This is a genomic window from Lachnotalea sp. AF33-28 (assembly GCF_003477885.1).
Classification (GTDB): domain Bacteria; phylum Bacillota; class Clostridia; order Lachnospirales; family Lachnospiraceae; genus AF33-28.
Window position 1 is genome coordinate 461,372 of the sequence record NZ_QUEE01000001.1, and the last position, 57,047, is coordinate 518,418.

58 protein-coding genes, 1 pseudogene and 1 other annotated feature (2 of these 60 running past the window's edge) are annotated in these 57,047 nt (G+C 49.9%); of the genes and pseudogenes, 14 read left to right on the top strand and 45 right to left on the bottom strand.

Going from position 1 to position 57,047, the window contains the following annotated elements:
* The 9 genes from atpD to DWZ56_RS01880 form a co-directional block, all read right to left on the bottom strand.
* A protein-coding gene (gene atpD / locus DWZ56_RS01840) for a F0F1 ATP synthase subunit beta (protein WP_118554662.1) crosses the window boundary here: on the bottom strand, positions 1-1,145 show its 5' portion. Its footprint begins 247 nt before the window's first position; only the first 1,145 of its 1,392 coding nucleotides appear in the window; it begins with the start codon at positions 1,143-1,145; the stop codon falls past the left edge of the window.
* Positions 1,146-1,177: 32 nt separating this feature from the next.
* On the bottom strand, positions 1,178-2,035 hold the full coding sequence (gene atpG, locus DWZ56_RS01845) for an ATP synthase F1 subunit gamma (protein ID WP_118554663.1): 858 nt from the start codon (positions 2,033-2,035) through the stop codon (positions 1,178-1,180).
* Between the two features lie 17 nt (positions 2,036-2,052).
* Positions 2,053-3,558, bottom strand: a complete 1,506-nt coding sequence (gene atpA, locus DWZ56_RS01850) for a F0F1 ATP synthase subunit alpha (RefSeq protein WP_118554664.1) — start codon at positions 3,556-3,558, stop codon at positions 2,053-2,055.
* Between the two features lie 26 nt (positions 3,559-3,584).
* Positions 3,585-4,133, bottom strand: coding sequence for an ATP synthase F1 subunit delta (gene atpH / locus DWZ56_RS01855; protein ID WP_118554665.1), 549 nt, complete (start codon positions 4,131-4,133; stop codon positions 3,585-3,587).
* On the bottom strand, positions 4,121-4,636 hold the full coding sequence (gene atpF, locus DWZ56_RS01860; RefSeq protein WP_118554666.1) for a F0F1 ATP synthase subunit B: 516 nt from the start codon (positions 4,634-4,636) through the stop codon (positions 4,121-4,123). The genes atpH and atpF overlap by 13 nt, the downstream gene beginning before the upstream one ends.
* Positions 4,637-4,696: 60 nt before the next feature.
* Positions 4,697-4,948 (bottom strand): ATP synthase F0 subunit C, encoded by a 252-nt coding sequence (gene atpE, locus DWZ56_RS01865; protein ID WP_118554667.1) that lies wholly within the window; start codon positions 4,946-4,948, stop codon positions 4,697-4,699.
* Between the two features lie 108 nt (positions 4,949-5,056).
* A complete protein-coding gene (atpB, locus tag DWZ56_RS01870; protein ID WP_118554668.1) occupies positions 5,057-5,782 on the bottom strand; it encodes a F0F1 ATP synthase subunit A in 726 nt (241 codons plus the stop codon).
* Positions 5,783-5,802: 20 nt separating this feature from the next.
* Positions 5,803-6,234: an ATP synthase subunit I gene (locus DWZ56_RS01875; protein WP_158584399.1), complete on the bottom strand. Its 432-nt coding sequence runs from the start codon at positions 6,232-6,234 to the stop codon at positions 5,803-5,805.
* On the bottom strand, positions 6,227-6,463 hold the full coding sequence (locus DWZ56_RS01880; protein WP_118554670.1) for an AtpZ/AtpI family protein: 237 nt from the start codon (positions 6,461-6,463) through the stop codon (positions 6,227-6,229). Before DWZ56_RS01880 ends, DWZ56_RS01875 begins: the two co-directional genes overlap by 8 nt.
* A 202-nt stretch (positions 6,464-6,665) precedes the next feature.
* Between DWZ56_RS01880 and DWZ56_RS01885 the strand changes: the two genes are divergently transcribed.
* Positions 6,666-7,157 carry a DUF402 domain-containing protein gene (locus DWZ56_RS01885; RefSeq protein ID WP_243095018.1) on the top strand — a complete coding sequence of 164 codons (492 nt, stop codon included), beginning with the start codon at positions 6,666-6,668 and terminating at the stop codon, positions 7,155-7,157.
* 43 nt (positions 7,158-7,200) lie between these two features.
* Here DWZ56_RS01885 and DWZ56_RS01890 read toward each other — a convergent pair whose 3' ends face one another.
* From DWZ56_RS01890 to DWZ56_RS02005, 22 genes are all read right to left on the bottom strand, one after another.
* Positions 7,201-7,953 (bottom strand): hypothetical protein, encoded by a 753-nt coding sequence (locus DWZ56_RS01890; RefSeq protein ID WP_118554671.1) that lies wholly within the window; start codon positions 7,951-7,953, stop codon positions 7,201-7,203.
* A 71-nt stretch (positions 7,954-8,024) separates the two neighbouring features.
* Positions 8,025-8,687, bottom strand: coding sequence for a helix-turn-helix transcriptional regulator (locus DWZ56_RS01895; RefSeq protein ID WP_118554672.1), 663 nt, complete (start codon positions 8,685-8,687; stop codon positions 8,025-8,027).
* A gap of 88 nt (positions 8,688-8,775) precedes the next feature.
* Positions 8,776-9,969 carry a pyridoxal phosphate-dependent aminotransferase gene (locus DWZ56_RS01900; RefSeq protein ID WP_118554673.1) on the bottom strand — a complete coding sequence of 398 codons (1,194 nt, stop codon included), beginning with the start codon at positions 9,967-9,969 and terminating at the stop codon, positions 8,776-8,778.
* Between the two features lies 1 nt (position 9,970).
* Complete coding sequence (locus DWZ56_RS01905; protein ID WP_118554674.1) at positions 9,971-10,351, bottom strand: RidA family protein; 381 nt, start codon at positions 10,349-10,351, stop codon at positions 9,971-9,973.
* Positions 10,352-10,678: 327 nt separating this feature from the next.
* The gene (locus DWZ56_RS01910; RefSeq protein WP_118554675.1) at positions 10,679-11,638 is read right to left on the bottom strand and encodes an ABC transporter ATP-binding protein; all 960 of its coding nucleotides are present in this window, start codon (positions 11,636-11,638) and stop codon (positions 10,679-10,681) included.
* Positions 11,635-12,600 carry an ABC transporter ATP-binding protein gene (locus DWZ56_RS01915; protein ID WP_118554676.1) on the bottom strand — a complete coding sequence of 322 codons (966 nt, stop codon included), beginning with the start codon at positions 12,598-12,600 and terminating at the stop codon, positions 11,635-11,637. The genes DWZ56_RS01910 and DWZ56_RS01915 overlap by 4 nt, the downstream gene beginning before the upstream one ends.
* An 11-nt stretch (positions 12,601-12,611) precedes the next feature.
* A complete protein-coding gene (locus DWZ56_RS01920) occupies positions 12,612-13,694 on the bottom strand; it encodes a M24 family metallopeptidase (protein ID WP_118554677.1) in 1,083 nt (360 codons plus the stop codon).
* A 55-nt stretch (positions 13,695-13,749) separates the two neighbouring features.
* On the bottom strand, positions 13,750-14,646 hold the full coding sequence (gene opp4C, locus DWZ56_RS01925; RefSeq protein ID WP_118554678.1) for an oligopeptide ABC transporter permease: 897 nt from the start codon (positions 14,644-14,646) through the stop codon (positions 13,750-13,752).
* Positions 14,647-14,656: 10 nt separating this feature from the next.
* The gene (locus tag DWZ56_RS01930; protein WP_118554679.1) at positions 14,657-15,616 is read right to left on the bottom strand and encodes an ABC transporter permease; all 960 of its coding nucleotides are present in this window, start codon (positions 15,614-15,616) and stop codon (positions 14,657-14,659) included.
* Between the two features lie 17 nt (positions 15,617-15,633).
* Entirely contained in the window at positions 15,634-16,092 is a 459-nt protein-coding gene (locus tag DWZ56_RS01935; protein ID WP_118554680.1) for a hypothetical protein, read from the bottom strand.
* A 46-nt stretch (positions 16,093-16,138) separates the two neighbouring features.
* Positions 16,139-17,419 (bottom strand): M20/M25/M40 family metallo-hydrolase, encoded by a 1,281-nt coding sequence (locus DWZ56_RS01940; protein ID WP_118554681.1) that lies wholly within the window; start codon positions 17,417-17,419, stop codon positions 16,139-16,141.
* A 3-nt stretch (positions 17,420-17,422) separates the two neighbouring features.
* Positions 17,423-18,625 (bottom strand): M24 family metallopeptidase, encoded by a 1,203-nt coding sequence (locus DWZ56_RS01945; RefSeq protein WP_118554682.1) that lies wholly within the window; start codon positions 18,623-18,625, stop codon positions 17,423-17,425.
* A gap of 136 nt (positions 18,626-18,761) precedes the next feature.
* Positions 18,762-20,078: a M20/M25/M40 family metallo-hydrolase gene (locus tag DWZ56_RS01950; protein ID WP_118554794.1), complete on the bottom strand. Its 1,317-nt coding sequence runs from the start codon at positions 20,076-20,078 to the stop codon at positions 18,762-18,764.
* A gap of 138 nt (positions 20,079-20,216) precedes the next feature.
* Complete coding sequence (locus DWZ56_RS01955; protein ID WP_158584400.1) at positions 20,217-21,899, bottom strand: ABC transporter substrate-binding protein; 1,683 nt, start codon at positions 21,897-21,899, stop codon at positions 20,217-20,219.
* A gap of 372 nt (positions 21,900-22,271) precedes the next feature.
* Entirely contained in the window at positions 22,272-22,760 is a 489-nt protein-coding gene (locus DWZ56_RS01965; protein WP_118554685.1) for a deoxycytidylate deaminase, read from the bottom strand.
* A gap of 37 nt (positions 22,761-22,797) precedes the next feature.
* Positions 22,798-23,226, bottom strand: coding sequence for a ribose 5-phosphate isomerase B (gene rpiB, locus DWZ56_RS01970; RefSeq protein WP_118554686.1), 429 nt, complete (start codon positions 23,224-23,226; stop codon positions 22,798-22,800).
* Positions 23,223-23,681 carry an arsenate reductase/protein-tyrosine-phosphatase family protein gene (locus tag DWZ56_RS01975; protein ID WP_118554687.1) on the bottom strand — a complete coding sequence of 153 codons (459 nt, stop codon included), beginning with the start codon at positions 23,679-23,681 and terminating at the stop codon, positions 23,223-23,225. The genes rpiB and DWZ56_RS01975 overlap by 4 nt, the downstream gene beginning before the upstream one ends.
* Positions 23,682-23,748: 67 nt before the next feature.
* Complete coding sequence (locus DWZ56_RS01980) at positions 23,749-24,801, bottom strand: L-threonylcarbamoyladenylate synthase (protein ID WP_118554795.1); 1,053 nt, start codon at positions 24,799-24,801, stop codon at positions 23,749-23,751.
* Between the two features lie 166 nt (positions 24,802-24,967).
* On the bottom strand, positions 24,968-25,657 hold the full coding sequence (locus DWZ56_RS01985; protein ID WP_118554796.1) for an N-acetylmuramoyl-L-alanine amidase: 690 nt from the start codon (positions 25,655-25,657) through the stop codon (positions 24,968-24,970).
* 161 nt (positions 25,658-25,818) lie between these two features.
* Positions 25,819-26,820, bottom strand: a complete 1,002-nt coding sequence (locus DWZ56_RS01990; RefSeq protein WP_118554688.1) for a uroporphyrinogen decarboxylase family protein — start codon at positions 26,818-26,820, stop codon at positions 25,819-25,821.
* A gap of 12 nt (positions 26,821-26,832) precedes the next feature.
* On the bottom strand, positions 26,833-27,381 hold the full coding sequence (locus DWZ56_RS01995; protein WP_118554689.1) for a D-lyxose/D-mannose family sugar isomerase: 549 nt from the start codon (positions 27,379-27,381) through the stop codon (positions 26,833-26,835).
* Positions 27,382-27,683: 302 nt separating this feature from the next.
* Positions 27,684-29,441, bottom strand: a complete 1,758-nt coding sequence (locus DWZ56_RS02005; RefSeq protein ID WP_158584401.1) for a glycosyl hydrolase family 18 protein — start codon at positions 29,439-29,441, stop codon at positions 27,684-27,686.
* Between the two features lie 1,090 nt (positions 29,442-30,531).
* On the opposite strand from DWZ56_RS02005, the gene DWZ56_RS02015 reads away from it, so the two are divergent.
* On the top strand, positions 30,532-31,272 hold the full coding sequence (locus DWZ56_RS02015) for an adaptor protein MecA (protein ID WP_118554693.1): 741 nt from the start codon (positions 30,532-30,534) through the stop codon (positions 31,270-31,272).
* A gap of 108 nt (positions 31,273-31,380) precedes the next feature.
* Here the strand turns inward: DWZ56_RS02015 and DWZ56_RS02020 are convergent, their stop codons facing one another.
* Positions 31,381-31,590 (bottom strand): DUF1858 domain-containing protein, encoded by a 210-nt coding sequence (locus DWZ56_RS02020; RefSeq protein ID WP_118554694.1) that lies wholly within the window; start codon positions 31,588-31,590, stop codon positions 31,381-31,383.
* Positions 31,591-31,859: 269 nt separating this feature from the next.
* Between DWZ56_RS02020 and DWZ56_RS02025 the strand changes: the two are divergent.
* Positions 31,860-32,042 (top strand): annotated as a pseudogene (locus DWZ56_RS02025) (DUF362 domain-containing protein); the annotation flags it as partial.
* A gap of 91 nt (positions 32,043-32,133) precedes the next feature.
* On the opposite strand, the gene DWZ56_RS02030 reads toward DWZ56_RS02025, so the two are convergent.
* Positions 32,134-32,736: a helix-turn-helix domain-containing protein gene (locus tag DWZ56_RS02030; RefSeq protein WP_118554696.1), complete on the bottom strand. Its 603-nt coding sequence runs from the start codon at positions 32,734-32,736 to the stop codon at positions 32,134-32,136.
* Positions 32,737-33,069: 333 nt separating this feature from the next.
* Positions 33,070-33,326, top strand: a binding site (T-box leader).
* A 216-nt stretch (positions 33,327-33,542) separates the two neighbouring features.
* Here DWZ56_RS02030 and DWZ56_RS02035 point away from each other — a divergent pair.
* The 7 genes from DWZ56_RS02035 (at position 33,543) to trpA (ending at position 40,235) form a co-directional block, all read left to right on the top strand.
* Positions 33,543-35,039, top strand: coding sequence for an anthranilate synthase component I family protein (locus tag DWZ56_RS02035; RefSeq protein ID WP_118554697.1), 1,497 nt, complete (start codon positions 33,543-33,545; stop codon positions 35,037-35,039).
* Positions 35,039-35,653: an anthranilate synthase component II gene (locus DWZ56_RS02040; protein WP_118554698.1), complete on the top strand. Its 615-nt coding sequence runs from the start codon at positions 35,039-35,041 to the stop codon at positions 35,651-35,653. The genes DWZ56_RS02035 and DWZ56_RS02040 overlap by 1 nt, the downstream gene beginning before the upstream one ends.
* Before the next feature lie 101 nt (positions 35,654-35,754).
* Positions 35,755-36,789, top strand: a complete 1,035-nt coding sequence (gene trpD, locus DWZ56_RS02045) for an anthranilate phosphoribosyltransferase (RefSeq protein WP_118554699.1) — start codon at positions 35,755-35,757, stop codon at positions 36,787-36,789.
* Positions 36,786-37,562, top strand: a complete 777-nt coding sequence (gene trpC / locus DWZ56_RS02050) for an indole-3-glycerol phosphate synthase TrpC (protein ID WP_118554700.1) — start codon at positions 36,786-36,788, stop codon at positions 37,560-37,562. The genes trpD and trpC overlap by 4 nt, the downstream gene beginning before the upstream one ends.
* 4 nt (positions 37,563-37,566) lie before the next feature.
* Positions 37,567-38,211, top strand: coding sequence for a phosphoribosylanthranilate isomerase (locus DWZ56_RS02055; protein ID WP_118554701.1), 645 nt, complete (start codon positions 37,567-37,569; stop codon positions 38,209-38,211).
* 79 nt (positions 38,212-38,290) lie between these two features.
* Positions 38,291-39,475 (top strand): tryptophan synthase subunit beta, encoded by a 1,185-nt coding sequence (gene trpB / locus DWZ56_RS02060; RefSeq protein WP_118554702.1) that lies wholly within the window; start codon positions 38,291-38,293, stop codon positions 39,473-39,475.
* Positions 39,468-40,235, top strand: coding sequence for a tryptophan synthase subunit alpha (gene trpA / locus DWZ56_RS02065; protein WP_118554703.1), 768 nt, complete (start codon positions 39,468-39,470; stop codon positions 40,233-40,235). Before trpB ends, trpA begins: the two co-directional genes overlap by 8 nt.
* Before the next feature lie 4 nt (positions 40,236-40,239).
* Here the strand turns inward: trpA and DWZ56_RS02070 are convergent, their stop codons facing one another.
* Genes DWZ56_RS02070 through DWZ56_RS02105 form a run of 8 tightly spaced genes read right to left on the bottom strand, consistent with a single transcriptional unit; the run spans position 40,240 to position 50,274 of the window.
* Complete coding sequence (locus tag DWZ56_RS02070; protein ID WP_118554704.1) at positions 40,240-41,211, bottom strand: zinc-dependent alcohol dehydrogenase; 972 nt, start codon at positions 41,209-41,211, stop codon at positions 40,240-40,242.
* Positions 41,212-42,537 carry an aspartate aminotransferase family protein gene (locus tag DWZ56_RS02075; RefSeq protein WP_243095019.1) on the bottom strand — a complete coding sequence of 442 codons (1,326 nt, stop codon included), beginning with the start codon at positions 42,535-42,537 and terminating at the stop codon, positions 41,212-41,214.
* Between the two features lies 1 nt (position 42,538).
* Positions 42,539-43,627, bottom strand: a complete 1,089-nt coding sequence (locus tag DWZ56_RS02080; protein WP_118554706.1) for an NAD-dependent epimerase/dehydratase family protein — start codon at positions 43,625-43,627, stop codon at positions 42,539-42,541.
* Between the two features lie 15 nt (positions 43,628-43,642).
* The gene (locus DWZ56_RS02085) at positions 43,643-44,860 is read right to left on the bottom strand and encodes an apiosidase-like domain-containing protein (RefSeq protein ID WP_118554707.1); all 1,218 of its coding nucleotides are present in this window, start codon (positions 44,858-44,860) and stop codon (positions 43,643-43,645) included.
* Positions 44,823-46,823 (bottom strand): family 20 glycosylhydrolase, encoded by a 2,001-nt coding sequence (locus DWZ56_RS02090; protein ID WP_118554708.1) that lies wholly within the window; start codon positions 46,821-46,823, stop codon positions 44,823-44,825. The genes DWZ56_RS02085 and DWZ56_RS02090 overlap by 38 nt, the downstream gene beginning before the upstream one ends.
* Before the next feature lie 32 nt (positions 46,824-46,855).
* Positions 46,856-48,439 carry a DUF3502 domain-containing protein gene (locus DWZ56_RS02095; protein WP_118554709.1) on the bottom strand — a complete coding sequence of 528 codons (1,584 nt, stop codon included), beginning with the start codon at positions 48,437-48,439 and terminating at the stop codon, positions 46,856-46,858.
* Positions 48,440-48,465: 26 nt separating this feature from the next.
* Positions 48,466-49,359 carry a carbohydrate ABC transporter permease gene (locus DWZ56_RS02100; RefSeq protein WP_118554710.1) on the bottom strand — a complete coding sequence of 298 codons (894 nt, stop codon included), beginning with the start codon at positions 49,357-49,359 and terminating at the stop codon, positions 48,466-48,468.
* A 9-nt stretch (positions 49,360-49,368) separates the two neighbouring features.
* Entirely contained in the window at positions 49,369-50,274 is a 906-nt protein-coding gene (locus DWZ56_RS02105) for an ABC transporter permease (protein WP_118554711.1), read from the bottom strand.
* A gap of 247 nt (positions 50,275-50,521) precedes the next feature.
* Here DWZ56_RS02105 and DWZ56_RS02110 point away from each other — a divergent pair, with 247 nt between their 5' ends.
* Together DWZ56_RS02110 and DWZ56_RS02115 are read left to right on the top strand one after the other, a co-directional pair.
* Entirely contained in the window at positions 50,522-52,042 is a 1,521-nt protein-coding gene (locus tag DWZ56_RS02110; protein ID WP_158584402.1) for a response regulator transcription factor, read from the top strand.
* A 34-nt stretch (positions 52,043-52,076) separates the two neighbouring features.
* A complete protein-coding gene (locus DWZ56_RS02115) occupies positions 52,077-53,909 on the top strand; it encodes a sensor histidine kinase (protein ID WP_118554713.1) in 1,833 nt (610 codons plus the stop codon).
* Between the two features lie 31 nt (positions 53,910-53,940).
* On the opposite strand, the gene DWZ56_RS02120 is transcribed toward DWZ56_RS02115, so the two are convergent.
* The 4 genes from DWZ56_RS02120 to DWZ56_RS02135 all read right to left on the bottom strand — a co-directional run bounded on the left by DWZ56_RS02120 (position 53,941) and on the right by DWZ56_RS02135 (position 56,228).
* Entirely contained in the window at positions 53,941-54,522 is a 582-nt protein-coding gene (locus DWZ56_RS02120; RefSeq protein ID WP_118554714.1) for a DUF3502 domain-containing protein, read from the bottom strand.
* A gap of 285 nt (positions 54,523-54,807) precedes the next feature.
* Positions 54,808-55,041 (bottom strand): ABC transporter permease subunit, encoded by a 234-nt coding sequence (locus DWZ56_RS02125; RefSeq protein ID WP_147369372.1) that lies wholly within the window; start codon positions 55,039-55,041, stop codon positions 54,808-54,810.
* A 9-nt stretch (positions 55,042-55,050) separates the two neighbouring features.
* Entirely contained in the window at positions 55,051-55,476 is a 426-nt protein-coding gene (locus tag DWZ56_RS02130) for a carbohydrate ABC transporter permease (RefSeq protein ID WP_118554716.1), read from the bottom strand.
* A gap of 26 nt (positions 55,477-55,502) precedes the next feature.
* Positions 55,503-56,228 carry an ABC transporter permease subunit gene (locus tag DWZ56_RS02135; protein ID WP_158584403.1) on the bottom strand — a complete coding sequence of 242 codons (726 nt, stop codon included), beginning with the start codon at positions 56,226-56,228 and terminating at the stop codon, positions 55,503-55,505.
* A gap of 122 nt (positions 56,229-56,350) precedes the next feature.
* Here DWZ56_RS02135 and DWZ56_RS02140 point away from each other — a divergent pair, with 122 nt between their 5' ends.
* Complete coding sequence (locus DWZ56_RS02140) at positions 56,351-56,587, top strand: response regulator (protein WP_118554718.1); 237 nt, start codon at positions 56,351-56,353, stop codon at positions 56,585-56,587.
* Between the two features lie 143 nt (positions 56,588-56,730).
* Positions 56,731-57,047, top strand: partial view of a hypothetical protein gene (locus DWZ56_RS02145; RefSeq protein ID WP_158584404.1) — the 5' portion only. Its footprint extends 19 nt past the window's final position; only the first 317 of its 336 coding nucleotides appear in the window; its start codon is at positions 56,731-56,733; its stop codon lies off the right edge, out of view.

The window sequence follows — 57,047 nt, forward strand, 5'->3', positions numbered from 1 at the left end:
ATCGCGATGATATCCTGCAGCTCATTGTACTTCTGCAGTATTTCCTGTACCCTTCTGGCCACATAATAGTGCTCTTCTCCTACGATGCGGGGATCCAGGATCCTGGAGGTGGACTCCAGCGGATCCACTGCGGGATAGATGCCCAGCTCCACGATGGAACGGGACAGCACGGTGGTGGCGTCCAGATGGGCGAAAGTGGTGGCCGGTGCAGGATCCGTCAGGTCATCCGCAGGCACATACACCGCCTGAACGGAGGTGATGGAACCGTTCTTGGTGGAAGTGATGCGTTCCTGAAGAGCGCCCATTTCGGTCTGCAGCGTGGGCTGATAGCCTACTGCGGAAGGCATGCGGCCCAGCAGCGCGGACACCTCTGAACCCGCCTGCGTGAAGCGGAAGATATTGTCGATAAACAATAGCACGTCCTTACCGCCCTCATCACGGAAATACTCCGCCATAGTGAGCCCCGTCAGCCCCACTCTCATTCTGGCTCCCGGCGGCTCATTCATCTGCCCGAAAACCATGGTGGTCTTATTGATAACGCCCGACTCCTGCATCTCATAGTACAGGTCGTTTCCCTCTCTGGTTCTCTCTCCTACGCCGGTGAATACGGAATATCCTCCGTGCTCTGTGGCGATATTGCGGATCAGCTCCTGGATCAGCACGGTCTTGCCTACGCCGGCGCCGCCAAACAAACCGATCTTGCCGCCCTTCTGATAGGGGCAGAGCAGGTCAACAACCTTAATGCCGGTCTCCAGCATCTCTGTCTCCGTGGACTGTTCTTCAAAAGCCGGAGCCTTCCGGTGGATCGGCAGCGTCTTTTCTGTCTTGGGGGCCGGCTTATTGTCAATAGGCTCTCCCAGGACATTGAAGATACGGCCCAGGGTATTTTCCCCCACCGGAATGGTGATGGGCGCGCCGGTTGCAATGGCTTCCATGCCGCGCACCAGACCATCCGTAGGACCCATGGCGATGCATCTGACCGTATCGTCGCCGAGATGCTGTGAAACCTCTACCGTCAGGGTACTGCCGTCCCTGGCAGGCACTTTTACGGCTTCATTGATCTGGGGAAGACAGCCGGTAGGAAATTTTATATCTAAAACCGCGCCGATAATCTGCGTGATCTTTCCTGTGTTGTTCAATGCCATTATCCTTTTCCTTTCCTTGTTAGTTCTTAACGTCAGCTCAAAGCTTCCGCTCCGCCGATGATCTCTGTCAGCTCCTGAGTGATGGAGGACTGTCTCGCCCGGTTGTACATAAGGGTCAGGTCGTCGATCATCTTCTCCGCATTGCTGGTGGCCGAATCCATCGCCTGCATGCGGGCTCCATTTTCACTGGCCGCAGCCTCCAGCAGCGCTCCGTAGATCAGGCTGCACAGATATTTCGGAATGATCCTGCCTATGGCCTCATCCTCTTCCGGCTCATAATTCATCGGGGTCAGCTGCTCTTCCCTGCTGATATTCTCCGTGTCCATCTCCACAGGCAGCAGCTTCAAAAGCTTCGGCTCATGGGTCACCGTATTTTTAAAGGAGGTATATGCCAGATAGATCTCTCCGATCTGATCATCCGCAAATGCCTGCAGGATTTCTTTTCCAATGGCCGCGGCATCCGAATACAGCGGCGCATTGATCACCTCCGAGTAGTCCGAAGCCAGGGCGTATCCCTTATGGGAAAGGATCTCTTTGCCCTTCTGGCCGATGGTGTAGAGCAGCGCGTCTTCTTTTGGGATGCCGCTCTCCATGACCAGCCGGCAGACATTGGCATTATAGCCTCCGGCCAGTCCCCGGTTGGATGTGATCACAATAATCGCTTTCTTCTGCGATGCCCCCGACTGGAGGTAGGGGTTCATGATGTTCCCCGACTTCGCCAGCATGGCGGCCACCGTTGTATACATCGCCTCGAAATAGGGCTTCGTGCTCTCGGCGCGGGCCCGGGCCTTCTGCAGTTTCACCGTGGAAACCAGCTTCATGGCCTTGGTGATCTGCTCCGTGCTCTGTATACTCTCTTTTCTTCGCTTAATCGCTCTCATGGTTGCCATGCTATCACCTCTTTCCTTTAATGGAAATCTTTCTTAAATTCGGTAATAGCCGCAACCAGCTTCTGCTGTGTCTCTTCCGTCAGCACCTTCTCGGTACGGATGGATTCCGGTATTTCCGGATATCTTGTATCGATCAGCTCGAACAGCTCTTTCTCAAATCTGGACACTTCGGACACCGGCACATCCAGCAGATACTTCTGGGTGGCGGCGTAAATGATGATTACCTGGTATTCCACACCCATGGGCTGGTACTGGGGCTGCTTGAGCACCTCTTTGATGCGCTCGCCCTGCGCCAGTTTCTCCTTGGTATCGCTGTCAAGCTCGGAGCCGAACTGTGAAAAGGCCGCCAGCTCCCTGTACTGTGCCAGCTCCACACGGATCGGCGCAGCGATTTTCTTCATGGCCTTGATCTGTGCCGCGCCGCCCACACGGGATACGGAAAGGCCGGCATTGATGGCAGGGCGGAAGCCCGCGTTAAACATCTCCGTCTCCAGATAGATCTGTCCGTCCGTGATGGAGATGACATTGGTAGGGATATAGGCGGATACGTCGCCCGCCTGTGTCTCTATGATCGGCAGAGCCGTCAGAGAACCGCCTCCCAGCTCGTCCGACAGCTTCGCCGCGCGCTCCAGCAGCCTGGAATGCAGATAGAATACATCGCCCGGATACGCTTCACGTCCCGGCGGTCTGCGAAGCAGCAGGGAGAGTGTACGGTAAGCCGTTGCATGTTTTGACAGGTCGTCATATACGATCAGGACATCCTTGCCCTGCTCCATCCACTCCTCGCCCATGGCGCAGCCTGAATAAGGCGCAATATACTGCAGCGGGGCCAGCTCGCTGGCTGTGGAAGCCACTACCGTGGTGTAATCCATCGCTCCGTATTCCTCCAGCGTTTTCACGATGGAAGCCACGGTGGAAGCCTTCTGTCCGATGGCCACATAGATGCAGAGCACATCCTTGCCCTTTTGATTGATAATCGTATCGATGGCGATGGCCGTCTTGCCGGTCTGTCTGTCACCGATGATTAATTCACGCTGTCCCCTGCCGATCGGAACCATGGCATCGATCGCCTTGATACCGGTCTGCAGAGGCGTATCTACCGACTTTCTGGTGATAACACCCGGAGCCACTCTTTCAATCTGACGGAATTTCACAGCCTGTATCGGTCCTTTGCCGTCAATCGGCTGGCCGAGGGCATTGACCACACGCCCGCACATCACATCTCCGACCGGCACCTCCACAACCCTTCCGGTTGTTTTAACGGTGTCGCCTTCATTGATGCTCTTCGCGTCGCCCAAGAGCACGGCGCCCACGTTGTCCTCTTCCAGGTTCAAAACCATTCCGTAAACCTCGCCGGGGAACTCCAGAAGCTCTCCCTGCATGGCGTTTTCCAGTCCATAGATACGTGCGATTCCATCCGCAACCTGTATAACCGTTCCCACTTCGGAAACCTCAAGCTTTGCGGTATATCTGCCGATTTGTTCCTTGATAACGGAACTTATTTCTTCCGGTCTTAAATTCATGGGATATACGCACCTCTTTTCATTGTTTATGCTAACTGGATCTTATTCAGATCCTTTTTTAACTCATAAAGCCTGTTTTTGACGCTGCCGTCCACAACTCTGTCTCCGATACGGATCACGACGCCTCCGATCAGACTTTCATCCACCGCATAGTTCATTTCGAACTGCACATAGGGAGTGGTTGCCAGAAGTTTTTGTTCAATCTGGCTCTTCTGATCCTTTGTCAAAGGAACCGCGGAAGTCACATGGGCAATGCCTATTTTCTTGTATTCCTTCACTCTTGTGATGAAATACCCGAGAATTTCATGTATACCCTCCTGCCTGCCCTTCTCCACCACAACGTGCAGAAGTCCCGCCATCTCCTCAGAGATGCGGCCTTTAAAGATTTCTTCTACGGTTTTTTCTTTCTCAGACACCTCGATGTCGGGATGGTTCAGAAAGGCAGTCAGCTCCGGATTCTCCTCAAATATCTTCTGAAGCGCCAGCGCCTCTTCAAACAGGGAATCCGTCATGGCTTTTTCCAGGGCTATGTCAAACAGCGCATCACCGTACGTCTTTGCTATCAACTTTGCCATGTGCTATCACCTATCTCGTTCAGAGTCTCGTTAAGCAGTGCGTCCTGCATCTTCTCATCTATGGACGCCGCCGCAATCTTGCCCGCCATCATGGACGCTATGGCGATGATCTCGCCCTTTACATCCTCCATGGCCTTTTTCTTTTCCAATTCCACTTCGTGACCTGCACGTTCCAGAATCCTTGCGGCCTCTTCCTGTGCCTCCGCCACGATCTGATTCTCCCGATACTGCGCCTTTTTGCGGGCTTCGCTTAGGATCTCATCCGCTTCTTTCTTCACGCTGCCGATCTTCTGCTCATACTCCGCCCTCATAGCCTGTGCAGAGGCTTTCTCCTGCGCAGCATAATCCAGCTCATTTTTAATCTTATCCTGACGCTTCTTCAGCATATCCCTTACCGGATTAAAAAACATATAAGACATGAAGAAAAACAGGATGAAGATATTGATACCCAGCAGTATCGCATCGTGAATCAATTGGGCATCAAGGCCTAACAGTCTTTCCAAGAGCTCACCTCCTCTATTGTCTTTAACCTTCTCTTATCCCTGTCCGGGTCAGAGAGCTCTTTAGCTGAAAGGCTTAACGAACATAAGAATAAATGCTACGGCCAGACCGTACAGACCAGTGGTCTCGGCAACCGCCTGTCCTAAAAGCATGGTGGTGGTGATATCACCCTTCGCACCCGGGTTGCGTCCAACTGCAGAAGCTGCATAGCCGGCGGCAATACCCTGGCCGATACCGGGGCCAATACCTGCGATCATCGCGAGACCTGCGCCAATAGCGGAACATGCATAGATTAAATCCTGTCCTGAAAACATATTTTTTCCTCCTTTTCATGTCACCAGCCGAAGGCTGATGACCTACGCGCACTGTGCGCTTTCACTGTAAGTCTGATTTCCTGATATAGGGAGTCCGTTGCTCCCGCATTAGCTCTCTCCGATCTTGTCCGTAACAAAGATCATGGTCAGCATACAGAACACATAGGTCTGGATGCAGCCGGAGAATAAATCAAAGTACACATGCAGAAACGCCGGTACGCCGATTTTAAGAAAAATTGGTATTAATCCATACCAGAGTGCCAGGATAATGGTTCCTGACAGCATGTTGGCGAAGAGACGCAGCGACATGGACAGCGGCGTTGCAAGTTCGCCAATCAGGTTGATCGGGAATAAAAGCGGAATCGGCTTAAACAGCGCGGTAAAATGCCCCAGTTTCTGGTGCTTGATGCCGTTAAACTGGATCATGGCAAATGTGATCAGCGCCAGCATCAGGGTTACGCCGTAATCCGCCGTGGGCGATCTTAATCCGAAGATACCCGATATATTGCTGATCAGCACAAATAAGAACAGCGTGGCAATGTAATTGGCAAATTTGCCCGCATACTTTCCCATATTGGTATGAACCAGCTTATCCAGCATCTCCACGATCAATTCCAGAATATTCTGCAGAGTTCCCGGTATTTCTTCGGCCTTCTTCATGCGGTGATGCGCCACCAGTCCCAGCACGATAAAGAGCGCGGTGATGATGATCATTCCCACATGGGTCGTGGTAATCCAGAAGGTCTGGCCGAATGCCTCATAGCTGAACAGTCCGTGAATCATAAAATCCGCTTCATTCGATATGAGTCCCACTTTTTTCACCCCTTCCTTCATGATTTGTAGTCGTGACCGATTCAGTCACCCGGCTCATCTAAAGCCGTTTCATTGCTTTTGTTTTTTCTTTGATAAAGCTTATGGAGCAAAGGCTGCAGATAGGTGCCGATCTTCAGGCCGAAAAGTCCGGCGAGCACCGCCAGCATATTAAAGAATCCGGAGAAAAACGCCGCCGCAAACGCCGCGATAAATACCACGCTGCGGATCACGTAGGACTTGGCCGCATTGCGTTTGGCCGCGTGTTCGTCCATGGTATCCACCGTGCTCTCAAGCGTGACGGTCATATGCAGCAGCAGCGCTGCGCTTCCGAAGATTCCCAGCGCAAGACCCGCCAGGGCGGATAAGAGCTGCCCGCCATCCACGAAAAACAAAATGATCAGCGTACATACAAATCCGTAGATCAGAATACCGGTTACGATCTCCTTCACAGCCTGATTTGTATACCTAATCATCCTTCTTCTCCTCATTCTTATCAATAATCTTTTTCGCAAGAACATAACCGTTCCTGGCCCCGGCCATAATGCCCAGAACCAGGCATACGAGAATCCCGGTTCCTCCGAACCAGCCCTTCAAGAGGATCCCCACGACGGTGCACAAAATCACCGGGGCCAGAACACTGATCCCCAGCTGCGTCACCATCATCAGATTTCTCACAATTCCCGCATTGCTGTTTTTGCCCATTTCCTGCACCTGCTGTCAGCTCATTGTTTTCATTATATCATTTTTTACTGAATTGTCTATTAACATTCAGTAAAATTTGTCTATTTACAACTCGTTAATTTTTTGGCAAAATAGATTATTTACCTTCACTGATTTTTATAACTATGGTATAATATCGATATTATAGCTGCACTGGTAAATCAAGAAAGCCGGAGGAAAGCATATGGACATCCCATCACCTGTTCTATACCGCAAGCGCCTGATTCCCAGCGAATGCATCCGCCTGGACCAGGACATCATACTGTACCGTGACAGTAATATTATGGTAACGAAATGGATTGCTATACATCCCAAGCCAAAATTAACCAACGGCTATTCCTGCTACTTCTTTGATAAGGGGATCAAGGTGAGCAAATTTTACGGCGAGGGAAACGTATTCCGATACTGGTACTGCGATATCATCAAAACGGAATACCGCAAGGAGGATAACAGCTACCTGTTCACGGACCTGCTGGCCGATGTGGTGGTATTTCCTGACGGCAGCGTCCGCGTAGTGGATCTGGACGAGGTGTCCGAGGCGCTGGATCAGGGGCTGATTACCGCGGAGGAGACCAAACTGCTGCTGACACAGCTGGACCGCCTTTTAAACATCATATATTCGGGCGGGTTTTCCGGACTGACACAGGAAATTGAAAGCAGAGAATCAAATACATAAAATACAAGAAAGGGGCTGTTGCAGTGTGACAGCCCCTTATTAATTAAATTTCAAATGCAGGCGTCCCGGCGATCCTTTTCATCTGTTCCCTGCAGTTATCCAGCTGTTCCTTCGTCCCCGTACAGGTAAACAGACAGCCGCCCTCATAGCCGCATACGCCGCCTCCTGCCGTTATATGAGCCTCTGCACCGCAGAGATCTCTTATTGCATCCAGCTCTGTGTAAACTTCGCCCGGCGCAGGACAAAGGCGGCAGCCGGCAGCTCCCTGACCGTTGTTCAGCCTGGCCAGCTGCGCAATCGGCTCCTCCACCCGCTTCTCAACGCCCACAGGCAGGATCAGCTTTACACGTCTGCCCATCACGGCGGAGTAAATCGGACCGATCGTCCCGGAAGTTGGGTTTCCGGCCAGCACGCCGGCCTCGCCGGATGCCAGATGGACCGCGTTGGCTCCCTTCAGGATGATGTCCTCCTGCTTCAGCTCTCCCGCACAGTCAAATATGTTCTGCCCCTTGATCCATTCGCCGCGCCGGATCACAATGTCGCTTCCGTACGCGGGCCGGGATGCTTTGGCCGTGTCCGGCTTTAAAAGCCCCCTGTAAAACGCGCCCCGGCAGAAATCCTCTGCCTGTCCGATACTCTGCAGCAGAGACTCCGCCACATAGCCGTTTGTAGACCCCGCAACAATTACCACCGTGTGCTCTCTTAGAGCTGCTTTTATGTCTTCCCTTGCGGATAACGCATCTGCAATCAGTTGTTTCCCCGCAGCCGGTGTTAAGAAAAATTGGATTGTATTCATGCCTTCTTCCCTTTCTAAAAGGCTCCGTGCGCCTTCATACCGGCGCAGGAGCCTTCAGTCATCGGTGCCTGTCATCTGCTTCTGCAGAAACGGACTTCCTTCAGATAATTATATATGGTGAAATTAGTAACGCCCAGCCGTTCGGCCACATATTCCACGGAACCTTTCACGTCAAATATCCCTTTGTCTTCCAGCCGGTCTACGATCGCCAGCTTATCTTCCTTCTGCATATAGGCCACCGGTTTGGCCATCAGCTTCAGCTCTGAGCTCACAATCGTTTCCATCACCTCGCTGATATCCCGCGCAAAGAACTCCATCCCTGCTTCCGGCTCATCCTCCAATGTATTAAACGAGGTCAGCTCCTTAAACAGATTGACTCCCACCAGATAGTCCGTTAGATCCTGATTGATGCAAAGGCATCCCACCACTTCCCCATCGTCATCGCGGATAAAAATAGTAGAAGAGCGAAGAAGCCGCCCATCGGAGAGCACATTCTTATAATTAATGCTGTTGGGCACATCCTTGCCATATTTACGGATCAGCTGAAGCACGTAATTGGTGACAGGCCCTCCGAGATGACGGTCTGTTACCGATCCTTCCAGAGCCACAATGGAGCTTTCCACCTGGCTCAAATCATGAAGTATGACCTCATATCGGCTTCCCATCATGTCCTTGAGCCCTTCCACCAGCTGTTTTACAACCTTAAGGTTCGGATGTAATTCACGTTCTTCCATCTTAAACCTTCCCGTGACTCAAGGCCGCTTCACCGTTTCGTGAAACGGCCTTTCCTGTCACTCCCCTTCTGCAATTTTTCCGTAACAACTAAAGGTTTCTCTCCTGGATCAGTAAATGGATGCCTTTCTCCAGCCGGTCCAGTCCCTCTTTCAGAATCTCTGCGCTGGTCGCGAAGCAGATCCGGCAGTATCCCTGTGAACCCGGTCCAAAAAACTGCTCGCCGCCCGATACCAGCGCCAGCTGAACTTTTTCTTTTAAATAGTCCGTAAACTCTTCACTGGTCATGCCAAATTCTTTGATGCAAGGAAACAGTAAATACGTCGCCTGCGGTTTGTGGCAGGTGATCAGAGGCATTGAACTTAACCTCTCCAGGGCGTAGTCCCTGTTTTTCTTTAAATGCGCGAGAAATTCATCCACCCAGTAATAGCATTTGTCCATGCAGGCAGTACCTGCAATCTGGGAGATGGATGCAATCCCCCCCGCCGTGGTCAGCACCGCGGACTTGTTCACAATCTTCTCAAAGCCGTCCCTGTCCGTGCAGTACACACAGCCCGCACGCAGTCCAGCGATACCGAAGCTCTTGGAAAATCCGAACACAGAGTACACTCTGCGGCATCTCTCATTTCCAAGGGCATAAATGCTGATAAAAGGCTTCTCCGGAAATACAATGTCGGACCAGATCTCATCATTCATGATGTACAGCCCATACTTCTCACACAGCCCCATGATGTGTTCCAGATCTTCTTTTCTGTAAACAACACCGTAGGGGTTGTGAGGGTTACACAGACCGATCATTCTGGTCTTCGGCGTAATGTATTTCTCCAGCTCCGACAGGTCGATATGGCCATCCTTCAGCACGGCCGGAAACAGTACCGGTACCGCCCCCGCAGCCAGCGCGGACTCCTTGAACAGATAATCCACCGGGTCAAACACGATCATTTCATCTCCCGGTCTCAAAAAGGTTTCCGCAATCACATACATGCCTCTGGCCGCGCTGTCAATGGGAAGGATCAGATCCGGATCGATTTTTTCCTGTTTTCTGGCATATAACGCCCTGGCGATGCTCTCTCTGAACTCCGGGTAGCCCATTTTAGGTGTGTAGGAGAAGTATCCGTCGTTAATATACGCCATCATGGCTTCCCGTATTTCAGGGGCCACAGGATAGTCGGGGTCCGCCGCCGTCAGAGGGATAGTTCCGTCCGGAACCTCCGCCCAGCGGTAATTGAACGCACGCTTTTTGAGCACGTCCACATTGACATTTTCATTGTCAAATAAGGCCATCTCAATTCTCCTTTACAAATCCGATCGCTTCGATCTCACACAGGACGCCTTTCGGCAGATCCTTCACGGCAACGCAGGATCTCGCAGGACAGCTGATGAAGAATTTTTCATATATTTTATTGAAGGCCGGGAAATCAGCCATATCAGCCAAAAAGCATGTGGTCTTAATCACGTTTTCAAAGCAGCTGCCTCCCGCTTTCAAAACCTCTCCCACATTTTTACAGGACTGCTCCGCCTGTACCTCGATGGTCTCTCCTCCCACCGCTCCGGTAGCGGGATCCACCGGTATCTGGCCGGATGTAAATACCATATTTCCGAAAGTCATTCCCTGAGAGTAGGGTCCGATTGCCTGTGGCGCTTTGTCTGTTACAATCTTATTCATAATAATTTCCTCCATATATTCACTCTTTTTGTGACCGGGTCCGTCACCATAATTTCCCTATATTCATTTTATATTACCCATGTACACTTGTAAACCGTATTTTATTCCAGCGTCATTACTCTTTAAAGGTGTCGATAAAGCAGCGTATGACGGGGTAGAGTATGGTCCTCATTGGGATCCCTTGAAGCTCGCCGGTTCTTTCGCTGCGTAGTTTGCAGCGTTAGAACCGCTGCGCGCTTCACGGAGCGAGAGCGCGTCCCTATGAGGACCATACTCTACCCCGCCATACGCGGAAGGTTTATGGCATCTGCGAACAGCAATGATGCGTCATTTAAGCTCCAGATGGCAGGCCACCTGTGTCCCATCCTCCATAGTCTTGAGCTTCGGTTTTTCTTTTTTACAGATCTCCATGCATTTGCTGCATCTGGGGTGGAACGGACAGCCGGACGGCGGGTTCACAGGGCTGGGAATATCCCCTTCCAGTATGATTCTCTTGCCGGCATCCTTATCTTTTATATTGGGGATCGCGGAAAGCAGCGCCTCCGTATAGGGGTGGCGCCTCTTTTCATAGATGGCCTCTTTCGAACCGATCTCCACCACATTGCCCAGATACATTACCATGACGCGGTCACACAGATGCTTGATGATGCGCAGGTCATGAGAAATAAACATATAGGTCAGGTTGAACTCTTCCTTTAAATCCTGCATCAGATTGATCACCTGTGCCTGTATTGAAACATCCAGAGCGGATACCGGCTCATCGCAGACGATAAAATCCGGGTTCAGCGCGATGGCCCTGGCAATGCCGATGCGCTGTCTCTGTCCTCCGGAAAACTCATGAGGATATCTGGTGATATGTTCAGGGCGCAGCCCCACACAGTCCACCAGGCGGGCAACCTTTTCAATCATCTCCTCCCGGGACATCTGGGGATAGTGGATCTGAAAAGGCTCGCACAGCGTCTGAAACACCGTTTTTCTCGGATCCAGGGAAGCATACGGGTCCTGGAAGATGATCTGCATGCGGCTTCTCATGCTTCGCATCTCCTTGCGCTTTATCCGGCTTAGATCCGTGCCGTCATAGAGGATCTGCCCGTCGGTTTTCTCCAGAAGGCGCAGCACCAGACGGCCCGTTGTGGACTTTCCGCACCCGCTTTCACCCACGACGCCTAAAGTCTCCCCTCTCTTAATCTGAAATGTGACGTCATCCACAGCCTTCACATACTGTCCCTTGGTGCCGGTGGGAAAATATTTTTTCAGATTCTTAACATCGATCAATACATCGTTCATTCTCCGTACCTCCTGCATCTGACCTGACGTCCGTCTTTCAGATCGGTGAGCGGGATCGCCGCCTTACCGCATTCTTCACAGAAGCGGTCGCATCTGGGGCCAAACCGGCAGCCACCGGGCATATCATAGAGGCTGGGCACCAGACCTTCCAGCGTCTGCAGGCGGTCCACCTCCTCATTGATATCCGGTATGGAGTGCATGAGCCCAATGGTATACGGGTGGTTCGGATGTGCGAACAGATCCTTCGTCTTCGCCTTTTCCACCACTTCTCCCGCATACATGACCACCACCTCATCGGCCATCTCCGCGATCACCCCCAGATCGTGGGTGATGATGATGATCGCCATATTGAGTTTCTGTTTTAAATCCCTAAGCAGCTCCAATATCTGTGCCTGTATGGTCACATCCAGTGCCGTAGTCGGCTCATCGGCGATCAAAAGCTCCGGGTTGCAGGATAAAGCCATAGCAATCATCACTCTCTGACGCATTCCGCCCGACAGTTGATGGGGATATTCATCCACCCGCTTTTCCGCCTCCGGTATGCCCACCAGCTTTAAGAGCTCTATGGCCCTTTCCCTGGCTTCCTTTTTGTTCATGTTCATATGCAGGATCAGAGCCTCTTCTATCTGATAGCCCACAGTAAATACCGGATTTAAAGAGGTCATCGGCTCCTGAAAGATCATCGAGATCTTATTGCCGCGCAGCTTCATCATCTCTTTTTTCGGCAGCTTTAAAAGATCCTGTCCGTCGAAAAAGATGCTGCCGCCCTCATTTCTGCCGGTGACCGGATCCACCAGACCCATAATGGAAAGGCTTGTGACGCTCTTGCCGCAGCCGGATTCCCCGACGATGCCCAGCACCTGGCCTTTATCCAGTGAAAAGGTCACGCCGTCCACCGCCTTGGCACATCCCGCATCGGTATAAAAATATGTTTTTAAATCGTTCACTTCCAGTAATTTCATTGAAGCCTCCTTTATCCGATGTGTATCTCATGAGGCGTATGAGACAGATTCTCGCAGCCGCTTTCTGTCACGAGAACATCGTCTTCCGTACGCACTCCACAGCGATCAGGAAAATACAGACCCGGCTCCACCGTAAATACCATGCCGGGCACCAGACGTGTTTCATTGCCGATCACAATCCTGGGACATTCATGGATCTCCAGTCCGATCCCATGACCCAGCCCTTTCAGCGCATAGTCCTCCAGCCCCGCCTTAAGGAACACATCCCTGTGGGCCTGCTCCACTTCCCTTGCAAGGACGCCCGGACGTATTGCGTTAATCGCGGCAATCTGGCTCTCCCTCACCAGATCAAATATATACTGATCCTCTTTGGATATATCCCCGAACAGCAGCGTTCTGGTCATATCTGAACAGTAGCCGTCCTTCATCACGCCGAAATCCACCACGACCATATCGCCGTTTTCAATCACTTTATCCGTAGGAACGCCGTGAGCCATGGCGCCTCTGGGACCGGACGCCACAATAGTTCCAAAGCTCATGGCTTCCGCACCCTCTTTGGACACCAGATAATGAAGCTCATCCGCCAGATCCTTCTCTGTCATTCCGATCTTAAGCTTGGGGATCAGCTTCTCAAATCCGCCTTCTGCACAGCGGATGGCATCACGGATATGACCGATCTCTTCCTCGTCCTTCACCATGCGGATTTCCAGGAAATACTCTGATTCAAATACCACCTCGGTATCCGCAAGTTTCTCCTTTAACGCGAAGTATTCTCCGACCGCCATGCCCTCTTCCATGACGATCCGCTTTATGCCCATCTTTTTAATCGTATCCGCCACCAGTTCCAGGCGGTTTGCGGCGTGCTCGATGACCTCGCAGTCCACAGTCTCCATTAACGCCTGTGTGGTATATCTTTTATCCGTAACCAGCGCCACCTTATCCTTTGTCACCACCAGATATCCGTTGCTCCCGGTAAACAGGCTGAAGTACCTGTAATTCTCATAGGAATTGAGCATGGCACCGTCCAGGCCGTTATCGTCCAGATAGGTTCTAAGGCTCGCCAGCCTCTTTTCAACGATCGCTTTCTTATCCATCTTTTATTCTCCTATCCCGCGCGCTTTGCGCAGTTTATTATATCCCGCAAGGCACTTATTTCTTCTGACGCGCATCCAAAGCGTCTCTCATGCCGTCGCCGATGAAATTGATGCTCAACACCGCCAGCAGTATGCAGATTCCCGGCGGAACCCACTGCCAGGGCCTTAGGGTCAGGGTGGACAGGTTATTCGCATCCATCAGCATATTGCCCCAGCTGGCCATGGGCATCTGAACGCCCACTCCCAGGTAGCTTAGGGATGCCTCTGTCAGAATGGCGTGGGCCATCTGCAGCGTGGCCTCCACGATGATCGGAGCCATAACGTTAGGAATGATATGGGACCATATGATACGCCCGTCCTTCGCTCCTAAGGAGACGGAGGCCTGCACATATTCCAGCTCACGCACCCTTAAGATCTCACCGCGGACGAATCGGGCCGTGCCGGTCCAGTTACAGAGTCCGATCACCAGCATGATGTTGTAAATGCTGGGCTTTAACATGGTGGAAATGATGATTACCAGAAACATGACCGGGAAACAGTAAACCACGTCCACGGCTCTCATGATGATCGTATCCGCCCATTTGCCGAAATAGCCGGCGATAGCGCCCAGGATGATGCCTATGGTGGTGGAGATTCCCACAGCTACAACGCCGACGCTCATGGAGACCCTGGCCGCGTAAACCACGCGGCTGAAGATGTCGCGCCCCAGGCTGTCCGTTCCAAGAAGCGTGCCGCTGGCCTTAGGAGACAGATTCTTCATGACGATGCCGTCCGCATCCTCCAGCGAGATATATGGGCTGTGTTTTACTATGAGCGGCGCAAACACTGCCATCAGTATCAGCAGAGTTATGATAATCAGTCCGATCAGCGCCAGCTTGTTCTTGGAAAACCGCTTCCAGCCGTCGGATTTGAAAATATTCCGTTTTGCTTTCACTTGAATTTCAGTTGCCATGTCTACCTCCTTAGTACCGGATACGTGGATCTACAAAGGAATACAGAATATCGGATACCAGGTTGCCGATCAGCACCAATACCGCCGTAAACAGTGTAAGTCCCATGAGTACCGCGTAATCCCTGTTGCCGATGGCATCAACGCCCAGCTGGCCCATGCCCGGCCACCCGAATACCTTTTCCGTGATATACGCGCCGCCGAACAGGTTGGGGATAGACAGACCGAATATCGTTATGACCGGAATCAGAGAGTTTTTCAGCGCATGCTTATAGATGACGGCCTTTTCCGCCAATCCCTTGGCTCTGGCGGTCCTGATATAATCCTGGCTCAATGTTTCCACCATGCTGGAACGCGTAAAGCGCATCACGGTGGCTATATTGGCCAGTGACATGGCCGCCGCAGGCATGACAAGATATCTGAGCTTATTGCAGAATTCCTGCCACGGCGTACCGTGGAAAGAAGCGCTGCCAAAGCCTGAGGTGGGGAACCATTTCAGCTTAATCGCAAATATGTAGATCAGTCCCATACCAAAGAAAAAGGACGGGATGGATATTCCGATAAAGGAGAAGATGGTCAGGCCGTAGTCCCCGGCAGAATATTTATGTGTGGCTGAATAAACGCCCAGCGGTATGCCGATCACAAAACTGATCACAAATGCGGTGCAGGTGAGCAGCAGCGTGGCCGGCAGCCTCTCCAGGATCATTTCCAGCACCGGCTGTCCGGAAAACGTGCTGTAGCCGAAATTCAAATGAAACAGCTCCTTCAGCCAGTTCCAGTACTGCACCAGAATCGGTTTATCCAGGCCCAGCGCCTCTTTTGCTTTGTTGATAGCTTCCACGCTGGTCCTGGGGTTGATCATATTGGCCAGCGGCCCGCCGGGCGCCAGCTTCATGATGAAGTAGGTCAGAATCGTAATACCGAATACGATCGGTATGGTCTGAAGCAATCTTTTTCTAATGTACTTTCCCATTCCGCTTCCTCCTTAAATTATAGGGGATTATTCTCTCTGACCCTGGGAATGAAGCAGTCAGAACTTACCTCTTCGAAAGATACTTCCCCGCCCAGAGACTCAATAAACTTCTGATAGCGTCCCATGGTGAGGCCGTCGCAGAACGGATCCTTTTCCGAATAATTTAAAGCCACCCTTTTAGGCGCCAGCTTTTTCATCAAAGAAGATACAGATTCATCGTAGGAATCGTATTTGATCACTTCATCAAACAGGCCGGACTCCTCAATATCCTGGGCATCAATTTTGGAGGAAATGCCGTATTTCTCTCCATTCTTTGTAAAGATGAACGCGCCCGATCCCACCGTTCCTACGCCCGGTATAAAGCTTGTAATCTGGTCACTGCCTTCGCTGGTTATAATCACATAGGCATCGATATCCAGATTTTTCAACTGTTCAATCACATCGTTAATAACCTTTTCATGATATGCTTTATTCATGTTGTCCTCCATTATGCGCATCAGCATACTGACTGCGCTTATTTATTCACCTTTGCGGCAGGCAATACTCTTTTGTCAGACTCATAAGCATCCGGCACCCGAAGAAAAAGGAATCCACGGTTATGCTTTCGTTAGGGCCGTGGACCTTGGGCAGAATCTCATTGAAGCTGTCCTCCATCCGTACCGGCGAGAACCCGTACACCATACTGTCCTCGCTGCCATAGAAACGTCCGTCCGTCCTGCCCAGTGCCAGCATCGGCAGCACCCGGCAGGGAAAGCCATGCCTTCCGGCAAATGTTTCCGCCTTCTGTATCAGATCCAAAAGCATGGAATTCTCCTCATTGCTTTCAAATCCCTTCTCAAAATTCACTATCTCATAGCTGACCTGGCATCCCTCCAGCGCGCGGTCCAGAAATGAGCATATCTCCTCACATCCAGCGTAAGGCAGCACCTTCATTTCCAGCGTGACCTCACAGGAGGAAGGCACCACATTGCTGCGCTGGCCGATCCGGTAATTGCGCATCCCTATGCTGCTTTCTCCGGCATACTGCCACAGGGCTTCTGCCAGAGGATTGTCAATCCGGTCGGTGCCGAGGATTTTCTCCATCAGGCAGCGGATGCGCCTGCTTCCGACGGACAGCTCCTTTTCTCTGGCAAAAATACTTTTCAGGGCCTCTGCCATCTTAAGCACGGCCTGGTCCCCGCCCGGCGCGCTGGCATGGCTGCCCTGCCCCCTGGCGGTGAGCTTCACGCTGCAGATGCCCTTTTCACCAACGGTCATCATTAAATAATTCTGGCCGTTAATCCGCATCGGAAAGCCTCCGCCTTCATTGATCACAATGCTGCCGTGAAAGAGTTCCGGCCTCACTTCCTTTAAATACCCCATTCCGAAAGCGCTGCCGCCTTCCTCATCGATCGTCGCTACAAACCAGACATCTCTGTTTAATTCCTTCTGCCGCAGCTTCAGCTCCAGAAACGCATAAAGCTCCATAACGGTCAGCTGTTTGGTATCCAGCGTGCCCCGGCCGTGTATCCGGCCGCCCGCTGTAACGCCGCCAAAGGGGTCCTGCTGCCATTTTGCCGGATCCGCCGCCACCACATCGATATGGGAGATCAGCATCATCGGAGGCTCCACAGGATCAGAGGCCTTCAGACAGGCCAGCAGATTGGGCCTGTCGGGCGTCTTTGCCACGATTTCACAGGGAATGCCCGCCTCTTCCAGTATATTCTTCAAAAAATCACAGGCTGCCTTTTCGCCTTCACTCGCGGTTACCGACGGAATTCGAATCAGGTCAGCAAATACTTTTCCGGCTTGCTCCAGTTCCATGGGTCAGCCCTCTCTGTAAGGGATTTCAACAATCTGGGTCTGGCGTTTGCTGATCAAGCGGCAGCCGTCATCCGTCAGGATCACATTGTCCTCCACAATCGCGCAGGGAAGGCCGCCGTCCTGCAGCACTGTGGGCTCCAGCGCATAGATTTCGTTTTTCCTAAGCACCCCGCACATTGCCTTTTTGCTCTTATGAGGCCCCAGCACCGTCCCGCCGTCGTGGCATTCCAGACCCACCTGATGGCCCACGGAATGGGGGATGTTGGGATATCCGCTGTCCAGTATGGACTGTCTGCCCACCGCATCCACTTCGTAGCCCTTCATGCCGGGCTTGATCACTTTCAGCACTTCGCCCACCGCCTTAATAGCGGAATCCACACAGTGCTTCACATCCGCCGGCGCGTGCTCCTCACCGGGCTTCAGGAAATACATGGTGCGGGCGATATCTGAGGTATATCCGTTATAACGGCAGCTGAAATCGATTACCAGCATATCGCCGGGCTTAATCACATTCTTCGGGGAGGACTTTCTGTGCGACATGCCGCATCTTACCAGAAGCACCATAGGATATTCGTCCGGCTCGCCAATGCCGTTGACACAGCCCCGTTTTGCCAGTTCATCCAGCATCAGCTGCCCCACATCCGCTTCGCTCATGCCCACATGGATCTTACTAAACACCTCATCATAAATATCCGTGGTGATCCGGCTGCACTCCTGCATGATCTCCACTTCACTGGGAGTTTTAACAGCTCTTAAATACTCCAGCATATCAAAACTGCTGGTCTGAACGCGCTCCATCGTCTCCTTGCCGATGCAGCCGCAAAGCTTGCTATAAAGCCCTTTGGACAGCCCGTCACAGCGGTCGTCTTCGGCAGTCATATTAAGAGCCAGCTTCTTTACATCCGCCGCGTCATAGATCTTTTTAAATTCTCCCATAATGGTGTCGGCAGTTACGGCTGTCACTCTGGCATACAGGCCGGAATCCTTAAGCGCTGCCACATCGGACTCATCCGCCAGCGCCACATGCTGCCCGTCCTTTGCGATCACGAACAGGACTTCATTCTGCAGCCCCGCGTTGAACAGCAGCTCCAGAGAGGGGTCCTGTTTTCTTCTGGAGTATACCACCCACATATCCACTCCGTTTTCCGCCATCAGCTTTACCGCCTGATCCAGCTTTTCCCTCGCCACTTCATTTCTGTTGATCATTGCTTTCCCATCCTTTCTAATGTCACCAACCGAAGGTTGATGACCTTCGCGCTCATCAGAGCGCTTCCTCTTTCTAATGTCACCAACCGGAGGTTGATGACCTTCGCGCTCATCAGAGCGCTCCCTTATTCTAATGTCACCGGCCAGAGGTTACGCAGTCCGCCACCGCAGCCGTCAGAATGCGGCTTCCCAGACCCACCGAGTCTCTGTGTATTCTTTCATTGCGCCCATGTACCATGAGCACCGCGCTGTCAAAGGTCATATCCCAGTCATAAACCGGACTGTAGCCATATACTCTGGCCGAAAGGGGCACGAGAAAACGTCCGTCACTGGAACCCATGGATATAAACGGGAGGAACTCTGTCCTGCCGTCTGAAAACTCCGCCTTTGTGCATTTGGACAGGGCGGCGGGCAGACTGCCTTCCACAACGCTTTCATAGCCTTCGCTGAAGGATTCCACCTCATAGGAGGCATCATACATCCTTGCCAGCTCTCCCGCCACGCGCTCCAGATAATCCCGCCCGTAGCCCGGCAGCAGCCTTACATCCGCTGTAACCACGGTCTCATTCACGTTCTTTCCCTCGATCACGGTAACCGTCATCGTGTTCTGCTGCATGGCCTTTAATATCTTGTTCATAAACGGAGACAGGGACCGAGACAGCTCCTCTTCGCTCTTTGCCCCCGCCGCTTTCATCAGGCGTTCCAAAAACAGTCTCACAGTCTCAAGCCGTCTGCTTTCCAGCTCCATGCCGCCGATATGTTTCACCAAATCCATGGCCCTTACAACTCCGTCCCCGCTGGTAAAAAAGGGCCCGTTTCCTTCCTTAGCCTTTACATGAAACTTCACAGTAGCCGCCCCTTTTTGTCCCGATTCACACAGATAGAATCTGGAACCGCCGACGAGAACCGGAAATCCTCCGCCCTCGCTGATCACTTCGCTGTGTTCAAACAGTGCCCGCCCGGTGATCCTTTCGTCTTTCAGGGTAACCTCTCCCTGCAGCAGCGCCTTCAGCCCACACTCGCTTCCGCTCTCCTCGTCGCAGGTCACGACCAGGTAAACATCCCGGTTCTGATCTTTTTGCAGGGTTTTCAGATTCAAAAACGCAGCCAGCTCCATCACCGTCAGCTGCTTTGTATCCACCGTCCCTCTTCCATAGATATATCCGTCTATCTCTCTGGCTTCAAAGGGAGGGCAGGTCCATTCCGACGGATCGGCTCCCACCACATCGATATGGCTTAAGAGAATCAGGTTGGGGCCTTTTACCGCCCGGGCGGCAGGTATGCATGCCACGAGATTCCCTCTTCCGTTTGCTGTTTCCTGTATACAGGATGCGATCTGTTCTCTGTCAAGAAGTGTCTTTATGTACCGCAGCGCCTCCTGCTCATTGCCCGGAGGATTCGTGGTGTCAATCCTCACCAGGTCTTTCAGACATTCCACAGGGTCAAATTTCATATATGCTCCCATCTGCCGGCGTCCTTTAAACACCCGCAACACAATTCTCGCTCTTTTGGCACAAAAGGCCGTAAAACCGCCTCATAAAGGAAATACGAAAAGGACCGTGACGATCCTTTTCGTATTTCGAAAGGCTTTTTATTCTGCCATGTTCCACTTCTCGATCTGATATGTGATGCCGCGGAAATCAACAGCAAAATTCTGTACCTTATCGCTTACGCCTACGATACTGATATTGCAGTAAAGCGGAATCCAGGGAATATCATCGGAAACAATCTTTGCAATTTTATGGTAACATTCTTCTCTGGCCGACTGCTCTGTAGTTTGAATGGATTCCTCAAACAGCTTATCCACCTCCGGGTTGGAGTATGTGATAAAGTTCATGCCGTTGGGCGGGCAGTACTGGGACTGTAAATACGTTCTGTATTCATCCGGATCCACCTCAACGCCGAAGCCCAGCGTATACATATCAAAATCATCCGCCGTCACCGCTCTCGGATTGCCGTCCGCATCATTGGGAAGCAGTCTGGTAAATGCCAGTGTCGAGAAATCCTGCTCACGGATTTCCACCTTGATGCCGATGGCCTGCCATGCCTGCTGTACCAGCTGGGACATATCCGCCGCAGCCTGTCCTTTGGTCACCATATCATAGGTGAACATAAGCATCTTGCCGTCCTTCTCATAGAAACCGGTAGACGCGTTCTTCGTATATCCGGCTTCCTGAAGGAGTGACTCAGCCTTAGCAGGATCATAGGGGTAGGAGGTTACATCGTCGGTGTGGGACCAGTGCGTGGTGGGGAAAATATCATCGGTGGCGCTGGCGTATTCCCCATATACGGTCTTGATCATCTTCTCTTTGTCAAGAGCATAGGACAGGGCCTGGCGAACCTTTATATCTTTCAGGTTTTCGTTGAGCTGGTTCAGACCGATATAGTACATGTTCATGGTCTCATAGGTTACGGCGCTGGCTCCGTCGGTGCTGTCGAGCATATCAATCTCGGAAGATTCTATGGATTCCACCACATCCACCTCGCCGTTGATCAGCGCTGCGGTCAGCGTGGTCGCATCCCCAAATTTGTAATATACGGTATCGATGCTGGGCTGGTTTCCGAAATAGTCAGGATTCTTCTCCAGCTGAATATACTGGCCGGACTCCCATTTCACAAATTTATACTTGCCGGTTCCTACAGGAGCGCGGTTAAAGTCCATCTTATCCCATTCTCCGGGAGCCGTATCCTTTAACAGATGCTCCGGCAGAATATATGTATACAGCTGTGCGATAAATGCCGCGTTTGCCTCGGTCAGTTCAAAGGTTACGGTGTAGTCGTCCACTTTCTGGATGCCGGCTACGCTGTCCGCGGTGCCCGCCTTATATTCCTCCGCTCCTACAACAGATGAAACACGTGTGTCCATGCCTCCGATATAGCTGGGATCTGCGAGTGAAGTGAATGTAAATACGACATCATCGGCTGTGAACGGCTCCCCGTCATGCCATTTCGCATTTTCTACCAGATGTACGGTATACAGTTTACCGTCATCGGAGATCTCCCAGTTCTTAGCCAGGCGTCCTTCGAACTCAAGGCTCTCTGTGGGGGATACCAGCGGATCAAAAATCATGCACTGTACATTGCTGTCCGGTGTTCTTGGAAACAGCGTGGGATTCAGGTTCGCCACTTCGGAAACCTGTCCGATTGTAATGCTGCTGGAACCGCCGGTGCTGCCCTGTCCCTCAGTGCCGTTTCCGGATGTTCCCGCCGAACATGCAGTCAGCATCATGCTTAACGCTAACAGTATCGCGAGTAGAGATTTACTCTTTTTCATATACATTCCTCCTTATCTTGTCACCAGCCGCAGGCTGATGACCCGCGCACACTTTAGTGTGACTCCTCTCTTTTTGCGGGTAAGCCGGGAAGCAGTAAAAGCGGATCAATAAAACTTTATCGCTTCATTGTGATATAGTCCTAAGTTAAAAAAAATGCAGAATAGGACGGTTATCCTCCCTTCTGCTCCCTTGCATTTATGGGTTTTATTTTACCAACAAGGTTTTTGTATGTCAAGCAATTTTTGAACATTTCAAAAAAATCTACACTTTGCACAGCGAACACCTGATTTTGCCGCGCGGACACAAACTTATGCCGAAAAAAGGCCTGTCCTGCCGGGTTACGGCAGTCAGGCCTGATCAGCTGTTGCTGTCTACAGTTCAATTGTGATTGTTCTTCCGGTCCGATTGTGCTGATAATAGCGCACGCCGGCGGCATCCATCATCCTCTTGGACGCCTTAACTGCGGAGGTATCGGCATACTTATCGTCAAAGTAAACCACCGTCTTGATGCCTGCCTGTATGATCGCCTTGGCGCATTCGTTGCACGGAAACAGCGTCACATACAGCTTGCTGCCCTCCAGGCTGCCCCCGCGGTAATTCAGGATCGCATTGAGTTCGCTGTGAGTGGTATAGAAGTACTTATTATCGTAGGGATCGTCTTCCCCTTTGCCCCATGGGAACTCGTCATCGGAACAGCCCTTGGGAAATCCATTGTAGCCCATGGAAAGGATCTTGTTGTCCGCGCTGACGATACAGGCGCCCACCTGTGTGCTGGGATCCTTTGACCGCTGTCCCGACAGCATGGCAACCCCCATAAAATATTCATCCCAGCTGATATAATCATTTCGCTTCACTGTCATAGCCTCCTCCGTTTCCTTTTGCGCCAGCCGGCAGTCATCAGCCCTCTATCTTTGCAATACGCCTCATATGGCGCTCATCCCCCGAAAACGGAGTGTGCAGGAAGGTATCCACGATCATGACGGCCAGTCCCGGCCCCACAACGCGCCCTCCCATCGCCAGGATATTGGCATCGTTGTGCTCTCTGGTGGCCTGCGCGCTGAAACAGTCATGGCAGAGCGCGGCACGGATTCCTTTCACTTTATTTGCCGCGATGGAAATGCCAATGCCGGTGCCGCAGATCAATATGCCCTTTTCATAGGTGCCGTCCGCCACCCCCTGGGCCACAGGTCTGGCGATATCAGGATAATCCACGGCATTCTCATTGTAGCAGCCAAAATCCCTGTATTCAATTCCCTGGCTGTCCAGATATGCCAGAATCTCCTGTTTCAATACATATCCGCCATGGTCACTTCCTATTGCAATCATTCTTTCTCCTCCTGTTTAAACAGTATTTCCGCAATCATCTTTACAAGCAGATCCATGTGCTCATAGAGCATACCGTATTCGGTAAGGGCTCCATGGACCTCCAAAACATCGCCCTTCTGTCCGGTAAACGCACGGACAGTGGACACATCGGCCTTATTGCCGAACTGTTCTATGACGGAAACAGCTTCCTTTTCAGTCATGGTCAGAACCAGAGTATCCGCTGTCAGATCCTCCGCCGAAAGCGGTATGGAAAATTCTCTGTCCACTTCCAGGCGGTTGCTCTTAAGCACCGCGATGGCCTTGGGATTCATGGGTTCCGGAAACAGCACCACCAGGCCTCTGGACAGGACTTCCAGCTCATGGCTTCCCCTGATACTTTTAAAAATCGCCTCCGCCATAATGCTGCGGCAGGTATTCTCCGTACAGACAAAAATCAACTTCTTATAGGACTTCATACTGTCTCCCCACTTAAGTGCGATTCATTCCTCCGCCTATAGAAGCGTGGAATCCTCATTTATTTTATTAGACCTGAATCAGATGGTAGCCTGCAGCTTTCATAAGCCGGTTCATGATAGCCTGTCCCAGCTGTCCGCCGTAAAAGCTTTCCGAATAGATCTGTGAGACTTCCTCTTCGTCAAATTCACGCAATGCCGCAAAAAGATTATGAGCGACGGTCTCCTCATCGGCCCTGCGTCCCATGCATTTGCAGATACCTCCGGGATAGCAGCCCGCAGTTTCTTCGGTGCAGAGCACGCCGACTTTGTTTCCTGCCAGAGATTCTTCCTGAATGTGGTTATTAATAAAAGAAGAAACCTCCGCGCGGCCTCCCTCCACTATGGTAAGCCCTGCTTTAGGCGCATAATGGCGGTATTTCATCCCCGGCGCTTTCGGGCGCTCGCCTTCTTTCAGGGGCTCCGTGCAGGCCTTGTCCATCCTGACGCCTTCAAACAGTTTCTTCACCATATCAAGAGATACATAGCCGGGCCTAAGTATCACCGGGTCGCTTCCGGTCACATCGATAATTGTGGATTCCAGTCCGATACCCACCTCTCCCCCATCCAGTATCATATCCACCTTTCCTGACAGGTCTTCCTGCACATGCTTTGCCCTGGTGGGGCTTGGACGGCCGGAGGTATTGGCGCTGGGCGCTGCAATGGGGACTCCGGAAGCGCGGATCAACATAGCCGCAGCCTCATGATCCGGCATCCTGACCGCCACAGTATCCAGTCCGCCGGTCGTCTCCGGAGGCACCTTTAAGCTCTTTTTAAAGATCAGCGTCAGGGGGCCGGGCCAGTACTGATTCATCAAAGTTTCCGCCATGGGGGGGATTTCCGCCACCAGATCCGGCAGCTCCTCCAGATCAGCGATATGAACGATCAGCGGATTGTCAGAAGGCCTTCCTTTGGCAGCGTATATTTTTTCTGATGCCCGGGCATCCAGCGCATTGCCGCCCAGCCCGTACACCGTTTCTGTGGGGAATGCCACCAGTCCGCCGGATCTGATGACCCGCCCGGCCTCCATAAATATCTCCTGGCACCTGCCCGTTTCCTCCACATTGTAAACCTTTGTATCCATATTAAACACCTGTCTGCCCGCTGCGTCGGGCGGTTGTTATTCTAATGGGGCAGGCGGCACTCTGCCGCCGTCCCTCTTCATACCTTCGGACATTATAACATTATTTTCACAGGCCTTCAAGATCTAAGGCTAAATATGACGTTTTACTTAGGTGCTCTAATTGTTACTACTCCAGGTTCAGATACTGCAGTATTCCCATATGTATGGTCCATGCCACCTTTTCCTGATACTCTTCTGTGGACAGCAGCTCCGCCTCCTCCCAGTTGCTTAAAAAACCGCTTTCCACAATCACAATCGGGCAGGAAGTGTGCAGGAGCAGGTAATAATTATCATTCGGTTTCGCCTGCCTAGTATTACGGTCCCCCACCACAAAGTCGAACCGCTTCTGCAGCAGCTCCGCCAGCTTTTTGCCTTCCTGGGAGTTTTTATAGTAAAAGACCTGCGGACCGCACACATATTCTTCATGATAGCTGTTCTGGTGAATGCTGACCACCAGATCCGCGCCGCTCTCTTCAATAAGTTCACAGCGCTTGTTCATATCATCCCGCTTTTTATTTTTGCTGCCGGAATCGTAGAGTCCCTCGTCCTCATCGCGGGTCATGATGACTTTTATGCCGTTTTGTTCAAGATACTCCTTGAGTTTCATCGCGACAGCCAGATTAATGTCTTTTTCCAGCTGATTGTTTACGCCCACCTTTCCCGGATCCATTCCGCCGTGACCTGCATCTATGACCACCACATAGGCTGACTTTTCCGGGAATGCGGAGGCGCTGGCATAATCGGCCGCATGGCTCGCGATGGCCGCGATGACCATGATCATGATCAGGCCCATGGTTACTTCAATCTTATTTTTCATGCTTAAGGACATCCTTTCTCCTCGTTTTCTACCCTCTTACCATATTCTATTCAGAAGGGCGTGTCCTTAACCATAGATTGAATCGGCAGCAAAGATTTCACAATCATTATTGGCACTTTACCGCCTCATCGGCAAAGGCTCTGATCAATTCGGTGTCATGCTCATCCCTCCATGCTTCTGAAGACTTCGTTCAGTTCATCCAGCCTGTCATAATCGCCGTATTTTCTCCACAACTCTATCATCATCTCATACCGTGTCAGTGGCAGACCGGTATAAGCGCAGTTTGATGTCGCAAATACATATCCTTTTCCCGCTTCCATACCCTGGCTTAGGGACCTTAACACATCCCGCCTGCATTCCTCCTCGGTCCCGGTCTGAAGCAGGCCGCAGTTCACATTGCCGATCAGCGCGATATTCTCTCCGACTAACCGCCTGACCTCCTTCAAATCCACACCTCCCTGCGGATCAAGGGAATGGATTGCGTCCGGCTTGCAGTCCGCCATCTGCTTTAAGATGGGCATGACATTTCCGTCCGTATGCTTGATCGAATAGTACCCCATCCTGCGGTACTCCGCTATCACTTCCTTCAGATACGGAACAATCAGCTCATCAAACTGCTCGCTGGTAAAAAAAGGATTGACATTGAAACAGTAATCGGAACAAAGCGCGAAACCGTCCAGCAGGTGGCCTCTGTCATCAAGTTTCTGCGCCAGAGTCACGAAATACTCGAGATCCCTTTTGCTCACTTCATTCAGTTCTTCGGGCATCTCATACATTTTCACCGCAAATTCCATCATATTGTCTCCGCTGGGGATCGCCCATGTAGGATCCCCATGCATCATGATGAAATATTCATCTCCGCTCTTTTCGCGGATTGTTTCCAGCAGCCACTGTGTGCTCTCAAAATCGTCCGGATTCGGATGGATGAATATCGCGCTGTGGCCGTACCGTTTCGCCGTCTGTATATACAGATCCGCCAAATCCTCGATATGAAGCCTTTTCTCATCGCCGCTCATCTGGTTCCACTGAGCGTAATGGCGCTGGGAGGGATGCACTCTGCCAAAAGCCTCCATCGTCAAAAAAAATACCAGTTCAAAGGTCGGAACGCGCCCACCGATCTTCTCACACTTGAGAGTCCTTATAAAACGTTCTCTGTTTGTCATATGCCCCTCCTGTCATTCATCAATCACCGGAATCCGCACGATTTCCGGATCCGTAAATATGTCGCATTCATCTATACTTCTGGTGCTGAATTCTGATACGACCGCTCCCTCTACCCCTGCCTGAAACCAGTGAAGCGTATTGGGCTTAAGTGTCAGCTGCATGCCCGGTTTCAGTATCACTTCATGTCCGGCAGTATAATACTTTTCTCTGCCTTTAGGACGGCTGCAGGCCGGGTTTAATGTCTCCTCTCCGCTTATATATACATAGCAGGTTCCGTAACGGCAGCGAAAGGTTTCTTCCTTGCCCTCATAGCTGATATCCGGGATCGGAGCGTGGCGGTGTTCCGGGCATGTCTGTCCCGGCAGAAGTGCCATTTCTTTCCCGCAGCAGCGCTGTGTATTCACGTAAATCACGCAGGCCAGCCCGATATGTTCGTAATCCCCCAGCCCAAAATCAGCAACTTCAAGCTCTTCTTTCTCATCTTCCCGCAGGACGATGCCCGCCCTGTCATACAGGCACAACACTTCCTGTCTGGCCTTTTCATATTCAGATTTCTTCATTTTTGACCCCTTTTCTCTCCCGCGGCCGCAGGAGTTGATTTTTATATTTTTTCCCATCCGCCGGAGATCTTCTGCTCCAGTTCTTTGAAGCTTCGAAGCCGGCTGATGCAGAAAGATCCATGCCCGGCGGCACAATTACTGCAGAATAGGATGTCTGCTTCCCGTCCGCGACAATCATATCCTTTGTTTTTAGTAAATCATTTTTACAATTATAAGTCAATACCTTTTACGAAATTATCATGGAAAAGCCATTATGAAGGCTTTCACCTCCATAATGGCTTCCGGATGTACATACTCACTTATCAGTTGAGGTAACCGGGAATAATATCCCATACCTCCTCGGTCTCAAGTCCGAGTTTCCAGCAGGCAACCCCTGCCAGTTCCTGCTGGCGGATCAGCTGCATCTTCTGTTCGATGGACCGGGCATCTTCAATCCAAACACGGTACATACAGCCATCCTCTTCGTATTCTCCATAATACTGCCCCAATTCTACCAGCCACGAAGCTTCCACCCCATGTTCCTCCAGAAGCGTCCACGGCTTCTTCATGCCGCAGGCCTCGGATTCCAACGCGTAGCGGGGATAGATGGAATTGCCGTCCTCCCAGATCTTCGCGCCTTCTGCCGCCTTTTCCTCTGGAATCTCTTTCCAGATACGTGTAAAAAACGGTATGGCGTTAATCAGTTTCTCATTGGGAATCAGCTCCAGGGCATCCCTGATGCCCTTTTCCACAAAATTCATTGAAGCGTTGGAGCCCGCATTGCTTCCTTTCCAGTGCTCATCATATCCCATGATGATGACATAATCCGTCACTATGCCCTGTTCCTTAAGGCTATAATGAATCCTGCCGTCACTGGGCACATAATTGTCCACAGAAAGCACTAGTCCTTCTCTGCGGCAGGCCACGGATAATTCTCTTAAAAACTGTATATAATGAAGGCCGGCATCCTTTGTGATGTTCTCGAAGTCTATATTAATTCCGTCCGCGCCCAGGGCCTTTGTCTCATTAATGAGATTCTCTGTAAGGCGGTTTCTAGCATCCGTTTTCTTCAGCATCTGATAGACGCTCATATCCGGACTGAAGTCATCCACAAGTACCCATACCTCCATCCCCAGATCATGGACCTTCTGTACATAGGAGGCATCTGCCAGCGATATAAAGTTCCCTTCGTTATCGGACAGGGAAAACCATGTGGGAGATACCGTAGTGACCCCTTTTGTCTTGCCGATCAACTCTTCCAGCCTGTCATTATCGGACTGCTGAAATGTCTGGTGCCATACGAGGCAGATGTCATAGCCTTTTTGTATGGAAGTGTATACCGGCTCTACAAAGCCGCTCGCTGCCGCTTCCTGCCTGTAATTATCCAGAGCATTTTTCCTGATATATCCGATATGCCCGTTCTCTGTCCGGACTTCACTCCAGTTCTCCATTTCGCGGAGCACCGTTACCTGGGCACCGGACTCCAGCGTGGTCATGACTTCGCTCTTGATCCCACCCAGCACGCGCACCTGGGTCTTATTTTTAACTGTGGCCCGGTTCGCGGTCCGGGAACCGAAATCCACAAAGGCTCTGCCGGGGTCCTGATAATACGTATACACAAAGTCCGTAAATTCCTTCACGTACTCCATGAGGATGGCCGTGCTGCCCGACGAGAAATCGATAATGGGCACTCCATAATCTTTCCTGTTTCCTCCGCGCTCAAATGCAGTGTCCCCTGTCAGTACTCCGACGGTCTCGTCGGGCAGAGTGTACAGCAGCCTGCCTTCGTCTCCGTTCCAATAAAAACGGTCATTAAAATAGTTGGATACGATATCGAGAGGCAGGTAAATCTGCCCCTGGCTTAAGTAGCCTTTTGCCGATGTGAATTCGCTGTCGATGATTAACGCTACCTGGGTGCCGGTTACACCGTATACCTGTTCCAGATCCGCCTTCTTTTTCGTTGGGGTGTATTTAATCAGCAGAATAGCTGCCGCTGCCGCGGCGACCACCAAAATAATGCTTATGATCAGCACCGCCACAGGATTGACTGCCTGCCGTTTCTTTCCTTTTTTGTCTTTCATTTGTTTTCCTCCGGAATTTTTGTGCATGTAAATGATCAGGGGGGAAGTTTTACCATGCAGGAACAACGGCCGTTCTCCTGCATCTCCCGCTGCCCGCAGCGCGGGTATAATATCTGTCGATATTATACCATGTCAGCAAGCTGACATAGCCCCTCCAGGGGGATGCACATGATTTCCTTTGGAAATTGTCTGCTTCGCAGACGGAAATCAGCGCGGGTATAATATCTGTCGATATTATACCACACCCTTTAAGGGTTCGTCATTACGAAAATTTGATTCGGGAGGAATTGGCATAACAGCATATTGCATATCATATGATTGTTTTAAAAGGAAAGGGACAGGTTGCCAACCTGTGTCAGGGATTGGAAATGTTTTTATTTCTTTGCGTGATATATTATAATTGTCTTTCCGGGATGTTCACCGAACCGGTGCTTAGATCGTATTATAAGAAAGCAGGTAGATGTTACAAAAGACCGTCCTGTCTGATCCGCAGGCCGCCGACTGACTGTGAGGAGCCGGAGTGCCGCACTGCAAACCGCATAGTATCGTCTTTGTGGACTTATGCAGGAACCTGTACCGTTTTAACGGAGGCTGAAATCATGGGCAGCGCATACTGTCTCAACCAATGCTCCCCAGAGAACCGCTGAACGCCCCATTGTCCTTTCGGTCCCGTGACACGGTATCCGAATATATGGGATTGTGCCTGCATCAATGCAGCTTTGACAAAACTCACCTCCTGTTATATAATTACAGACATTCTGATCTTCATACAGCCTTTCATCATATTGAAATGCTGTACTGCATAAATCATAACGCAGGACTTAACAGGATTCAAGATGACAAACTGAATATCAAAACGTTTTTTTCATGCAGTTTGTTACACTTATATTCAATAATACAACGGTAACCGTACAGGCGCCGTCTGAACGGTTACAGAGTATGAAAAGTTTACATAAACTAAATAAATATTTTCTTTACATATCCTTACTACTTGGGGTATACTAACGGTGAAGACAGAGGTGTTTTCAGCGGCTCTATTCCCCGCAACAAGGGGCATGGAAAGAATGATTGCAGAACAGGAAGTGATACTGTGCGAATCGAAAAAATAAATGACAACCAAATACGGTGTACGCTCAATGCGAAGGATCTGTCTGCCAGAGAGCTAAATCTGGGAGAGCTGGCATACGGCAGTGAGAAAGCGCAGTCGCTTTTCCGCGAGATGATTCAACAGGCTTCCTCGGAACTGGGATTTGAGGCAGAGGATATTCCCCTCATGGTCGAGGCAATTCCCCTTTCCAGTGAGTGTATCATGCTTATTATTACCAAAATAGACAATCCGGAAGAGCTGGACACACGTTTCTCCAAGTTCACTCCGCTTTTTGATGACGAATCCGACGACGAGGACGACGAGGGGGCTTTGGCAGGCATCTCCAAGGCGGATGATATGCTGGATCTTTTCAATATGCTCTCGGTAATGAAGGAAAAAGCCAAAAAAGATGAAGATTCTTCCGATGACGGGAATGCGGCGAAGGACGTGAACCTGACGCAGGTCTTTACGTTTCCGGAGCTGGACGATATATCCAGAGTTTCGTCGATACTTAATACTTTCTATCATGGGGAAAATGCATTATATAAGGACAGGCGCCACGGCTGCTACTGTCTTGTGGTGAAGCAGTCCGACCACACGCCCGAGGAATTCAACAAAGTCTGCAATATACTTACGGAATACGGACGGCGTTTAAAGTCCACCTATTCTACCGAAAGTTATTTCCAGGAACATCTGGAATGCATCATCAGGGCCGATGCTGTGAGCCGGATGTCGTCTCTGTAATGCAGTCCCGGTACAGGTCTGAACTTTTTCGTATAAAATAACGAGTGAGGACTCCCTCTGACGGCTTGTCCTCACTCGTTTTATTTACATTACCGCAATTCCTGTTAATTACTGTGCCTTCGCTTCTAAATACTCATTCAGCTTGCTTTCCAAATCATCCGCATCAATGCCATGGACAGCACATGCTTCCTCCAGAGACTCTCCCTGTGCGGAAGGGCATCCGATACAATGCATTCCTGCTCCCATTAATATCGGAATAATGCCCGAATCTATGCGAATCAGATCACCGATAATCATATCTTTTGATACTTTCGCCATTGATTTTTCCTCCTAAAGGTTATTCGGCCGAAACCGTGTTTACATTATAGTATACTTTTTCTGCAAATGCAAGGCTTAACAAGCTTATCCCCGCCATGCGCTGCTTCACCGCCAATCGTAAATAGTAACTGCCAGACTACTGTTCACAGTTGCCAGGCATGTTCAAAAACAGGAACAGACGCACATTTTACTTGAATTATCCCCTTCTATGTATTACAATGTAACAAAGTAATGGTCTTTCACATTACCTTAAAAATGAACGTGTAAAGGAGGAGTTCGCTATGGCATATGTAATTTCTGATGAATGCGTAAGCTGCGGTTCCTGTGCAGCAGAATGTCCTGTAGGCGCGATTTCCGAAGGCGACAGCAAGTACGAAATCAATCCTGATGAGTGCATCGATTGCGGTACCTGCGCAGCTACCTGCCCGACCGGAGCTATTTCCGAGGGTTGATTTAACTGTCCCTACATAAAGGGAAACTTAAAACAGATCCTATGCTCATCATTTGATAAAGCATGGGATCTGTTTTTGTATCTCTCCGTATTCAGCTTTTTTTCCGGCTAAGGAATCTGCGTTTTTTCTTTTTCAGTTTGACCACGGGTGTTACGGTAGCTGCCGCCTCCGCACGGGCCTTATGATTCTTCTGATAAGACCGCAGGGTCTCATCCAGCTTTTTAAAACGTTCTTCTTCCTTTTCATCCCGCAGCCGCATGATAAAATTCATCTCTTTAATCACGCGTTCGCTGACCTTGCCGCTGACCTCATGCCCCAGCTTCTCATTGTTAGCGGCCAGAGCCTGAGAAACGATATTGGTCATGATGGTATGGAACTGTTCCATCTTATCTCCGGAAGAAACAACAGGGGATACCTGCGCCTTCTCCACGACACTCACTTCCGTTTTCTCCGCCTCCTTCGGCTCCATTTTATCTTCCGTAAGTTCGTCCTTAATTGCTTTGAGCTGGTATCCCTTTGCCTTTAGTTCTATAATTTTTTTAAACATTTGTATATGTTCATCCGTATAGTAACGGTGACCCATTTCATTTCTCGGAACTTCTATTCCAAGTTCTTCTTCCCAATAACGTAAAACATGAGCTTCTGCATTAATTTTTTTAGAAGCTTCAGAAATCAAATAATGGTTCTCAGCCATTGCTTGTCCCCCTTCTATGTAATTGTAAATCTTTTACATTTTATTAGATTATAACATAAATTGCGGGGATTGCAACGGTTATTTTTAATTTTATGAAGTCAGCGCTTAAATTATGCCTGTCATCCTGCTGTTATACCCTTCCGTGGAGTGGCATATAGCTTATTAATGAAGCAATATTAAAGAACCTGATGAGGAACCGTTCACAAAGTTACATTCACACCTACCGCGTATGAGGCAGCCGTGAACAGTATCAATAGTAACGGGAGTTAACGGAACCGTACAAATTTTTATTGACAAATCCATTTCATGCACATATAATAGCTACAAACAGAGAAAAAACCATTGAGCAGGAGTAAGTAAGTTTCTGATCATGTAAGCAGAGAGCTTCCGGTTGGTGAAAGGAAGATACATAGAAGAGACCGAATGGACCTGTGAGGGCAGCCTGAAATCCGAGCTGAAAAGCGGAGAAAGTATGCGCTGACGGGAACCCTTTCCGTTACCAACGGGGTGTGCATGATAGTGCGCAAAAGAGAGGATGCAACACATCAAGTCGGGTGGTACCGCAGAAGCAAACAGCTTTTGTCCCTACAAAGGGGATATAGGGCTGTTTTTTTGTTACCCTGAGAGCAGCGCGTCCCACCTCCCGAGCGTGCGCTGCGGAGCCGCCAACGCGACTCACCCCACCAAAGCTGCGCACCGCGCAGCCAGTCCCCCCCTCCCCCACCTCAGTGTTCCCACACCCCCTCACACCCCTCACACCTCAGCTCTCCCAACCGTTTTTCTCCACCCCCCAGGAGGCCCAAACAATGATCATACCCAGCTGCGACGACATCATGGAACTGTCCAACACCTACAACATAATCCCCCTCTGCAAGGAGATTTACGCAGACATCGTAACCCCCATCACCCTGCTGCGCCGTATCGCGGCCGTCAGCACCCGCTACTATCTCCTTGAAAGCATAGAAGGCAGCAAAAAATGGTCCCGCTACTCCTTCCTCGGTTACGACCCCATACTCCGGGCCACCTGCAAAGACCGCACAGTCACCGTCAGCGCCCATGGCAGCCTGAACAACCGGCTCCTTGAAAAAGGTCTACCTACAGACACGCCGATTCACACCGACCGGCCTCTGGACATCCTGCGCACGGTCCTTTCCCTGTACCGCGCGCCAAAGCTGCCAGGCATGCCGCCCTTCACCGGAGGCTTCGTAGGATACTTCGGCTATAACCTGTTCGCATATGCAGAACCAACACTGAACCTTCCCCCTTCGGCCGCCAACGACTACGACCTGCTCCTCTTCACCGATGTGATCGCTTACGACCACCTGAAGCAGAAGATCACCATCGCAGTCAACATGGATACCGACCGCATCATGGAAAACTACGGCAGGGCCTGTGCCAAAATAGAATCCATCGAGCACATGATTTACAGCCGGCAGCCTCTTCCGGATATTCATACAGATGAAGTCCCGCATTTCACCTGTAACTTCACCAAAGAAGATTACTGCCGCACGGTGGAGCAAACCAAAGGCCACATCCGAAGCGGCGACATCTTCCAGGCGGTGATCTCGCGCCGGTTCACGAGCCCGTACCAAAGCAGCCTGATCAATGCCTACCGGGTCCTGCGCACGACTAACCCGTCCCCCTATATGGTCTGCATGCGCATCGACGATGAAGAAATTATCTGCAGCTCTCCGGAAACCCTGGTCCGCTTGAAAGGCGGCCGGCTCACTACCTTTCCGGTAGCGGGCTCCCGGCCGCGCGGACGGGACGAAGTCCAGGACGCCGCCCTTGAGAAAGACCTCCTCTCCGATGAGAAGGAACTGGCCGAACATAACATGCTGGTAGACCTTGGCCGCAACGACCTGGGAAAAATCTCAAAGTTTTCCACAGTAACGGTCACGGAATACCAAATGATCCACAAATACTCCCGGATCATGCACATATGTTCCCAGGTCGAAGGCGATATCCTTGATGAAAAGGATGCGTTTGACGCCATAGAAGCCGTGCTGCCGGCCGGCACCCTCTCCGGAGCACCCAAGATCAGGGCCTGTGAAATCATCGGGGAACTGGAGCCGGCCCCTCGCGGGATCTACGGAGGAGCATTGGGATATATCGACTTTACCGGAGGCCTGGACACCTGCATCGCGATCCGCATGGCGGTAAAAAAAGACGGTGTGGTCACAGTCCAGGCAGGCGGCGGCATCGTAGCAGACAGCGTTCCGGAAAAGGAATACGAAGAATCCGCCAACAAGGCTGGCGCATTGATAAATGCCCTTCAAAAAGCGGTGGAGGTGAATAACTGATGGTTCTCTTTATAGATAATTACGACAGCTTTACCTATAACCTGGTTCAGTTAGCCGGCGGCCTGTGCCAGGATATCCGGGTAATCCGCAACGACGAAATGGCCGCTGAAGAGATAGCCGCCCTGCATCCAGACCACATTATTCTATCCCCGGGGCCGGGTTATCCCAAAGATGCCGGTGTATGTGAAGAGTTGATCCGTCTCCTGTCCGGCTGCGTCCCCATCCTGGGCGTCTGTCTGGGCCATCAGGCCATTTGCGAATGCTTCGGCGCACGGATCCGGCCGGCCGGACAGCTGATGCACGGCAAACAGAGCACGATCCGAATCGATACACGCGATCCCCTGTTTCATGGCCTGCCTGAAACAATCAAAGCAGCCCGCTATCATTCCCTGGCAGCGGACGAGAAAACGCTTTCCCGGGAGCTGACAGTCACGGCAAGAGACGGGGCCGGTGAAATCATGGCGGTACGGCATGCGGTCCATCCGCTCTTTGGCCTCCAGTTCCATCCGGAATCCATCATGACCCCGGACGGGGCCGCTATCCTTGCGAATTTTCTGCACATGCATCGCCCGAATCGGATAAAACCGGCGCTTGATCCCATATACCGGCTATAGTCTGACCGCATATAGTAACTGCCATACAGGAAACGGCGCCCGCGCTGCCGCCGCTTCCAGCCTCTCATACCATCCCCGCAGCGCAGAAATGAGGAACAATTATGATACAGAAAGCGATACATGATGTAATTGACGGAAAAGACCTGGACTTTGATACCACCAAAGCTGTAATGAACGAAATCATGAGCGGCGGCGCCACACAGGCGCAGATGGGTTCCTTTCTCACCGCGCTGCGCATGAAGGGCGAAACCATAGATGAGATCACGGCCTGTGCCACCGTGATGCGTGAAAAAGGGTTAAAGCTCCACCCCCGCCACGATGTCATCGACATCGTCGGCACAGGGGGCGATGAAGCCGGAACCTTCAATATCTCCACCACCGCTTCCTTCGTGGTCGCGGCAGGCGGAGTGCCCGTAGCAAAGCACGGCAACCGCAGCGTATCCAGCAAAAGCGGAGCGGCGGACGTGCTGGAATGCCTGGGCGTCAATATCAGCCTGAACGTGGAGCAGTCCGAAAAGGTGCTGGAAGAAACCAGCATGTGCTTCATGTTCGCGCCTGTTTATCATTCCTCCATGAAATATGCGGCTCCTGTCAGAAAGGAGATGGGCGTGCGCACCATATTTAATATACTGGGCCCCCTTTCCAATCCCGCCGGCGCCACCATGCAGCTTTTGGGCGTCTACTCCCGGGATCTGATCGAACCGCTGGCGAGAGTCCTAAGCAATCTGGGCGTAAACCGGGGCCTCGTCGTCTGCGGCGAAGATGGGTTGGATGAGGCGACCGTGACCGGCGTCACACATGTATGTGAAATCCGTTTCGGTAAATTTACACAGTACGAAATCACCCCTGAACAGTTCGGCATATCCCGCAGCAGCCTGGCTGATCTGGCGGGCGGCAGCCCGCAGGACAATGCTGCCATCACCCGTGATATTCTAAAGGGAACGTTAAAAGGCCCCAAGAGAGACATGGTGATCTTAAACTCCGCCATGAGCCTTTATCTCGGCATCGATGACTGCGGCATAAGCGACTGTATCCTGAAAGCCGTCGAATTGATCGACAGCGGGAAAGCCTATGAAAAGCTGGAAGAATACATCCGCGCCACCAATGCTTTTCTTCCGGAAGGAGGCGGAAAATGATACTGGACGAAATCGCCCGCTCCACCCGCACCCGCGTGGAACAGTGCAAACGCACCCATTCTCCCGAATCCGTTATGAAACTGGCCCGGTCCATGCCCCGGGGAAACTTCCCCTTTGAACAGGCGCTTAAAGGCGGGGGCATCTCCTTTATCTGCGAGGTGAAGAAAGCATCCCCTTCCAAAGGCCTGATCGACGTTTACTTTCCCTACTGCCGGATCGCCCGGGATTATGAGAAGGCAGGAGCCAGCGCCGTCTCCGTCCTCACCGAGCCGGAGTATTTTATGGGAAGCAGCAGATATCTCTCCGAGATCAGGCAAACAGTTTCACTGCCCCTGCTGCGCAAGGATTTTACAATAGACGAATACCAGCTCTATGAGGCCAAAACCCTTGGCGCAGATGCGGTGCTGCTGATCTGCTCTCTGTTGGACGAAGAAACCATCCGCTTATTTTTACAAATCTGCGAAGATCTTGGACTTTCTGCGCTGACGGAAGCCCACAGTGAGGAAGAAATAAGCAGAGCCCTCCGGGCAGGTGCGCGCATCATCGGCATAAACAACCGGAATCTTACGACCTTTCAGGTGGACTTTGAAAACTCTATGCGCCTGCGAAGCCTTGTCCCCGGAGACGTCCTGTTTGTGGCGGAAAGCGGCATAAAGACCAGAGAAGACGTCATGCGGCTTGAACAGATCGGCGTGGACGGCGTGCTCATCGGGGAAACCCTGATGCGCGCACCCGATAAAAAAGCGATGCTCGACTCGCTGAAAGGACGGTGATGTGATGCCGGGAATAAAAATCTGCGGGTTGACCCGACCGGAGGATATACGAACCGTCAACCGCTTCCTGCCGGATTTTATCGGTTTTGTATTTGCACCGAGCAGACGTCAGATTGACGCGGATACCGCCTCAATGCTGAAATCAGGGCTGGATCCGTCCATCCGGTCCGTGGGCGTATTTGTAAATGAAGATATTTCCCGGATGGAGGAGCTCTGCCGAAGAGGCATCATCGACCTGATCCAGCTCCACGGAGACGAAGACGAATGCTATATACAAAGCTTAAGATCTGTTACCGACCTCCCCATTATCAAAGCGGTACGGGTATCCGTCCGGGAAGATATAATCAAAGCCTCACAGCTTTCCGCAGACTTTCTGCTGTTGGACACCTATGTCAAAGGAATCTGCGGAGGCAGCGGAAAGCAGTTTGGCTGGGATCTCATCCCGCCCCTTAGACAGCCCTGGTTTCTGGCAGGAGGCTTAAATCTCCAGAATCTGCCCCGGGCGCTTAAGCTGCCTGCATACTGCCTGGACTTAAGCAGCTCCCTTGAAACTGACGGCAAAAAGGATGAGGAGAAGATCCGCAGCGTCATGGAACTCATACGGAAGCACACTGAAAGTGTGCGCAGGTCATCAGCCTTCGGCTGGTGACAGAAAATAGAGGAAGCACACTAAAGTGTGCGTAGGTCATCAGCCTACGGCTGGTGACATTGAAAAGGAGAAAGAGGAAATGTCAAAAGGAAGATTTGGAAAACATGGCGGCCAGTTCGTGCCGGAGACACTGATGAGCGCCGTAATTGAACTGGAGGAAGCTTACGATAAGTACAGCAAAGACCCGCAGTTTATCTCAGAGCTCAACGATCTGCTGGCAAACTACGCGGGCAGACCGTCCCTGCTCTACTATGCAAAAAAGATGACCGAAGATCTGGGCGGTGCGAAAATATATCTGAAAAGAGAAGATTTAAACCACACCGGCTCCCACAAGATCAACAACGTGCTGGGACAGGTGCTGCTCGCAAAAAAGATGGGCAAAACCCGCGTCATCGCGGAGACAGGCGCGGGACAGCACGGCGTGGCCACAGCCACAGCGGCCGCCTTAATGGGCATGGAATGTGAAATCTATATGGGCAAAGAGGATACGGACCGCCAGGCTTTAAACGTATACCGCATGCAGCTTTTGGGAGCCAAGGTCCACCCCGTGACCACCGGCACCATGACCTTAAAAGATGCCGTGAACGAAACTATGCGCGAATGGACCAACCGGGTGGAGGACACTCACTATGTGCTCGGCTCCGTCATGGGGCCCCACCCCTTCCCCACCATCGTCCGCGATTTCCAGAGCGTGATCGGCAAGGAGGTGCGCGCACAGCTGATGGAAAAGGAAGGAAAACTCCCCGATATGGTCATCGCCTGCGTGGGAGGAGGAAGCAACGCTATGGGGATCTTCTACGATTTCATCAATGAGCCTTCTGTAGCTTTGGTGGGCTGTGAAGCCGCCGGTCTGGGCATCGACAGGAAAGAAACAGCAGCCACCATCTCCACCGGCAGAGCCGGCATCTTCCATGGCATGAGCTCCTATTTCTGCCAGGATGAATACGGACAGATCGCCCCCGTATACTCCATTTCCGCCGGCCTGGATTATCCCGGCATCGGCCCGGAGCACGCTGACCTGCACGATCGGGGAAGGGCGTCCTATGTTCCTGTGACCGACGTTGAAGCGGTGGATGCCTTCGAATACCTTTCCCGCACCGAGGGCATCATTCCCGCCATCGAAAGCGCCCATGCCGTGGCCTATGCCATGAAAGCCGCGCCTTCCATGCCAAAGGATCAGATCATTGTCATCAACATTTCCGGCCGCGGCGATAAGGATGTGGCCGCAATCGCAAGATACAGGGGGATTGAAATCTATGAGTAGAATCAGTGATATCTTTAAAAACAGAAAAGCTTTTATCCCGTTCATCACCGCCGGTGATCCCAATCTGGCCATAACAGAAGAGCTGGTCATCGCCATGGCAGAAAACGGCGCGGATCTGATTGAACTGGGCATCCCGTTTTCCGACCCCATTGCCGAGGGACCTGTCATCCAGGAAGCAGATATCCGTGCCTTAAAGAGCGGCACCACCACGGATAAGATATTTGAAACCGTCAGACGGATCCGCCAAAAGACCTCGGTTCCCCTGGCCTTTATGACCTATATCAATCCCATCTTCGCCTACGGCGCGGATAAGTTCATAAGCAGCTGCGCGCAGGCCGGCATCGATGCGCTGATCGTGCCCGATATGCCTTTTGAGGAAAAAGAAGAACTCCATCCCTGCTGCCGCAGGTACGGGATCGATCTAATCTCCCTGATCGCCCCCACCTCCCACGAGAGGATCAAAACCATCGCAAAGGAAGCGGAAGGCTTTATCTACTGCGTCTCCTCCATGGGCGTGACCGGCGTCCGCAAGGAGATCACCACCGATGTGGCGGAGATGGTTTCGCTGGTTAAGCAGACAAAGGATATCCCCTGTGCGATCGGTTTCGGCATTTCTACGCCAGAGCAGGCCGCCGGGATGGCTGCTGCCGCCGACGGCGTGATCATAGGCAGTGCCATCGTAAAGCTCATCGCCCAGTACGGCGAAAACTGTGTGGAGCCGGTCCGCGATTATGTAAGAGCCATCCGGGCTGCTATATAAGGGGTTATAAAGCATACTTTGAACTATAGAACCGGTCAGGAACAAGCACTGTCCTGTAACCGGTTCTTTGTGCTGTTCTGTCAAAACCGTACTCCCATTGTGTGAGAGGGAGCACTTCTGAAATAAGGCTTTTTACATTTATGCTTCCTCTCCGAACCAATTCAATTCCGCGAAGCCACGCCGCCCTGTCATAGGCTATACTTCCCACAATTCTTCGGTTATTATAAACAAGCTGTCCCAAATCTACTGTGGCCATTTTTCCTAATATCCCCAGCTGTGTCAGCTGGCCATCATACTTGAGCACCTGCAGTCCCGTATCCAGAGCTGACTGGCTTCCAGAGCATTCAAGCACTGTGTCTATGCCATGCCCATTCGTAAACTCATTCGCCGCGGCCCGGATATCTTCTTTCTGAACATTCACTATACGGTCTGCCTTCAGTTCTTCCGCCATCCGCAGGCGTTCCACATCGGAATCAGTTCCAGCCACCATGACAGACGCTCCAAGCTGTTTTGCTGCCTGCAGGGCAAACAGCCCGATCACCCCGGGCCCTTCTATCAGAACATGATCCGCGGGCAGAATATATGATCGGTTAAACACCCCGTTTATGGCCGCGGCCAAAGGTTCCAAAAGCGCTCCCTCCAGAAAGGAAATCTCATCCGGCAGAGGAAAGACCCAATCGTTCTCATCCTTTACCGTAAACTCTGCAAAGCCGCCGTCCATACAGGCAGCCACACGGTCTCCTATCTTAAACTTACGGACATGCTTTCCGGTCGCAGTCACTACCCCGCAGAATTCATGCCCAAGAGGAATATCCGTCTTCCAGGGATAATTACCTGTAATGATGTGCAGATCCGTCATGCAGACCGCACAGGCCTGTACCTCTATTTTTATATCCGTGTCTGTACATACCGGCTCCGGAATATCTCTGAAATCAACCTGTCCTGGCAGATCACCGTATTTCACTATTGCTTTCATTCATAGTCCCTCATCAAAGCATTCTTCAAGAATATCCATAGCCGTTTCCGCCTGCTCCATGCTGATTATCAGAGGTGGCTTAAGTTTAATTATATTATGCGCCGCCTGATAAAATAATCCGTGCCGGACACACCGCTCGAACAGTTTATTCATTGTTTCTTCTTCAACGGGGTCCTTTGTCACAGGATCTTTTACCAGCTCCACCCCAATTGCAAGCCCGGGTCCCCTAACGTCTCCGATAAATCCAAACTTTTGCTGCATCTTTTTCAGTCTGTCCGTCATATAACTGCCTGTGGCAACCGCATTGGCAAGCAACCGATCCCTCTCTATGATCTCAATGGTTTTCATAGCCGCCGCATAACTTAAATGATTATTTTGAAAGGTCTGCATATCTTCCATCAGATTATCAAATCCCTCCAACCGGTCGTGGATCAAAATGCCTCCAATGGGGATTCCCCCTCCTACCCCCTTGGCAAAAACAATTATATCCGGCTCCACATCATAATACTCCGCAGCAAAAAACTTTCCGGTCCTTCCAAATGTTTGTATCTCATCAAAAATCAGCACGGTTCCCACTTCATCACATATCTCTCGGACACGCTTCAGATATTCTTTTGGAAACGGGATCTGGCCTCCTCCTGATTGAACAGGTTCAATGATAACGCCTGCCACAGGTCCGGATACACCGCACAGAATCGTTCTCTTCAGACAATCCGCGCATTCCAACCCGCATTTTCCGGCTTCCTTCCCAAACGGACAGCGATAGCAATACGGACGCTCTGTCCGGATAAAATGATGTTCAGACTTGTTTGCATACTGAAAAAAGCTTTTATTTATGGCTTCTTTGACATCTCCTCTTCCCGACAGAAAAGTACCGTCTGCCGTACCAAAGGTTGTACCATGATACCCGCCGTACAATGATACAAAATTTCGGGAGCCAGGCACATTTTTAAGCGCGATCTTCATTGCTGATTCGATTGCAAGTCCTCCGCCTATTGTGAACGATATTCTGTTCAAATGTTTCGGAGCGACAGATGCAAGTTTATGATACAGGCTATAACGGAGATCGGTCTGGTGGAGAGGCGCTACCATAGGCATATTCAGCGCCTGCCGGTAGACAGCTTCTGCAATCTCCTTATTACCAAAACCCAAAAGGCAGACAAACTGTTCAGAGGTAAAATCCATATACTTTTTTCCGTTCAGATCTTCGATATAGATTCCTTCCCCTCCTTTAAGAGAAAATCCTCCGGGCTTTTTAAGGCACGGCATCAGATGCCTGCTGTAATCCTTCCTTTGCTCTGGGGTCAACACAAAGCTATTTTCCATCTTATCGTTTACCTCCTGCATTCCCTCGCTTCTCATTTTGCGGTTCATACGCACGATCAAAAACTGCATTTACATGATCTTTCAGCTTATCCATGCTTTCAATCCATAGATCAACCACTTTATCTTCAAACATTAGCTCTTCCGTCCCTTCCAGTCCGCCCACCGATTCCTGATATGAGATAAACTCCCGCACAGCATCCACCAGTGTATAATCCCATGTAAAATCCGGAAATTGTGCCCGGAATTTATCTACAGAAAAATACAAATTAAACCTGGCAAGCTCCCCAAGAATACTGTCCTTTACCTCCTGACGGCACAGGGAAAACATGAAGTCCGTCGGGATATGGACAATATTTACAGGTTTTCCCAAAGCATCAGCAAAAGCGCGGATATATTCATCATAGGTAACGGCCACGTGATTAGCACAGTTATATGCCTGTCCAATGGTATCATCGTCTTCACATATTCTCGCGATCATCCTGCCTGTGTTATAAGCGGCTCCCGCATCGATTAGAGTGGTGCCATCGCCGGGCGAATACACCGGCCTTCCCTGCCGGATTCTGGTAACAAGATAAGCCCCACGGTTTCTGTCAAAAGAGGTCAAGGCGAAAGTTTTTCCCAGAGAGTAACCGGGACGCACAATTGTAAGGGCCGGTTTCCCGTCACGGAATGCTTTCTGATAAAGTTCTTCAATTCTCTTTTTATCGGCAGCATATTTTCCGTTAGGTTCATTCCAGGGATCGTCTTCACGCATCGGGAGATTCGTCAGCGGATAGCCGTAGACATCGGCCGTACTTACAAACACTAGTCTATCAAACGAATTGTTCTGCGCCGCCCTGATAACGGTTTCTGCCTGTTCAGTTTCAAAGCAGGTACAGTCAATCACAGTATCTGGCTTAAAGTCCACTAGTGCATGATCTAGCACCTCCAGCTGATTTCTGTCCCCATAGTATACTCGGATTTTTCCCTCAAGACCCAGAAGTCCTCCCTGTGTCCGTTTTATCACCGCCACCGGCGTATCTTTTTCCAGAAAATAAGAAATAGTGGATTCAGAAATATTACCCGGGCCTCCCAAAAACATTACTCTCATACAGATTTTCCTTCCTTACCGATCCTCAAATATTGCATGGAGGATCCAATCATCAGAGCCGCCCGCATTATGGCCCGGAATATGCAATATATCCCCTGTCTTTCCCGTAAGCCTGAAGCTGCGTCCTCTCACCGGATCGATCCATTCTCCGGCATAGCAGCCATCCCTGCGGATTGTAAAAAAACGGCGATCTGACACATATGCTACAATTTCCATTCCACCTCTGACGGATGCAGCCGGTATATAGCTGTCTGAGGCATTCGGCATCAATGCCCGTACGGTGTGAAATAATGTGCCTTCTGCATCGGGAATCAGCCTGTACCAAGGGATATGTTCAAACACCTCTCGCAGCACAGTCATATGATGTGCCGCAGCCGTATAGAGCGCATCCTTCCAGAACATATTGGCCATCCAGATGTCCTTATTCCCATAGGTTTGCCCCGCTCCGCCCAATATGACTGACGTGTAGGCATACCTTCTTATCTCCGTGGATGAAATTCCGTCATTTCCATCATAATGAGTTTCGCCCAGAACTGCGGGCTTGTGGGGATATTTCTTCTTTGCATCCAGCATCTGTTCAATGCAGCGTCCATAATCATATGTATAATTCATGCAGAAATCATACCAGCTCTTCTCTCCAAACATCGGATAGCTGGGTCCGATTCCGGCATGAAACGTATTCAGGACATGTTTTGCATACTTTTTATAAATCGGCACACATCTATTCACTTCATCATGCAGTGGAACTGCATCGTCATCTCCTCCATGGATAAATGCAATAACATTTGAAAATTTCCCATATCTTTGCGCGATCTGTCGGGCATATCGGTCAAGCGGCTCACCACGGTATAACCTGTGCCAGTCATCCTCCCACGTGCTAAGCCACATGGGAGCTACAGCAACTGCCAGTCCTAGACTTCCCGCATAGGCAATCACACGGTCCACATTAAAAAAATATTCTTCATTCAGCGAATCTATCATCCCCGGCGCGGTAAACGGATTTTCTCCATAAACATTGGTCTGATAGACATGATGCGGAAGCAGATGTACCTGAATCACCGTAAAGCCCTTTTCGGCACGATCCCTAAGATAGAAGCAGGCTTCTTCATAGGACATCATCCAGAATAGTCTCCAGCAGGTATCCGCATGCCAGAGAAACGGCTTACCATCCTGATCTTCAAAAAATACGCCATTCTCACTGATTCTGATCGGAAATCTGATCTCCTCCGCCATTTCCTTCCTCCTGTTTATATTTCATAATGTGAATCTGCTTTATAAAAACGGTCCAGCTTTTCCCTTCTTTCTGCTCCGCTTCAATTCGCAGCAGTTCTTTCTCCGGACAGGGATTTTTAAAAAGATGTTTGTAGAATGTCTCTTCCCCCACCCGCACAGGATAAGTGCCATAGGTCGTCTCTATCAAATGATCATCCACCTTATACATTGCCTGGCTCTCATCCCATGTACGCTCCCAGGAAGCATACCGATACCCGATATTCTCTCCGTATTTGATCGGAACAGCGGCCGTAGTTCCGTCAGCGTATATAAAACGGACAGCCCCAATCTCATAAACAGCATCCTCCGGAAATACTCCGTCCACAAACCATTTGAAATCGGGATGGTAATCTGTATTATAGAGAAGCTCTACGTACGGCGGATGCTGGAATTTGCCGCAAACACTGCACTTTTTCAATTCCGGATTTTTTAAATAATACAGATTTTCCATTACATCTTTTCTGATTTTTTCGAAGTCTGCTTCATTATAATCCGGATTCCAAAACATTTCATATGCATAGGCAATGTTAAAAAAAATTCCGTTTCGCTGCAGAATTTTCTCATTTAATGTACTCCAGTTGGAGATAACCGCTCCGCAGCTTCCCTTTTCCATATGTGCATGCCAGTTTGGAAACAGATAACTGTCGAAGTTTCCGTAACGGATGGAGAAGCCTTCGCTCAGAAGCTCATCCTCCAAAGTCTCTGAAAGTCCCCAGTTCCAATGCAGGACCCCAATATCCTTATTTATTTTATGAACCGCCTGAAAAGTTGCAGGCATAATACCTATAAACTTTCCGTCCTTTATATGAAACGCCGGAGAATACATTTTAATCTCCGCTCCTCCGAACGATCCTGCACCGGGAACCACTGCATTTTTTAAGAGTTTATCCCCCCAGATCACGGTTCTGATATTTCTATCCCGCAAATAATCCGCAATTTTATTAACATCATCTGCAAAAATATCCGCCCCCGACCTGGTACGGCATTTCTCGCAGATTCCTATCGTGTAATATTCGTCATGCCCAATGTTCATCACGGAAGGATTAAATACGCTTATCACCTCGTCGATAACGTCAAACAGTATCTGATAGGACTTCGGATTGGAGGGACAGTAAGTATCCGGATAGGGATCCTCCTGACGTTCTGCAATTTCGGGATTTCCCATCATCAGATAATCGCAATGCCCCAGAGATGGGACTTCAGGAATCACTTCCATCTCCCTTTCCCTGCAGTAACAGACTAAATCCTTAAGCGCTTCCTGTCTTAGGAATCCCCCGTCGCCGTTTTCCATATGTATCGCATTTTTATACCAGGGAAACGTCTCGTCCTGTATGACGGTGGTTTTTCCTGAATATTCAGCCATTTCTCTGCAATAGTCGACCCAGCCGGCATTGATTTCAGGGTGTTTACAGTACTCCATCGCTCCCCCAACTTCAATCATTATGGTGTTAAATTTGTAATAAACGAGCATGTCAATAAACTTCTTAAAAAACGGGATATTTTTTTCGGACGGGATAAACACTTTCATCCCCCGCTCAGCACAGGCAGGCGCACTGTAAAAGCACAGATTTTTAATATATCCTCCCTCTGATAAATGTAAAAGTGAGACAGCTCCATAGAGCAGGCCCCTGTCGGTGGATGCATAAACGGTTATCTCCTCACCTCTGGCAAGTACCAGATGACTTTCCTTTCCTCTGGGATACGGAACAGAAAACTGTTCCGTAATCCCCTTTAATGTCTTTTCAGAAGTATCCTTTGAAAAGCGAATTTTTTTATAATGAGTGTATTCGCCCTCTGCCCGCAGGCCAAAGGTTGCAAATAATTCCAATATTGCCAGAGATGCACCTGTAATTTCGGTTTTATCTGTTATATACAGTCCCTCTCCCAGCACGATTTTTTTCTTTTTAAAATCAGAACCGCTCATATTATCCTCCAGGTGTCCCTGTTTATTCGATTTTATTGGGCAGCGTCAAATCTTTCCTGCGCCTGTCTTTCCATTTCCGCGTTTACCGCATCAATGCCGGCATCCTTAAGCTTCTGCTGAAATTCCGCCAGCATGGCCTTCGGATCATCCGTAAATCCCAGATACAAAACAGGCAAATATTCCATGAGGACATTGGAGGTGTTTGCCACCTCTGTCGCCACATTATCGGTCAGAAATGCCATACCGTCGAGGGGATGGTGCGCCGCCTGATCATAAAAATAGCTAAGCATCGTTTCCGTATAACCCTCAAAGGACTCAGTGGGAATACTGGGTGTGTTAGAGAAACACCAGAAGGAATATCCGCCATAGGCATCCGGATTTATCGCTTCAACCTGACGGAACTCACGTCCCTCATATTCTTGTGTTCCAACTACCTTATTATGGACGTCCGGAATACCACTATTGATCAAAAAATTCAGTTCCGGATCGTAACCTAACAGATCCGCCGCCATCATAGCACGGTCAATATTTCTGCTCCTCGCATTAAATGCCACCCCCTGGGAATAACCGGTTGATCCCAGCCTTTTTCCTTCCAGCAGATTTACATACTCCACATTCCAGTCGGGATGGTTCACCTTTGCGGCCTGCCATGCAGCGTTTGCCTCCGTGATATTACAGATCTTCACAACACTCTTGCCTGCCTCAAATCGTTCTGCATTCGCAGTCGTCAGATCGCTCTTGGATAAAAATCCCTTTTGATTCCATCTCATCATTCTTTCCAAATGTTCTTCAAATCCAGGCAGCTCATAAAACGGCGTCAGCTCCAGCTTAGCAGGATCGGTAAAATCATACGTATATACGCCGGTATGCTCCCCCGCCAGGTACCAGCGCTCGTCTGGATACATTACGATTGCACGCATATACATTTCCGCATTATCGCTGGAAATATCCAGAGGAATAATGCCGGGTTCATTTTCAAGAACCTTATCCATATATTCTTCCAGCTGATCCACCGTCGTTATTTTATCCATACCATATTTCTCTCTTAGATCACCGCGGATCATAAAACCATAATGGTTTGAAAAATAGTTATTCTGTGGAATAATATAACACTGTCCCCTGACAGATGAACTGCTCCAGGCGGACTCCGGAAGATTTGCAACGCTAAGCGGGCAGTTTTTTTCAATCATCTCCATCGTCAGCGGATAGAAGCCGCCTTTGGATGCGGTTTCAGAATACATCGCCCAATCCGCAGTATAAATCATGTCAAATTCCTCTCCCGATGTAAAGAGAAGCGGATAGCGCTGGTCCCAGTCTCCCCAGGATAAATACACAGGTTCGATAGTCGCATTGATCTTTTCCTTTAGAATCCGGTTGATTTCCGCAAATACCTTCTCATTATCCGCCGCAGGTTCACCGATAAAATAGAACTTCAAAGTTACAGGTTCCAGCTGCGCCGCGCCGCCGCCCTCCGTCTGTGACTCCTGCGTTCCTCCAGCTGCATCCTCTGAAGCCACACTATTCCCGTTTCCGGATGTCTCCGAACCAGGCTTCCCGCTGCAGCCCACCAACACCATTGCCAATACAAGCAGTACCCCAAACAATCGTTTCTTCAATTTCTTATACCTCCTATTAAATTTGTTTAGCCTTTTACGGCTCCGACCATAATACCGCTTACAAAATATTTCTGCACAAACGGATACAGCAACAGGATCGGGCCGATAGTGACCAGAGTCATCGCCATCTTAAATGATTCTTCCGGCGGCGTTACCGCTGTCATCTGCGGAACCTTCGATACCAACTCCCGCAGCATCGTAATCTGTGACAGCATTTTATACAGATAATACTGGAGCGGAATAAGACTTTTCTGGTCCACATAAAGCATGGCGTTAAACCAGTCGTTCCAGTATTCCAGAGCCATAAACAAACCGACTGTCGCCAGAATCGGTTTGGAAAGCGGTATTACGATCTTCCTGAAAATCTGAAATTCTCCGGCTCCATCTATCTCTGCCGATTCGATCAGTGAGTTCGGAAGGGAGGAGCTGATTGTGCTGCGGATGATAATAATATAAAACACGTTGATCAGAAGCGGCAGAATCAGGGCCAGCAGATTATTTTTCATATCCAGATACCTAATCATCAGTATATACTTGGGAACAATTCCCCCTTCAAAAATAGTTGTAAAATAGAAAAAGAAGGCAAATGCGTTCCGATGCGGAAAGCACTTTCTCTGAAGCACATAGGCAGCCATAGCGGTAATGAACAGGCCGACAGCAGTGCCAAGCACAGTGATTGTGACTGTAACTCCGTATGCATTTAAAATATCTCCCGGCATCGCAAGGAGTGTCCGGAATGCAGACAGCGAAAATTCCCGGGGAAACAGCGAATAGCCATGTTCCAATATAGATCGCTCCGACGACAGCGCTCCAGAAAGCACAAACAAAAACGGTAACAGGCAGCATACAGTGAATGCCATCAGGAAAGTATAGGCAATTATATTGAATAGGATTTTATCTTTGCTAAGTCTATAATGCATGGCAGCCTCCTAAAAAAGTGCATAATCACGCTGGGTACGTCTTACAACTGCGTTGACCGATATAAGAATCACAAAATTGATAACCGACTGCATCAACCCCGCTGCTGAGGACATCCCCACATCCTGAAGCTGCAGCAACGAGCGAACGACAAAGGTATCAATGACATCGGTAGTCTCGTATAACAGAGGGTTGTTTCCCGTCACCTGATAAAACATCTGAAAATCTCCCTTGAATATTCTCCCGACATCCAGAAGAATCAGCGTAACAATCTGCGGTACAATCAGGGGGAGCGTAATAGAAAATATCTGCCTGAATTTTCCTGCCCCTTCAATGGAGGCTGCTTCATATATCTCCTTATCAATTCCCGTGATCGCCGCCAGGTAAATAACAGAACCGTAACCCACCCATTTCCACGCATTTACAAAGACCAGCACGTATTTCCAGGCCCCCACATTGGAATACATATCCACAGGATTCTTTCCTGCTGCACTTAGAAAGGAATTCAGCGTACCGTATTCATAATTAAAGAGATTATAGATAAATCCCCCGACAATTACCCATGAAATAAAATATGGCAGAAAAATCGCCGACTGTGAAAACTTGCGAAAGTGTTTTGACGCAATCTCTGTCAGGAATACTGCTGTGATAATCTGCAGGGATTGATTCACTGCTATAAATACCGTATTGTATGCCAGCGTATTCCAGGCTACTCTGAATATTTTTCCTCCGCTGAATAAAAACTTAAAATTTTTAAGACCATTCCATGGGCTCAGAAAAATACCGTCTATATAGTTGTAGTTTTTAAATGCAAGTACAATTCCGGTCATCGGTATGTACGCAAATATGATAAAATACAGAACCGCAGGCAATATCATTAACAAAAGAACTTGATTCCGTTTCGTGTTTCTCCTCATAGTATCCTCCTTCCGCTGTGATTTAATTTTACAGTGTTTTCTTCTCTGATTTCAACTGTAATATTCTAATAAACAGGTGATTTTCTCTTTATTTTGATCATATTGTCCAATTTTTACCATATATATTTGATATTTATATCAAATTAGTTTATAATCATAAGTGTTTTTCAGTTATAAGGATTAAGTTTGCACAAAGGCGTCAAGCCGCCGGAAAGGTATGAAAATCATGACAGACAGGAACATTCGTATGCTGATTGCAGAAGATGAGCCGCACACAAGGGATGTTCTGACGCATTATATCCCCTGGGATCAGATTGGCATCTGTGAGATTTATGAAGCAGCTGATGGGCGAGCTGCCCTGGAAATGGCCCAGACGTTAAAACCGGACATCATTCTCAGCGATATCCGCATGCCCAAAATGAGTGGTATCGAATTGGCGCATCAGCTCAGGAAAGAAAACCAAGATTGTAGATTTATTTTTCTAAGTGCCTATACTGATCAGGAATATCTAAAATCCGCCATTCAGATTCGGGCTGTCAGCTATGTAGAGAAACCGATTAATTCCTCCGAGCTTTGCCGCGCTGCCGAAACTGCGGTGGCGGAGGTTTTGTCACAGAGGGAATATCGCTCTCAGATCTGTTTCCACCTTCAGAATAAACTTTGCCTGGCATACGCATCCGGAAATATCGGCACGTTGGAAACAGAGGCTGCCGCTGCTAATGTCGCACTGCTTTGCGGGCCCTTTTTGTCGGCTTCCGTACGTTTATATCCCAGCGAGGCGCTTCCCTGGCCTGAATACGAAGAAGAGATTCTTCTGAATTATCTGAAAAAGCACATGGGCGAGCGCTGTTTGTTTGCCCTGAAAGATCCGGCGCATCTGGTAATACATCAGGAAACGAATGAATCTGCAGAAACTGCCGCAGATAACCTTTCCGCCCTCCTTATGCAGATACAGGAGGAAATCCCCCGGATTTTCCCACAGATACACCACGTCCTGTCAGGCATCGGTTCTCCCACTCCCGACACCGCCCATCTTTATTGCTCCTATTCGCAGGCAGTACAGGCCCGTCAAAGAAGTTTTATATCTTCCAGGCCTGAAATTTACAGTCGAAAGGGCACCGGGAGTTACTCTTTCTGCGATGCCTGCGCTGAAAATGCCGTGTCAGCCATACGTCAGGGAACTTACAGTGATATACAAAACGCGCTATTCTGCCTTCGGCACAGAATAAGACAATACAGCGACACCTCCTGCGAATTGGTAAAACAGTACTACATCAAACTACTGCTTTTTATCATGCGCCGCTCTGAAGACCGGCATGGTACTGCATTTTCGGAATTGTCAGCATCCTTTGTGGAGGCGCTGGGACAAGCCTGCTGCCTGGACGATCTGACAGAAATCCTGCTGGAGGCAACAGACTGCTTCTTTCGCAGATATCCATCCTCTGAAAATACACGTATCGTCGATAAAGCAATAGATTATATTCTGCGAAACTATAGTGACGAGAAACTGAATATTCCTTTCTTGGCTTCACAGCTCTATCTCTCTTCCGGTTATCTATCTCTTTTATTTAAAAAAGAGACTTCTAAGACAATTAATCAGTTCATAACGGAAGTGAGGATCAGCCATGCCCGTGACTATCTGAAAGACCATACGCTATCCCTCAATCGCATTGCACTCCTGACCGGGTATCACGATGCGAACTATTTTTCAAAGGTTTTCAAAAGAGAAACCGGATGTACCCCAAAGTCTTTCCGCGAAGGGCTGTAGCCGTCCGCTTATATAAAAAGAGAGGTTTCCCGTTATGTCCAAATTAAAAACAGCAATCACGCGTATCACTGACAGCATTTCTCTGAAAGCAAAAATACAGCTTATATTTTTTCTGTTCCTGATTATTCCTCTTCTACTCTTTACCCTGATCTCGTATCTGAAGACGAATCGTCTGATACTGAGCCAGACCCTCTCCTATATGAGTCAGTCCTATGATGAATGCGTGTCCATTCTGGACCGCTATTTTCTAAGCATGTCCAACTCTATGGACAATATACTGTCCAGCGAAGACATTTATCAAATGGCGGAAAACGGCATGCACAATCCTGTTCTGGCCCGACAGGCGCAGTACCACCGCTTAAATCAGCTATTTGGATATATGAAAAAAGTATCTGATATAGACAGGATTATGCTTTACTTAAAAAGCAGTACGCTGTATGTCCAAAACGAACAGAGTCTGCTGTCCCTAAATGCCTTTGAGAATTCCGAATGGTATCAGTCGCTCCTGAAACAGAATAAAAGCCGTTTTTGGCTGCCTCCGGGTTATATTACAGAAAGTGACGGAAGGCCTTCTCCGTATTTTTCTTATGTCAGCATTTTATACTCACCTCAGGAGCTCACGCAACCAATGGGACTAATGCGTGTGGATATCTCGCAGAACAAAATCACACAAATCCTGAAGGATGTACCCTTGTCCGAGGATGTCACCATATGTCTGACCGATGAGACGGCTTCATTTTTTGACAGGGATGGAAAAGCAGGAGACTTCTCCTATGCGGATATTACTGATTCCTCTACTAGCGCCGGCCAGCACCAATGGGAGTTTGTTGCATACAGGGATGAAAAATATATACTGCGCTCCGAAAGCCTGGTTCCATCGGGATGGTATCTGACCGCAGCCCTCCCCAGACATTCTATTTTTTCCGCACAGCATCAGCTGTACCAGGATTTGCTGACAGGGCTGTTTCTGATCGGCGTAATCTCCTATGTCCTGGCATGTATTACAGCCAATTCCAGCCTGAAACGGCTTTATTTTCTTAATAAAGAGATTAAAAAGATGGAAAAAGGGGATTTTGGTATTCATCTGACTCCTTCCGGCAGGGATGAAATTGGAGAAATTATGAACAGCTTTCTGTCTATGAGCAGACGGATGAAGGAAATGATTGATGAACGCTATGAGATGGGGCAGGCAATTAAAAGCGCAGAACTTAATGCCCTACAAGCACAGATTAACCCGCATTTTCTTTATAATTCGATGGATTTAATCAACTGTATCGCCATTCAAAACAATGTACCCCAGATCACGGAAATGGTAGCCGCTCTGGTCCGATTTTACAGATTAAGCCTCAACAGCGGAAATGAGACCGTCACACTGCGACAGGAGCTTATGCATGTTAAGACATACATACAAATACAGAATATGCGTTTTGAAGAGAAGATATATTTTTCCTGCAATGAGGAAGAATGGATGGACAACTGTATCATTCCCAAAATCATTCTTCAGCCTCTCGCAGAGAATGCCATTATCCATGGGATTCTGGAAAACGAAAATCAAACCGGCCGTATTGACATCCGCTTTTCAAGGGAGCATTCACCGTCCGGAAAGGACGAAATTTATATCCGCATGAAGGATGACGGAGTGGGAATGCCGCCGGAACTTTTGGAGCGAATACTCTGGGAAGACTGTTCCCATCAGGGTTCCGGTTATGGGGTCAAAAATGTAAATGTACGGCTACAATTATACTTCGGACCTAACTACGGACTCTGCTATAAAAGCTGCCAGCCGGGTGGGACCGAAGTAACTGTCCACATCCCGGCTGTAACTGCCGACGCAGATTCGGAGACAAGGAAATCATCACCGATGTAACGGAGATGGTCCCGCTAATTAAGTGCCTTTATCACTGTTTCAAAAATTCCTCTGCCTGCCGTTTATACTCTTCCTGAATCGCATCCAAGCCGGCCTTTTTCAGTTCACTGCGGTATTCCGCATAGGTGGCCTCCACGTCATCGGCAAATCCGAATTCGAGAACCGATGCATATTTGGAACGCACTGCACTTACTGTAGCGATTTCGTTCTTAACATTAGTATCGTCAAAACTCATAAGGCTTAGCTCGGCTGTATAATGGTTCTGATCAAAACCTTCTAACATAGACAGATAATTGAAAGCTGAATCCTTGCTGATACGTGGCAGGTTCAGGTTCCAACCCATCCCGAAGCCGCCGAACGGATCCGGCACATCCGGAAGCATTGTGATATCATCATCGCCTTCGGCATCCCAATCCGTGCCTTTAACGCCATAAACCGAGAGGTCAAAGTAATCCCGATCCTGGCTTAACAGATCCAGAACCATCAGGGCTCTCTCCGCATTTTTCGACTTGGCATTGATTGCGGTTCCGTTATTAATAATAGGGTTTGTTCCGGTGGGCACATCGGGCAGTATATCCACCATCTCCGGCTTCCACTCCGGATGGTTTGTCATTGTATCCACATAAAAATTATTGATGCTGATCGGCGCATGGCAGATGGTTGCCGTTTTGCCCTTGTGGCCTCATCCGTCTGGCTTAAAGCATTTTGTGACCAGTAACCGTTCTCACGGAAGGACTTGATCAGCTTATAATTCTCTATATCATAGGCTTCGGTATCCAAAAACTTCACATTGGAAGGATCGCTGGAATCCACTACGCCGAACGGGATTGTGTCATTATAGGTGATAAATGTATGCTCGTTATACCATTCGGCAGGATATGTGGAGAAATTTTTAAGGTTATAGGTACACTCGGACCCGATCGCTCCGCCATCGCATAGGGCAGGTGCTCATTGGCAGAATCAGCTTTTTATAGATCGTAAAATCATTTGCGCCGTCGATTTCCGCTGATTCGCTGATGGAATCAGGGATGCCGGCCATAAAGCTGCGAAAGATGATTATGTAAAAATAATTGAACAGCATGGGCAGGATCAGCGCCATCAGCGGGTGCTCCTTAAAATGCAGCGTCCGCACACAGAGCACCTACCAGGGAACCAGTCCGCCGCTGAAAATCGTGGTAAAAAACAGGAAAAAGGAAAACTGATTGCGGTACTTATAATCCTTTCTGGAAAGCACATAACCTGTCATCGAACAGATGAACATCAGCAGGGCGGTCCCCACTACGGTTATAAACACGGTGATTGTGTAAGCTCGCAGGATCGTGGCCGGTACAGCGAATACATACTCATATGCTTCCAGCGTAAATTCACGGGGAAAAAGGCTGAACCCGTATTTCTGCACCGCTTCGTTAGAGGAGAGGGAAGCGCTGATGATCAGTATAAAGGGCAGAAGGGTCACAAGCGCCAATACGGTCAGTATAACATAACTAACGAGATCAAAAACAGTCCTGTCCAATGACTTTTTTATCTTACCGCCGGGACGCCGCAAAGAGGATAATACCTGAATCATGGAAAAAACCTCCGTTTCTTAATGTATTAGAATAAAGCATAGTCCAGCTGTACCTTCTTCACAATCGTATTGACCGAAAGGATGATGACAAACCCGATGACGGACTGGTAAACTCCCGCTGCCGCAGACATGCCGATATTTGCCGTCTGTGTGAGTGAACGGTATACAAAGGTGTCCACAATATCGGTCACGTTGTACAGGAGGGGATTGTTCCCCGTCAGATTGTAGAACATGCCGAAGTCGCCTTTGATGATATTGCCCAGATAGAGCAGTATAATCGTGATGACGGTGGGCTTTAAGTTCGGCAGGGTGATTTTGCTCACCTTCTGCATCATGCCGGCCCCGTCTATGGATGCCGCCTCGTAAATCTCCTGATCTATGCCCGTGATCGCCGACAGATATACCACAGTGCCGTAGCCAATCTGCTTCCACGCCTGAAAAGCGACGATGATCAGAGGCCACCATTTCGGTTCATTCATAATGTTCATTCTTTCCATGCCCAGGGCGGTCAGCATCGTATTTAAAGCGCCGGTTTCATAGTTTAAGAGATTATACAGCATCCCTCCCACCACAACCCAGGATATGAAAAAGGGGAGCAGCAAAACACTCTGTGCAAATTTCTTGAAGCGCTTGTTCATCACTTCCGAGAGAAGCACCGCCGCGCCCACCTGGAGGAACACGCCCAGGCCTGTAAAATCCATGTTGTAGAGCAGCGTATTTAACGTAACCCCAAAGGCTGAGCCGGATGTCATAAAATACTTAAAATTGTTACGGTTTTTTGTACATAATGACTGTTTTCCAAAAATTGAATTGAAAAAACTGTGCATTCTGCTAACATATAAGTAATACAGTCAGATGCAAGGGAGGACAGGTTATGTATCATGTGCTGATCGCCGATGATGAAGCTGTCACACGCAACGGTTTAAAGGTATTCCCGGACTGGAAGTCTCTGGGCATAACGCAGGTGCTCCTGGCCGCAGACGGCGCAGAAGCGCTGCGCCTGGCACGCCAGGAACGGCCGGACATTGTGATTTCGGACATCCGCATGCCGAAGCTTAACGGCATCGCATTTGCTGCAAGACTGCGTGAGGTCATCCCCACTGCAGACTGATTTTTATCAGCGGCTATTCCGACAAGGAATATCTTAAATCCGCTATCTCGCTGCGAGCTATCCGCTATGTCGAAAAACCCATCGCCCCACAGGAACTCTATGAGGCGCTGAAAGAAGCGGTGTCCGAACTGGAAAATGAAAAGATGGTAACAAATCTCACGGACCGCGGAGAACTGGTGATGCAGGAGCTGGCATTAAAGCTCACCGAGACCAGAGGCGAGGAAGACTCCCTGCGAGAAAAGCTCCGGCTTGCCTGCCCTGCGCTTTTACAGCACGGAAAGTACCGCACTGTCCTGTTTGAACAGAGTGGGGACGCACCGGTCCTGGGGTCGGCGTACCGGGAGTTGGAGGCACAGGCCTGCGCAGTGTTCGGGCCGTGCCTCATGGCCCATTCCGGAAAAAGCCGTCTAAAGTGCGGGCCTGTCTGCCCGGAGACATCTCCTGCTGTCTGGCTGCGGGC

Excerpts from the sequence above, each read along its gene's own strand:
- DWZ56_RS02130 (WP_118554716.1), bottom strand. The coding sequence starts at position 55,476 with ATGATTCAGGTATTATCCTCTTTGCGGCGTCCCGGCGGTAAGATAAAA.
- DWZ56_RS01980 (WP_118554795.1), bottom strand. The coding sequence starts at position 24,801 with ATGGATACAAAGGTTTACAATGTGGAGGAAACGGGCAGGTGCCAGGAG.
- DWZ56_RS01890 (WP_118554671.1), bottom strand. The coding sequence starts at position 7,953 with ATGAATACAATCCAATTTTTCTTAACACCGGCTGCGGGGAAACAACTG.
- DWZ56_RS01985 (WP_118554796.1), bottom strand. The coding sequence starts at position 25,657 with ATGAAAAATAAGATTGAAGTAACCATGGGCCTGATCATGATCATGGTC.
- DWZ56_RS02035 (WP_118554697.1), top strand. The coding sequence starts at position 33,543 with ATGATCATACCCAGCTGCGACGACATCATGGAACTGTCCAACACCTAC.
- DWZ56_RS02090 (WP_118554708.1), bottom strand. The coding sequence starts at position 46,823 with ATGAGCGGTTCTGATTTTAAAAAGAAAAAAATCGTGCTGGGAGAGGGA.
- trpB (WP_118554702.1), top strand. The coding sequence starts at position 38,291 with ATGTCAAAAGGAAGATTTGGAAAACATGGCGGCCAGTTCGTGCCGGAG.
- atpA (WP_118554664.1), bottom strand. The coding sequence starts at position 3,558 with ATGAATTTAAGACCGGAAGAAATAAGTTCCGTTATCAAGGAACAAATC.
- DWZ56_RS01940 (WP_118554681.1), bottom strand. The coding sequence starts at position 17,419 with ATGGAACTGGAGCAAGCCGGAAAAGTATTTGCTGACCTGATTCGAATT.
- DWZ56_RS02005 (WP_158584401.1), bottom strand. The coding sequence starts at position 29,441 with ATGAAAGACAAAAAAGGAAAGAAACGGCAGGCAGTCAATCCTGTGGCG.
- DWZ56_RS01915 (WP_118554676.1), bottom strand. The coding sequence starts at position 12,600 with ATGAAATTACTGGAAGTGAACGATTTAAAAACATATTTTTATACCGAT.
- DWZ56_RS01885 (WP_243095018.1), top strand. The coding sequence starts at position 6,666 with ATGGACATCCCATCACCTGTTCTATACCGCAAGCGCCTGATTCCCAGC.
- DWZ56_RS01880 (WP_118554670.1), bottom strand. The coding sequence starts at position 6,463 with ATGGGCAAAAACAGCAATGCGGGAATTGTGAGAAATCTGATGATGGTG.
- DWZ56_RS01995 (WP_118554689.1), bottom strand. The coding sequence starts at position 27,381 with ATGAAGAAATCTGAATATGAAAAGGCCAGACAGGAAGTGTTGTGCCTG.
- DWZ56_RS01895 (WP_118554672.1), bottom strand. The coding sequence starts at position 8,687 with ATGGAAGAACGTGAATTACATCCGAACCTTAAGGTTGTAAAACAGCTG.
- atpH (WP_118554665.1), bottom strand. The coding sequence starts at position 4,133 with ATGGCAAAGTTGATAGCAAAGACGTACGGTGATGCGCTGTTTGACATA.
- DWZ56_RS01945 (WP_118554682.1), bottom strand. The coding sequence starts at position 18,625 with ATGATCAACAGAAATGAAGTGGCGAGGGAAAAGCTGGATCAGGCGGTA.
- DWZ56_RS02075 (WP_243095019.1), bottom strand. The coding sequence starts at position 42,537 with ATGGAAAATAGCTTTGTGTTGACCCCAGAGCAAAGGAAGGATTACAGC.
- DWZ56_RS01920 (WP_118554677.1), bottom strand. The coding sequence starts at position 13,694 with ATGGATAAGAAAGCGATCGTTGAAAAGAGGCTGGCGAGCCTTAGAACC.
- DWZ56_RS01930 (WP_118554679.1), bottom strand. The coding sequence starts at position 15,616 with ATGGGAAAGTACATTAGAAAAAGATTGCTTCAGACCATACCGATCGTA.
- DWZ56_RS02040 (WP_118554698.1), top strand. The coding sequence starts at position 35,039 with ATGGTTCTCTTTATAGATAATTACGACAGCTTTACCTATAACCTGGTT.
- trpC (WP_118554700.1), top strand. The coding sequence starts at position 36,786 with ATGATACTGGACGAAATCGCCCGCTCCACCCGCACCCGCGTGGAACAG.
- DWZ56_RS02140 (WP_118554718.1), top strand. The coding sequence starts at position 56,351 with ATGTATCATGTGCTGATCGCCGATGATGAAGCTGTCACACGCAACGGT.
- DWZ56_RS01965 (WP_118554685.1), bottom strand. The coding sequence starts at position 22,760 with ATGACAGTGAAGCGAAATGATTATATCAGCTGGGATGAATATTTTATG.
- DWZ56_RS02080 (WP_118554706.1), bottom strand. The coding sequence starts at position 43,627 with ATGAGAGTAATGTTTTTGGGAGGCCCGGGTAATATTTCTGAATCCACT.
- DWZ56_RS02120 (WP_118554714.1), bottom strand. The coding sequence starts at position 54,522 with ATGACAAACCATCCGGAGTGGAAGCCGGAGATGGTGGATATACTGCCC.
- DWZ56_RS02100 (WP_118554710.1), bottom strand. The coding sequence starts at position 49,359 with ATGCATTATAGACTTAGCAAAGATAAAATCCTATTCAATATAATTGCC.
- trpD (WP_118554699.1), top strand. The coding sequence starts at position 35,755 with ATGATACAGAAAGCGATACATGATGTAATTGACGGAAAAGACCTGGAC.
- DWZ56_RS01955 (WP_158584400.1), bottom strand. The coding sequence starts at position 21,899 with ATGAAAAAGAGTAAATCTCTACTCGCGATACTGTTAGCGTTAAGCATG.
- DWZ56_RS02105 (WP_118554711.1), bottom strand. The coding sequence starts at position 50,274 with ATGAGGAGAAACACGAAACGGAATCAAGTTCTTTTGTTAATGATATTG.
- DWZ56_RS02115 (WP_118554713.1), top strand. The coding sequence starts at position 52,077 with ATGTCCAAATTAAAAACAGCAATCACGCGTATCACTGACAGCATTTCT.
- DWZ56_RS02055 (WP_118554701.1), top strand. The coding sequence starts at position 37,567 with ATGCCGGGAATAAAAATCTGCGGGTTGACCCGACCGGAGGATATACGA.
- DWZ56_RS02020 (WP_118554694.1), bottom strand. The coding sequence starts at position 31,590 with ATGGCGAAAGTATCAAAAGATATGATTATCGGTGATCTGATTCGCATA.
- DWZ56_RS02110 (WP_158584402.1), top strand. The coding sequence starts at position 50,522 with ATGCTGATTGCAGAAGATGAGCCGCACACAAGGGATGTTCTGACGCAT.
- atpB (WP_118554668.1), bottom strand. The coding sequence starts at position 5,782 with ATGAAGGAAGGGGTGAAAAAAGTGGGACTCATATCGAATGAAGCGGAT.
- DWZ56_RS01875 (WP_158584399.1), bottom strand. The coding sequence starts at position 6,234 with ATGATTAGGTATACAAATCAGGCTGTGAAGGAGATCGTAACCGGTATT.
- DWZ56_RS01975 (WP_118554687.1), bottom strand. The coding sequence starts at position 23,681 with ATGAAGTCCTATAAGAAGTTGATTTTTGTCTGTACGGAGAATACCTGC.
- atpE (WP_118554667.1), bottom strand. The coding sequence starts at position 4,948 with ATGTTTTCAGGACAGGATTTAATCTATGCATGTTCCGCTATTGGCGCA.
- rpiB (WP_118554686.1), bottom strand. The coding sequence starts at position 23,226 with ATGATTGCAATAGGAAGTGACCATGGCGGATATGTATTGAAACAGGAG.
- DWZ56_RS01990 (WP_118554688.1), bottom strand. The coding sequence starts at position 26,820 with ATGACAAACAGAGAACGTTTTATAAGGACTCTCAAGTGTGAGAAGATC.
- atpG (WP_118554663.1), bottom strand. The coding sequence starts at position 2,035 with ATGGCAACCATGAGAGCGATTAAGCGAAGAAAAGAGAGTATACAGAGC.
- DWZ56_RS02135 (WP_158584403.1), bottom strand. The coding sequence starts at position 56,228 with ATGACATCCGGCTCAGCCTTTGGGGTTACGTTAAATACGCTGCTCTAC.
- DWZ56_RS02070 (WP_118554704.1), bottom strand. The coding sequence starts at position 41,211 with ATGAAAGCAATAGTGAAATACGGTGATCTGCCAGGACAGGTTGATTTC.
- DWZ56_RS02085 (WP_118554707.1), bottom strand. The coding sequence starts at position 44,860 with ATGGCGGAGGAGATCAGATTTCCGATCAGAATCAGTGAGAATGGCGTA.
- DWZ56_RS01950 (WP_118554794.1), bottom strand. The coding sequence starts at position 20,078 with ATGAAATTTGACCCTGTGGAATGTCTGAAAGACCTGGTGAGGATTGAC.
- DWZ56_RS01900 (WP_118554673.1), bottom strand. The coding sequence starts at position 9,969 with ATGGCCTTATTTGACAATGAAAATGTCAATGTGGACGTGCTCAAAAAG.
- DWZ56_RS01910 (WP_118554675.1), bottom strand. The coding sequence starts at position 11,638 with ATGAACGATGTATTGATCGATGTTAAGAATCTGAAAAAATATTTTCCC.
- DWZ56_RS01905 (WP_118554674.1), bottom strand. The coding sequence starts at position 10,351 with ATGAATAAGATTGTAACAGACAAAGCGCCACAGGCAATCGGACCCTAC.
- opp4C (WP_118554678.1), bottom strand. The coding sequence starts at position 14,646 with ATGGCAACTGAAATTCAAGTGAAAGCAAAACGGAATATTTTCAAATCC.
- DWZ56_RS02030 (WP_118554696.1), bottom strand. The coding sequence starts at position 32,736 with ATGGCTGAGAACCATTATTTGATTTCTGAAGCTTCTAAAAAAATTAAT.
- trpA (WP_118554703.1), top strand. The coding sequence starts at position 39,468 with ATGAGTAGAATCAGTGATATCTTTAAAAACAGAAAAGCTTTTATCCCG.
- DWZ56_RS01935 (WP_118554680.1), bottom strand. The coding sequence starts at position 16,092 with ATGAATAAAGCATATCATGAAAAGGTTATTAACGATGTGATTGAACAG.